The organism is Dysgonomonas sp. HGC4 (assembly GCF_001261715.1).
In the GTDB taxonomy this organism is placed as follows: domain Bacteria; phylum Bacteroidota; class Bacteroidia; order Bacteroidales; family Dysgonomonadaceae; genus Dysgonomonas_A.
Genome location: NZ_CVRU01000049.1, coordinates 1 through 52,475, shown reverse-complemented (window position 1 = coordinate 52,475; position 52,475 = coordinate 1). Strand labels below are relative to the sequence as shown.

47 protein-coding genes are annotated in these 52,475 nt (G+C 35.8%); 20 read left to right on the top strand and 27 right to left on the bottom strand.

Translation table 11 applies throughout. The annotated features are described in order from the left end of the window. Positions 1 to 59: 59 nt before the first annotated feature. Positions 60 to 1,874 (bottom strand): DUF349 domain-containing protein, encoded by a 1,815-nt coding sequence (locus HGC4_RS04415; protein ID WP_050708914.1) that lies wholly within the window; start codon positions 1,872 to 1,874, stop codon positions 60 to 62. Between the two features lie 234 nt (positions 1,875 to 2,108). Here HGC4_RS04415 and HGC4_RS04410 point away from each other — a divergent pair, with 234 nt between their 5' ends. Together HGC4_RS04410 and HGC4_RS04405 are read left to right on the top strand one after the other, a co-directional pair. Beyond that, positions 2,109 to 2,561, top strand: a complete 453-nt coding sequence (locus tag HGC4_RS04410) for a hypothetical protein (protein WP_050708913.1) — start codon at positions 2,109 to 2,111, stop codon at positions 2,559 to 2,561. Positions 2,562 to 2,937: 376 nt separating this feature from the next. Beyond that, positions 2,938 to 4,086: an endonuclease/exonuclease/phosphatase family protein gene (locus HGC4_RS04405; RefSeq protein WP_050708912.1), complete on the top strand. Its 1,149-nt coding sequence runs from the start codon at positions 2,938 to 2,940 to the stop codon at positions 4,084 to 4,086. A gap of 8 nt (positions 4,087 to 4,094) precedes the next feature. Here HGC4_RS04405 and HGC4_RS04400 read toward each other — a convergent pair whose 3' ends face one another. From HGC4_RS04400 to HGC4_RS18805, 3 genes are all read right to left on the bottom strand, one after another. Next, a complete protein-coding gene (locus tag HGC4_RS04400; protein ID WP_050708911.1) occupies positions 4,095 to 6,560 on the bottom strand; it encodes an endonuclease MutS2 in 2,466 nt (821 codons plus the stop codon). A 164-nt stretch (positions 6,561 to 6,724) separates the two neighbouring features. Further along, positions 6,725 to 7,327, bottom strand: coding sequence for a hypothetical protein (locus tag HGC4_RS04395; RefSeq protein ID WP_157258124.1), 603 nt, complete (start codon positions 7,325 to 7,327; stop codon positions 6,725 to 6,727). Between the two features lie 77 nt (positions 7,328 to 7,404). Further along, complete coding sequence (locus HGC4_RS18805) at positions 7,405 to 7,578, bottom strand: hypothetical protein (RefSeq protein ID WP_185099945.1); 174 nt, start codon at positions 7,576 to 7,578, stop codon at positions 7,405 to 7,407. A gap of 159 nt (positions 7,579 to 7,737) precedes the next feature. Between HGC4_RS18805 and HGC4_RS04390 the strand changes: the two genes are divergently transcribed. The 4 genes from HGC4_RS04390 (at position 7,738) to carB (ending at position 13,448) form a co-directional block, all read left to right on the top strand. Next, positions 7,738 to 8,322 (top strand): hypothetical protein, encoded by a 585-nt coding sequence (locus HGC4_RS04390; RefSeq protein ID WP_050708909.1) that lies wholly within the window; start codon positions 7,738 to 7,740, stop codon positions 8,320 to 8,322. Positions 8,323 to 8,332: 10 nt separating this feature from the next. Further along, positions 8,333 to 8,809 (top strand): hypothetical protein, encoded by a 477-nt coding sequence (locus tag HGC4_RS04385; protein ID WP_050708908.1) that lies wholly within the window; start codon positions 8,333 to 8,335, stop codon positions 8,807 to 8,809. 299 nt (positions 8,810 to 9,108) lie between these two features. Next, on the top strand, positions 9,109 to 10,179 hold the full coding sequence (gene carA / locus HGC4_RS04380; protein WP_050708907.1) for a glutamine-hydrolyzing carbamoyl-phosphate synthase small subunit: 1,071 nt from the start codon (positions 9,109 to 9,111) through the stop codon (positions 10,177 to 10,179). Between the two features lie 50 nt (positions 10,180 to 10,229). Beyond that, positions 10,230 to 13,448 (top strand): carbamoyl-phosphate synthase (glutamine-hydrolyzing) large subunit, encoded by a 3,219-nt coding sequence (carB, locus tag HGC4_RS04375; RefSeq protein WP_050708906.1) that lies wholly within the window; start codon positions 10,230 to 10,232, stop codon positions 13,446 to 13,448. A 94-nt stretch (positions 13,449 to 13,542) separates the two neighbouring features. Here carB and HGC4_RS04370 read toward each other — a convergent pair whose 3' ends face one another. Continuing rightward, complete coding sequence (locus HGC4_RS04370) at positions 13,543 to 15,099, bottom strand: M20/M25/M40 family metallo-hydrolase (protein WP_050708905.1); 1,557 nt, start codon at positions 15,097 to 15,099, stop codon at positions 13,543 to 13,545. Between the two features lie 202 nt (positions 15,100 to 15,301). Between HGC4_RS04370 and HGC4_RS04365 the strand changes: the two genes are divergently transcribed. The 4 genes from HGC4_RS04365 (at position 15,302) to HGC4_RS04350 (ending at position 18,882) form a co-directional block, all read left to right on the top strand. Further along, positions 15,302 to 15,745 (top strand): DUF937 domain-containing protein, encoded by a 444-nt coding sequence (locus HGC4_RS04365; protein WP_050708904.1) that lies wholly within the window; start codon positions 15,302 to 15,304, stop codon positions 15,743 to 15,745. A gap of 221 nt (positions 15,746 to 15,966) precedes the next feature. Continuing rightward, on the top strand, positions 15,967 to 16,740 hold the full coding sequence (locus HGC4_RS04360) for a peptidylprolyl isomerase (RefSeq protein ID WP_050708903.1): 774 nt from the start codon (positions 15,967 to 15,969) through the stop codon (positions 16,738 to 16,740). 114 nt (positions 16,741 to 16,854) lie between these two features. Continuing rightward, on the top strand, positions 16,855 to 18,192 hold the full coding sequence (locus HGC4_RS04355; protein ID WP_255349821.1) for an NAD(P)-dependent oxidoreductase: 1,338 nt from the start codon (positions 16,855 to 16,857) through the stop codon (positions 18,190 to 18,192). Between the two features lie 30 nt (positions 18,193 to 18,222). Beyond that, positions 18,223 to 18,882 (top strand): NAD(P)H-binding protein, encoded by a 660-nt coding sequence (locus HGC4_RS04350; protein WP_050708902.1) that lies wholly within the window; start codon positions 18,223 to 18,225, stop codon positions 18,880 to 18,882. Positions 18,883 to 18,989: 107 nt separating this feature from the next. Here HGC4_RS04350 and HGC4_RS04345 read toward each other — a convergent pair whose 3' ends face one another. Continuing rightward, positions 18,990 to 19,973: a hypothetical protein gene (locus HGC4_RS04345; protein ID WP_050708901.1), complete on the bottom strand. Its 984-nt coding sequence runs from the start codon at positions 19,971 to 19,973 to the stop codon at positions 18,990 to 18,992. Between the two features lie 172 nt (positions 19,974 to 20,145). Between HGC4_RS04345 and HGC4_RS04340 the strand changes: the two genes are divergently transcribed. Together HGC4_RS04340 and hisS are read left to right on the top strand one after the other, a co-directional pair. Further along, positions 20,146 to 21,039, top strand: a complete 894-nt coding sequence (locus HGC4_RS04340; RefSeq protein ID WP_050708900.1) for a helix-turn-helix domain-containing protein — start codon at positions 20,146 to 20,148, stop codon at positions 21,037 to 21,039. Between the two features lie 259 nt (positions 21,040 to 21,298). Then, positions 21,299 to 22,657, top strand: a complete 1,359-nt coding sequence (gene hisS, locus HGC4_RS04335) for a histidine--tRNA ligase (protein ID WP_050708916.1) — start codon at positions 21,299 to 21,301, stop codon at positions 22,655 to 22,657. On the opposite strand, the gene HGC4_RS04330 is transcribed toward hisS, so the two are convergent. The 17 genes from HGC4_RS04330 to HGC4_RS04250 all read right to left on the bottom strand — a co-directional run bounded on the left by HGC4_RS04330 (position 22,641) and on the right by HGC4_RS04250 (position 36,849). Continuing rightward, positions 22,641 to 23,102, bottom strand: a complete 462-nt coding sequence (locus HGC4_RS04330; RefSeq protein ID WP_050708899.1) for a hypothetical protein — start codon at positions 23,100 to 23,102, stop codon at positions 22,641 to 22,643. The two genes, hisS and HGC4_RS04330, sit on opposite strands and share 17 nt — an antisense overlap. Positions 23,103 to 23,148: 46 nt before the next feature. Continuing rightward, a complete protein-coding gene (locus tag HGC4_RS04325) occupies positions 23,149 to 24,033 on the bottom strand; it encodes a LysM peptidoglycan-binding domain-containing protein (protein ID WP_050708898.1) in 885 nt (294 codons plus the stop codon). Beyond that, a complete protein-coding gene (locus HGC4_RS04320) occupies positions 24,030 to 24,281 on the bottom strand; it encodes an HU family DNA-binding protein (RefSeq protein WP_157258122.1) in 252 nt (83 codons plus the stop codon). The genes HGC4_RS04325 and HGC4_RS04320 overlap by 4 nt, the downstream gene beginning before the upstream one ends. 15 nt (positions 24,282 to 24,296) lie before the next feature. After that, on the bottom strand, positions 24,297 to 24,578 hold the full coding sequence (locus HGC4_RS04315) for a hypothetical protein (RefSeq protein ID WP_050708896.1): 282 nt from the start codon (positions 24,576 to 24,578) through the stop codon (positions 24,297 to 24,299). A gap of 167 nt (positions 24,579 to 24,745) precedes the next feature. Further along, the gene (locus HGC4_RS04310; protein WP_050708895.1) at positions 24,746 to 25,582 is read right to left on the bottom strand and encodes a phosphoribosyltransferase family protein; all 837 of its coding nucleotides are present in this window, start codon (positions 25,580 to 25,582) and stop codon (positions 24,746 to 24,748) included. Beyond that, a complete protein-coding gene (locus HGC4_RS04305; protein WP_050708894.1) occupies positions 25,560 to 26,237 on the bottom strand; it encodes an HAD family hydrolase in 678 nt (225 codons plus the stop codon). The genes HGC4_RS04310 and HGC4_RS04305 overlap by 23 nt, the downstream gene beginning before the upstream one ends. Next, complete coding sequence (locus HGC4_RS04300) at positions 26,237 to 27,736, bottom strand: helix-hairpin-helix domain-containing protein (RefSeq protein WP_050708893.1); 1,500 nt, start codon at positions 27,734 to 27,736, stop codon at positions 26,237 to 26,239. The genes HGC4_RS04305 and HGC4_RS04300 overlap by 1 nt, the downstream gene beginning before the upstream one ends. Before the next feature lie 2 nt (positions 27,737 to 27,738). After that, entirely contained in the window at positions 27,739 to 29,283 is a 1,545-nt protein-coding gene (locus HGC4_RS04295) for a PP2C family serine/threonine-protein phosphatase (RefSeq protein ID WP_050708892.1), read from the bottom strand. A 50-nt stretch (positions 29,284 to 29,333) separates the two neighbouring features. Further along, positions 29,334 to 30,398, bottom strand: coding sequence for a TerY-C metal binding domain-containing protein (locus HGC4_RS04290; RefSeq protein WP_050708891.1), 1,065 nt, complete (start codon positions 30,396 to 30,398; stop codon positions 29,334 to 29,336). Between the two features lie 45 nt (positions 30,399 to 30,443). Continuing rightward, positions 30,444 to 31,079, bottom strand: a complete 636-nt coding sequence (locus HGC4_RS04285) for a vWA domain-containing protein (RefSeq protein ID WP_050708890.1) — start codon at positions 31,077 to 31,079, stop codon at positions 30,444 to 30,446. 43 nt (positions 31,080 to 31,122) lie between these two features. Further along, the gene (locus HGC4_RS04280; protein WP_050708889.1) at positions 31,123 to 31,761 is read right to left on the bottom strand and encodes a vWA domain-containing protein; all 639 of its coding nucleotides are present in this window, start codon (positions 31,759 to 31,761) and stop codon (positions 31,123 to 31,125) included. 115 nt (positions 31,762 to 31,876) lie between these two features. Beyond that, a complete protein-coding gene (locus HGC4_RS04275; RefSeq protein WP_050708888.1) occupies positions 31,877 to 32,518 on the bottom strand; it encodes a vWA domain-containing protein in 642 nt (213 codons plus the stop codon). Between the two features lie 9 nt (positions 32,519 to 32,527). After that, the gene (locus HGC4_RS04270; protein WP_050708887.1) at positions 32,528 to 33,490 is read right to left on the bottom strand and encodes a hypothetical protein; all 963 of its coding nucleotides are present in this window, start codon (positions 33,488 to 33,490) and stop codon (positions 32,528 to 32,530) included. A 97-nt stretch (positions 33,491 to 33,587) separates the two neighbouring features. After that, positions 33,588 to 34,685 carry a toxic anion resistance protein gene (locus tag HGC4_RS04265; protein WP_050708886.1) on the bottom strand — a complete coding sequence of 366 codons (1,098 nt, stop codon included), beginning with the start codon at positions 34,683 to 34,685 and terminating at the stop codon, positions 33,588 to 33,590. A 228-nt stretch (positions 34,686 to 34,913) separates the two neighbouring features. Beyond that, complete coding sequence (locus HGC4_RS04260) at positions 34,914 to 35,600, bottom strand: TerD family protein (protein ID WP_050708885.1); 687 nt, start codon at positions 35,598 to 35,600, stop codon at positions 34,914 to 34,916. Positions 35,601 to 35,684: 84 nt separating this feature from the next. Next, positions 35,685 to 36,239, bottom strand: coding sequence for a TerD family protein (locus tag HGC4_RS04255; protein ID WP_050708884.1), 555 nt, complete (start codon positions 36,237 to 36,239; stop codon positions 35,685 to 35,687). A gap of 55 nt (positions 36,240 to 36,294) precedes the next feature. Further along, complete coding sequence (locus HGC4_RS04250; RefSeq protein WP_050708883.1) at positions 36,295 to 36,849, bottom strand: TerD family protein; 555 nt, start codon at positions 36,847 to 36,849, stop codon at positions 36,295 to 36,297. 263 nt (positions 36,850 to 37,112) lie between these two features. Here HGC4_RS04250 and HGC4_RS04245 point away from each other — a divergent pair, with 263 nt between their 5' ends. From HGC4_RS04245 to HGC4_RS04235, 3 genes are all read left to right on the top strand, one after another. Then, positions 37,113 to 38,849 (top strand): thiamine pyrophosphate-dependent enzyme, encoded by a 1,737-nt coding sequence (locus HGC4_RS04245; RefSeq protein ID WP_050708882.1) that lies wholly within the window; start codon positions 37,113 to 37,115, stop codon positions 38,847 to 38,849. 48 nt (positions 38,850 to 38,897) lie between these two features. Beyond that, positions 38,898 to 39,848: an aldo/keto reductase gene (locus tag HGC4_RS04240; protein ID WP_050708881.1), complete on the top strand. Its 951-nt coding sequence runs from the start codon at positions 38,898 to 38,900 to the stop codon at positions 39,846 to 39,848. A gap of 96 nt (positions 39,849 to 39,944) precedes the next feature. Next, positions 39,945 to 40,811 carry an alpha/beta hydrolase fold domain-containing protein gene (locus HGC4_RS04235; RefSeq protein ID WP_050708880.1) on the top strand — a complete coding sequence of 289 codons (867 nt, stop codon included), beginning with the start codon at positions 39,945 to 39,947 and terminating at the stop codon, positions 40,809 to 40,811. Positions 40,812 to 40,872: 61 nt separating this feature from the next. Here the strand turns inward: HGC4_RS04235 and HGC4_RS04230 are convergent, their stop codons facing one another. After that, positions 40,873 to 41,499 carry an NUDIX hydrolase gene (locus tag HGC4_RS04230; protein WP_050708879.1) on the bottom strand — a complete coding sequence of 209 codons (627 nt, stop codon included), beginning with the start codon at positions 41,497 to 41,499 and terminating at the stop codon, positions 40,873 to 40,875. Between the two features lie 581 nt (positions 41,500 to 42,080). Between HGC4_RS04230 and HGC4_RS04225 the strand changes: the two genes are divergently transcribed. The 3 genes from HGC4_RS04225 to HGC4_RS04215 are packed head-to-tail and all read left to right on the top strand — an operon-like array spanning position 42,081 to position 44,815. After that, positions 42,081 to 42,677 carry a hypothetical protein gene (locus HGC4_RS04225; RefSeq protein ID WP_050708878.1) on the top strand — a complete coding sequence of 199 codons (597 nt, stop codon included), beginning with the start codon at positions 42,081 to 42,083 and terminating at the stop codon, positions 42,675 to 42,677. 5 nt (positions 42,678 to 42,682) lie between these two features. Beyond that, on the top strand, positions 42,683 to 44,206 hold the full coding sequence (locus HGC4_RS04220; RefSeq protein ID WP_050708877.1) for a PKD domain-containing protein: 1,524 nt from the start codon (positions 42,683 to 42,685) through the stop codon (positions 44,204 to 44,206). Positions 44,207 to 44,236: 30 nt separating this feature from the next. After that, positions 44,237 to 44,815: a hypothetical protein gene (locus HGC4_RS04215; RefSeq protein ID WP_050708876.1), complete on the top strand. Its 579-nt coding sequence runs from the start codon at positions 44,237 to 44,239 to the stop codon at positions 44,813 to 44,815. A 133-nt stretch (positions 44,816 to 44,948) separates the two neighbouring features. Here HGC4_RS04215 and HGC4_RS04210 read toward each other — a convergent pair whose 3' ends face one another. Together HGC4_RS04210 and HGC4_RS04205 are read right to left on the bottom strand one after the other, a co-directional pair. Beyond that, the gene (locus HGC4_RS04210) at positions 44,949 to 45,587 is read right to left on the bottom strand and encodes an HAD family hydrolase (protein WP_050708875.1); all 639 of its coding nucleotides are present in this window, start codon (positions 45,585 to 45,587) and stop codon (positions 44,949 to 44,951) included. Positions 45,588 to 45,697: 110 nt separating this feature from the next. After that, positions 45,698 to 46,198, bottom strand: a complete 501-nt coding sequence (locus HGC4_RS04205; RefSeq protein WP_050708874.1) for a GNAT family N-acetyltransferase — start codon at positions 46,196 to 46,198, stop codon at positions 45,698 to 45,700. A gap of 271 nt (positions 46,199 to 46,469) precedes the next feature. Between HGC4_RS04205 and HGC4_RS04200 the strand changes: the two genes are divergently transcribed. Both HGC4_RS04200 and HGC4_RS04195 read left to right on the top strand, forming a co-directional pair. Then, positions 46,470 to 49,517: a SusC/RagA family TonB-linked outer membrane protein gene (locus tag HGC4_RS04200; protein WP_082204067.1), complete on the top strand. Its 3,048-nt coding sequence runs from the start codon at positions 46,470 to 46,472 to the stop codon at positions 49,515 to 49,517. 12 nt (positions 49,518 to 49,529) lie between these two features. Then, the gene (locus tag HGC4_RS04195; protein WP_050708873.1) at positions 49,530 to 51,239 is read left to right on the top strand and encodes a RagB/SusD family nutrient uptake outer membrane protein; all 1,710 of its coding nucleotides are present in this window, start codon (positions 49,530 to 49,532) and stop codon (positions 51,237 to 51,239) included. 77 nt (positions 51,240 to 51,316) lie between these two features. Here HGC4_RS04195 and HGC4_RS04190 read toward each other — a convergent pair whose 3' ends face one another. Next, entirely contained in the window at positions 51,317 to 52,189 is an 873-nt protein-coding gene (locus HGC4_RS04190; protein WP_082204066.1) for a T9SS type A sorting domain-containing protein, read from the bottom strand. Between the last annotated feature and the right edge of the window lie 286 nt (positions 52,190 to 52,475).

Below are 52,475 nucleotides of genomic sequence, written 5' to 3'. Positions count from 1 at the left end.
TGGAAAACAAAGAAGGCAAATCAATGGATTTGCCTTCTTTATATACTTGATTTTAAATACTAATCGATAGAGTTTAGATTGGTATCAATAGTTTCTATTTTCTGAGCAATAAGTTCCAATTCGTTCTTCAAATCTTGAATTTTGTGCTCCATGTCTTTCAGCAGACCACTAGCTCCTTTTGATATAGAAAGGAATCCCATGTTGTTCTCGTAAGTCTGCAAATCAGATTTTACTTTGTTGAATTGGTGCATCAATTTGTCTCTTTCTCTGAACAATCTTCCTTTAGGTCTCTCAGATTTAGCAATATCATCTACATTCGATTTGAATGATTGAAGTCTACGCTCCGATTTATCCATTTTCAAACGATCAAATTGAACATCAAGTGCAGCTTGGTATTCTTTGTAGATTTTGTCTTTTTCTTTGAAAGGAACAAAGCCTACCTGATGCCACTCATCCATAAGTTCACGTAAAGTACCCATAGGATCAGCAAGATCTGTTTGTTCAGATAAAGCATTTACTTTTTCTATAATTTCCTTCTTCTTGGCAAGGTTGGCAACCTCTTCTTCTTTTTGAGATGATGTATTGCTGTTCTTTTGTTCGAAGAAATAATCGCAAGCAGTTACAAATTGTTTCCAGATAGCATCCGAATATTTACGAGGTACTGCTCCTATTGTTTTCCATTCTTTTTGGATTGCAATAAGTTCGTCAGTTGTTTTTCTCCAGTCAGTACTGTCTTTCAATGCCTCAGCCTTTTCGCAAAGCGCTCTCTTCTTGTTGAGGTTTTCTTCCATGTCATCTTTTTGATGTTTGAAGAATTCTGCTTTTTTCTCGAAGAAAGTATCACATAAAGCTCGGTATTGTTCGAATATCTGGCTGTTTACCTTTTTTGGAACAAATCCTATTGTCTTCCATTTCGCTTGAAGTGCAATAATCTCATGGCTTTTCTCATCCCAATCCTTAAAGTTTTTAAGTTGAGAGTAATCAATCGCTTTTAAAGTATCGCATATCGCAGTCTTTTCGGTTAGGTTGTTTTCTTCCTGACCTTTAAGTTCTTCGAAGTGGCTTTGATGTTTTTTGTTGATTTCAGTAGATGCAGCTTTGAAGCGTTCCCATATTTCGTCTCTAAATTCTTTGGCAACGGGTCCTATTTCTCTCCATTGTTGATGGAAATTCTGTAATTGGTGGAATGCCGAAACTACATCTGATTCTTCTTGAAGTTTTTCAACAACTTCGCAAATACCAGTTTTTATTTCCAAATTTTTTTTGAAGTCGTAATCTCTGAATTCATTATTGATCTTTATCAGATCATAGAATTTTTCGGAATGCAACTGATATGCTTTCCATATTTCGTTAACCTTTGCGGCAGGAATAAGTTTAATCTCGTTCCATTGTTGTTGTAGGTCTTTAAATTCTTTGTATAGTTTATTAAAATCGTCTGTGCTTTCAGTTAGATTTTTTATAGCTTCAATAATTCTCTCTTTCTTTAGGAGATTATCTTCTTTTACTTTTTCCTCATCGGCCAAAGCTTTAGCTCTTCTTTCTTTTATAGTATTAAGAAGTGTTTTAAATTCTTCTTCAAGCGGATCGCTTGGAAGAACAAACGAATTAATATCACCACCATCAGCTACAAATTGCTCCTTTAGAGTTTCATTCTCTGTAGACTTTAATTTGTAGAACGATTGTTTCAAATTATCTACATCGGCACGCGTAGGTACTTCTGTTTTAGCTGATAATTCTTGTAAGCTCTTTATTATTTCCTCTTTTGTAAAAGTTTTAGCTTCTGATACTTGAGGCTCAGTAGTTACTTCTGCTTGCTCTTGTTTATTCTCTGTTTCTTCGTTTAGAGGCAATGCAGGATCAATATTCTCATTCATAATAGGGGGTAATTAGGTTCGGTAATCCACTTCTTAATTTTCTTATAACACAAATTAATAAAATTTTTTCCGTATTAAGACTATTTCTTGTCTTTATTTTTGTTGATATTATCAGATTTTCAAGCATATTCGTTCTATTATTGCGAAAAAACGTTTTTATTTTAGAAATCATTTACGTCTGGAATATCGGCTAATATTTTACCTTTGTCATAAATAAAATTAAAAAGAAGCACTATGAATGAATATGTAATTAATTATAATGACTCGAAAAGTCAAAAGACTTTATTTTTTATTGTTGGAGGTTATGCAATTCTTTTGGGATTATATCAATCGGTAATGCAAGCACTGGCCAATACTTTTACTTTCGATTTTTTTGCGTCACTCGTTCTTATAGTATTAGGAGCTATTCTTATTCTGAATGCAACAGTATGGGCTGCCCGTCCTATATTTATTATGAACTCGGATAGTATTTATGTAAAGATGCCTAATCAAAAGTCGGTATATAAAGCAGAATGGATTAGTATAAGAGAAATTGCATTGGGTATAAGCTATCTGAAAATGTTAGAGACCGATGGTAAACAATATACAGTGGATATCAGTGGGTTAAAATACGATGACTTGAAAAAAGTGAAGAGTCAAGTCATTGAAATTTGTGAGTCGAAAAGCATTCCTTACAAAAATGATTAATATTTTTTTTCCTCATTTATGGAATTTTGAAGTTTTTGTACTCTATTAATACGAACGAGCTTTCTCGAGCACACTAACTAATTATTTTTTAAGCATGGGGTAGAATGTCCCTTCTAAGACAACTACCCCGAAGCTACTAACACTATTCGGGTTTTATTATTATAGATATTAAGTTTCTTCTCGCATAGAAGAAACTTTTTTTGTGCTTATATCCGAGACTTTCTTATTCCTATAAAATGGCTTCTTAGTTTATTGCTTAAGCAAACAAATGTTGATGTTTATTGTTTCTTTTCTATTAAAGAGTATTAAAGAATACAACCGATTTGAACAGATAAGTATATCTTCGTTGTTTAAAAGAAAAGACGGGTTATAAATTATGGGTATTAAAGGTAAGTATTGGGCAATAAACGTAAGTAAAGGATTGAAGTATCTGATCCTTTCTTTCAACGTATTATTTTTCTTATTGTTGTTTCTTTCTACGTTAGCACCTCTAACATCTCCGTTCGAATTTGTATTTGTATCTTATCTCGGATTGGGTTTTCCAATTCTGTTATTTATAAATATTTGTTTTCTCATTGTCTGGATTGTTTTTCTTCGCTGGAAATATGCTGTTATCCAATTTGTGGCTCTCGTTTTTTGTTGGAGTGCCATTAGTACTTATATACCTCTAAATTCTCCTACTAAAACTATTCCCTCTAAAACCTTTAAGGTTATGTCTTATAATGTCAGAGGCTTCGATTGGTTAACAGGTGATGAGGCTCGGAACAATCCTATATTTTCGTATATAGCCAATAGTGGAGCTGATATTATTTGTATGCAGGAGTTTGCTGTGGAGGAGAAAAAAAGCAAAAATAATACGGATAAGATAATCTCTTTGGAGGAATTGGATGCAATAATGGTTGAATACCCTTATCGGTCGATAATAAGATTGGGAGATACTATAAATTCGTGTATGTATGGGTTGGCATGCTATTCTAAGTTCCCTATTGAGAAAGTAGCTAGAGTACCTATTGAAAGTGCTTTTAACGGTTCGGGAATGTATGAAATCAAGATAGGTAAAAAGTCGGTAACCATAGTGAATAATCACTTAGAGTCTAATAGGCTTACTTACGAAGATAAGATTCTGTTTAAAGAGTTGGTTATTGATAGAAATAGGAATAAACTGGATGCCGTAACTCAAACTATTCGTAGCCACTTGGATCCTGCTTTTAAAGCAAGAGCTGTGCAAGCCAATATTATTGCGGACTGTATAAAGCTGCAACGAGATAAGACTGATGCTATGATTGTTTGTGGGGACTTTAATGAACCCCCCATATCGTATGCGTACGAAACGATAAAGGGGAGTTTCTTAGATTCTTTTAAATATACAGGTCGTGGTATGGGAATTACCTATCACGAAGATGGATTCTATTTTAGAATAGACTATATAATGCACAGCCTCAATTTGCAATCTTATAACTGTACGGTAGGCGATGTGAAATATTCCGATCACTACCCTATCTGGACTTGGCTTAAGTTTAAGTAAAAAGAAACTTATTCTAAATCTACTACTGTAATACCTGATCCGCCTAATTGAACATGCTCATCCTGATAATTCTTCACGCCATGTACTGTGCGAAGATAATCTCTGATGATGAGTCGTAAAGCACCCGTTCCTGTTCCGTGAAGTATGCGGACACGTCCTGCTCCAATTTGTATAGCATCATCAATGAAATACATTACAGCTTGTAGAGCTTCTTCACCACGCATTCCTCGTAAATCAATTTCTTGTTTGAAGTTCAGCTTTTTATCGTAAGTCATATCGCTGGTCTGAGAACTGACAAATGTACTTTTCTGAGATTCGCGTTTGATTTGATTCTTGCTGACTTTTTCGAGAGTCTCCAGTTTTACGGTTGATTTTATCATCCCAAAAGCTACAACAGCATTCTTGCCTTGGATATCCATTACTTCTCCTGCCGACGTTTGTCCTTTCATGCGGACGCTGTCTCCAACAGAAATAGTTTGTAATTTTTCTTCTTTAGTAACTTTCGGCTTTTCCTTTTTATTCTTTTCTCTCTCTTGGAGTTTCTGAATTTTACGGCTGATTTTGTCATCCATCTGAATATCTTCAGCTTCTAACTTCTCTTTAAAAGCAGCTAGACCTTGACGTACTTCTTTCGTTTTTTCTTTTTCAGCCTGAGCCTCTTTTATGCTGCGGATTGTATTTTCTATTTTAGCATTTGCTTCCGAAAGTAGACGTTGAGCTTCTTCCTTGGCTTGGCGAATAATCTCTTTACGTTGTTTACCAACATCGGTTAAGTCTGTTTCGTATTGAGAGGTTATTTCCTCTAAACGTTTTTCTTTTTGTCGAACACTTTGTCGTTTGGTTTCCCAATAGCGTCTGTCGCGAACGATGTCTTGTAGATACTTATCCATATTGATATAATCGCTACCTACAATTTCTGAGGCTTCGGCAATTACATCTTCGGGCAAACCTATTTTGCGTGCAATTTCTATAGCAAACGAACTTCCCGGATTACCTATTGATAATGTAAACAAGGGTTGCATCAAGTGCCGATCGTAAAGCATAGCACCATTTACAACACCCTTGTGTTCGTTGGCAAAATGCTTAAGATTTTGATAGTGCGTTGTAATTACTCCAAACGATTCTTTTTCGTTAAAACGTTTCAAGAGCGATTCGGCAATAGCACCACCTATCTGGGGTTCAGTACCTCCTCCAAATTCATCGATGAGTAACAGTGATTTAGAATCGCAGTTGCGCACAAACATTTTCATATTGGTAAGGTGAGAACTGTATGTACTTAGGTCGTTTTCTATTGATTGCTCGTCACCTATATCTATAAATATCTTATCAAAAACACCAACTTTAGAACTTTCGGCTAATGGTATGAGTAATCCGCATTGTACCATATATTGCAGTAACCCGACAGTTTTAAGGCATACGGACTTTCCTCCAGCATTAGGTCCTGATATAATAAGTAGTCGGTTTTCGTCGTCTAGCCAAATATCAAGAGGTATGATCGATTTGTTCTGTTTCTTGTGTGATAGATAGAGTAGAGGATGTTTCGCCTTATCCCATCCAACTTGTTGTTTGTTTTCAACAGTTGGTTTTATAGCTTCAATATCTAACGCAAAGCGAGCCTTAGCACGAATAAAATCTATCCATGCCAAAAATTCATACGATTGAACTATATCGGGTGTCAACGGACGTACTTCGTCTGTAAAAGCAATAAGTATTTTTACAATTTCCCTGCGTTCTTCGCTTTCCAATTCGCGTATACGATTGTTGGCTTCCACTACTTCGGCAGGCTCTATAAATACGGTTTTACCAGATGCCGACTCGTCATGTACAATACCTTTTAGTTTACGCTTGAAGGCGGGGGCAACGGGTATTACCAAGCGACCGTCACGCATAGTAGGTGTTACATCTTTTTCTACCAATCCTTCCGATTGTGCAGCACGTAATATTGCATTTAAGCTTCGGGAAATACCTCCCGATACATGCGTTATTTCCTTACGGATACGATTGAGATCAGAAGATGCATTGTCTTTGATTCTTCCATATTTATCAAGTATCGCATCTATCTTAGTCAAAAGTTGGGGGAAAATAAGTACCTCGCCCGCCAGTTCTTGTAGATGTGGGTAGGGGGTATTTTCTTCATCTTCTTTTTTTAGGAAACTAACAATGTCTCTGATGGTTTGTAACGATCGGCGAAGGTCAAATACTGCACTTTCGTCTAACCATGTTCCTTCTACTCTGATGTTTTTCAGTGCAGGACGCACATCAAAGAAGTGATTGACTGGAAAATTGTCCTCTTCCTGAATGATGCGTATAAATTCTTCTGTTTGCGAAAGTTGACTTTGTATCAAGTCGAAATCGGAAGAAAAAGCCATATCAAATACTTTCTCTTCTCCCAAGGTGCTCAGGCATTTGTCGGTAAGAAATTGTCTGATCTTATCGAAGCCTATCTTATATTCAAAATTATCGGGGTATATCACTTTTCTATTTCTCTAAAGGTCACAGACCTGTTTATTGCTTTGTTAAGCATTTCTATTTTACAATGGTAGTGCCAGAAAATAACAGCATCAATTATTTATCGCACTTATTTTGAGGATGCAAAGATAATAAAGAGAAGGGAATAATTAAATGATATAGAGGTTACTTACAAATCGGACAGTAGATATTGGTTTACTAATAGTTTGAATATAGCTTCTTCGGAATGGTATTTTTCTATAAGTTTCTCCCATTCGCTATAAGAATAGCTCTTTCTGTTGTTCTTGCTATCCTCATATTTCCATCTATCTGATAATTCTTTTGTGAAAGTAGCTTTTTGATTTTTATTATTTTCGTAAACAAGATTGCCAAGTATATCGCGTTTATAGGTTTCTGAATTACCTCTATTATCTTTTCGTATTTCGTCTCCGAATATATTCTTTGAATGTTCTGTTTTTTGATTTTCGTAGCCTTTGTTTAATCTGATAAGCCAAGCAAAACAGTCTTTCTTATCACCATTAAATTTTTCTAAAAGCTCAGCCCATTGCTCTTTTGTATATTTGCTTTCATTGTTTCTGCTATCATTATATATTACATCATCAAATATATTTTTCTTGAGTGATGCTTTAGAACCGTTACTATTGTAATATTGTAAATCACCCAATATATCAATTGATATATTTCTATATGTATCATCTCTATCTCTATTGTATTGAGCCGATAGATTTGCTGTAATAACACTTAGTAAGATTAATAATAGTAGTTTTTTCATAGGAGTCGGCATTTTATCGTACTATCTTGTAAGTCATAATTATAAACTACAAAATAGCGATTATATTGAGTATGTTTTTAGAACATAATAACAAGTTTCCAGCCTACATTTTTATTGCCAAGTGCAGGCATTCTGTTTCCTCTGGAAACTGATTGTGTAACAGTTTCTGGTACTCCCATAGCTCTCCATACTCCACTTTTTGGACATTTTTCTCCTGTTCGGGCAGTCATACCAAGACGGGGCTTCATCATAATAACGTTCTGTTTTAAATTGTAAAATACAAAAATACAATAAATATACTTAGTATGGATAAATCGCTCATTTCGTCTATTACTTTCTATAAAAATTATTTATGTAATGAAGTATAGTATAGTATTTATGCTTTATCAATTGATTATAAATAAAAACAAATGGAGACAAGACAGAAGCAAATAAGTAATGTATTAAGCCAGAAGATGAAAGTAGATAGTTCAGCGGAGATTAATGATGGGCTGTTTAAGCATGTTGATATAAAAAATAATAGATACAGCTTGCGTGTTTCTGAAAAGGAATGCTTAAAAATGGGAATTTCTCCATTGGAATATCGAAGGGTTATAGTAGATTTGGGTAAAATAAATAGGCTAGTGGCTGAATCGGAAAAGCATGGAGGGCAAAGAATTAATCTGGATAGTTCTCAAAAAATGCTTTTTTCAAATAAAACAAGTGGATTTTTCAAGGTTAGTGATATGCAAGCAGTAAAGGAAAAAATATTTATTCCAGCAGGCTATAAGAAAGTGAGATTTCATTCTTGTGTGCCTAAAAGCTTACCTTATACGATAATCACATGCGGAGTATCTGTACAAAGCGGTGCTTTTTCTTTAGATAGCCTGCATGCTACAAAATTTTGGGTTAGATCCACGGAAATCGCTCTAAAGAGTAGCAATTGCAATGGTGAATTATACCTTCAGATTGGAGACCAATGCGGAGGATTTGGGTCGTGGGAATTAATGAGGTAAAAACATCAAAATGAATAAAGGAATTGTAAAGAAAGGATTATTTATCTTATTAGTTTTAGCAATATTTCCTATCTGTGGATTGATTGGAAATGCAGTGAATAGTACTCCGCAAAACGCAGAATGGCATTGGCCGGACAGCATCAAAGATATTCTGATTATACCTGATAGCCTTCTGTTCAATGGCGATTCGATTACTCCTCCTATGAAAATATATACACCTGAGCAGAAAAAATTAGCCATATCTATAACTACATTAATGCTTAAATATACCAAAGTAAAAGATAATCGTATGGTTTTTGAGATGAGTCGCGAAGAATTCTTAAAAACAGGTATTCCCGAGGCTTATTACGATCCGATGATACATAGTTATAAGAACACAAATGATTTTATGGATAGAGATACATTCAATCTTTTCGGTAATGTCGCCGACCGGTGGGAAGAAACGAAAGAGGAGTTTCGTTTACAAATGGAATTGGATGTAAAATAAATACGAATAGGGAATTTAGTTAAAGGAATAATGTAGGTGGAAATGATTTTCTGCCTGCATCCTTTTTTAGATATGAATTTATAATTATTTATCAATAAAATATGCTTTAATATTACAATATTATTATTACTTTTGTAACTCAGATATTCATAGGGTATTTGAGACGATATTTATAGATGATTACAACGAAAAAATATATAAGGTATAAAAGGAACAGGTTCTCGTAACTCTTGTTCCTTTTTTTTACCTACCTGTGAACGAATAAACACTCATTTTTAATATAATAATTCTATCGCAAAATGCAGACAGACAAACCTGTACGATTGATTCTTGATGATGGGACTATCTTTGACGGAAGGTCTTTTGGTGCCGAAACTGCGGCTGCCGGCGAAGTGGTATTCAGTACTGCTATGGTGGGTTATCCAGAGAGTCTAACCGACCCTTCTTACATAGGACAAATCCTCACAGTTACGTTTCCTTTAGTTGGTAATTATGGAGTTCCAGAGGATTCTTTTACCAATGGTATTTCAGACTTTTTTGAGTCGGAAAAAATTCAGATTAGTGGTTTGATTATATCAGATTACTCGCATGAATATTCTCACTGGAATGCAAAGAAAAGTCTGGGCGAATGGCTTAAAGAGCATAATGTTCCGGGAGTTTATGGTATTGATACACGTGAGTTGACCAAAATTCTTAGAGAAAAAGGTTCGATGAAAGGTAAAATCGTTTTTGGAGATGAGAACGAAATTGACTTTCTTGACCCTAATATCGAAAATCAGGTTGCAAAAGCGAGTTGTAAAGAAGTTATCACTTACGGAACCGGAGCTAAGAAAGTAGTGATGGTAGATTGTGGAGTGAAGCACAATATAATACGCTGTCTTTTGAAGAGAGACATCACTCTTATACGTGTGCCTTGGGATTATGATTTTAATCAAATAGAGTTTGACGGATTGTTTATTTCTAATGGACCGGGTAACCCTGATTTTTGTGAAGTAACAGTACAAAATATACGCAAAGCAATGGAAACAGGTAAGCCTATCTGTGGAATTTGTATGGGTAATCAACTGCTGTCAAAAGCAGGAGGTGCTACTGTTTACAAATTGAAATACGGACACCGTAGCCACAATCAACCTGTAAGATTAGCAAATAGTGAAAGATGTTTCATTACTTCTCAAAATCATGGATTTGCTGTATCAAACTCATCTCTAGGCGAAGATTGGGAACCATTGTTCACCAACCTAAATGATGGAACTAATGAAGGTATTCGTCACAAAACGAAGCCATTCTTCTCTGCTCAGTTTCACCCCGAAGCTGCTAGTGGACCTACTGATACAGATTTCATATTCGATATGTTTTTTGATAAACTGTAAGAGGTCGCAGACCTTTTCATTATTACTGATTCTTAAAAATATACGCCAACATGGATAAAAATATAAAGAAAGTACTGGTACTCGGTTCGGGAGCACTAAAGATTGGGGAAGCCGGAGAGTTTGACTACTCGGGATCTCAAGCCTTGAAAGCTTTGAAGGAAGAAGGAATCGAAACAGTACTAATCAATCCGAATATTGCTACAGTGCAAACTTCGGAAGGAAGTGCAGATAAAATATATTTCCTACCTATTACTCCATACTTTGTGGAGAAAGTAGTTCAAAAGGAAAAACCTGACGGAATACTTCTTGCTTTTGGTGGACAGACTGCATTGAATTGCGGGGTTCAACTATTCGAACAAGGTATTCTTGAAAAATATAACCTGAGAGTTTTGGGAACTCCTGTTCAGGCAATCATGGACACCGAAGATCGTGAATTGTTTGTTCAAAAGTTGGATCAGATAGATGTGAAAACCATCAAAAGTATGGCAGTAGGATCTATCGAAGATGCTGTAAAAGCGGCAGCCGAACTAGGTTATCCTATCATTGTACGTGCAGCCTATGCTTTAGGAGGTCTGGGTTCAGGATTCTGTAACAACGAGCAAGAACTACGCGCTCTTGCTGAAAAAGCATTGAATTACTCTTCTCAACTTTTAGTAGAAAGATCTCTAAAAGGATGGAAAGAAATAGAATACGAAGTTGTACGCGACAAGTATGACAACTGTATGACTGTTTGTAACATGGAAAACTTCGACCCACTTGGTATTCATACCGGAGAGAGTATCGTGGTTGCACCATCACAAACACTTACAAATACAGAATTCCACAAGTTACGTGAGATTGCTATCCGAATTGTAAGACACATCGGTATAGTAGGGGAGTGTAATGTACAATATGCTTTTGATCCCGAGTCGGAAGACTATCGTGTAATCGAAGTAAATGCTCGTCTAAGCCGCTCATCTGCCTTGGCATCTAAAGCAACGGGTTATCCTTTAGCTTTTGTTGCTGCGAAACTAGGTTTAGGTTATGGATTATTCGAATTGAAAAACTCGGTAACCAAATCAACCAGTGCATTTTTTGAGCCAGCACTAGACTACATCGTAGTAAAAATACCTCGTTGGGATTTAGGAAAATTCCATGGAGTATCTAAAGAAATCGGTTCAAGTATGAAGTCTGTCGGAGAGATTATGGCTATTGGTCGTAACTTCGAAGAAGCTATCCAAAAAGGACTTCGTATGTTGAATATCGGAATGCATGGATTTACGGCTAACAAGCCTCTTCCGGTAGATGATATCGACTACGAATTGAGCAACCCTACAGATAAACGTATATTCTATATTTATCAGGCTTTTGCTAAAGGATATGATATCGAAAAGATTCATGACCTTACAAAAATAGACAGATGGTTCTTGCAAAAATTGCATTATATCTTTAAATGTTCGGAAGAATTAAAGAGATACGACGATATACAATCGCTACCAATTGATTTGCTTCGTACTTCGAAACAAAAAGGATTCTCGGATTTTCAAATTGCGAAAACAATTTGCAAGGATGCTAGTCTTGTAGACAATGCAGCAAGAGATATCCGTACAATAAGAAAACACAATGGAATAGTACCCGTTGTTAAGCAGATTGATACATTGGCTGCGGAATATCCTGCACAAACCAATTACTTGTATCTGACTTATAATGGTAGAACTAATGATGTACAATATCTAGGAGATAAAAAATCGGTTATCGTTCTTGGTTCGGGAGCTTATCGTATCGGTTCTTCAGTAGAGTTTGACTGGTGTTCGGTGAATGCCCTGCAAACTGTCCGCAAAGAAGGTTATCGCTCGGTAATGATCAACTATAATCCCGAAACGGTTTCTACTGACTATGATATGTGTGACCGCCTGTACTTCGATGAGTTGACTTACGAGCGTGTGATGGATATCATCGAACTGGAAAATCCTCACGGGGTAATCCTTTCGGTAGGAGGTCAGATACCTAATAACTTGGCTATCCGTCTGGATGAAGCTAAAGTGAACATCTTAGGAACAACAGCTAAAAGTATAGACAATGCAGAGGATCGTCATAAATTCTCTAGCATGTTGGATAGAATAAAAGTAGATCAACCTCGTTGGAAAGAATTGACTTCTCTCGCAGATATCAAACTCTTCGTAGACGAAGTCGGTTATCCGGTTTTGATACGTCCATCGTATGTACTTTCGGGTGCGGCGATGAATGTATGTTCTAATGATCAGGAGTTGGAAAACTTCTTAGGGTTGGCTGCTGAGGTTTCTCAAAAACATCCGGTTGTTGTATCGGAGTTTATCGAGAATGCAAAAGAAGTAGAATTCGATGCTGTGGCAAACAAGGGAGATATCGTTATGTACGCCATTTCTGAACACGTAGAGTTTGCCGGAGTTCACTCTGGAGATGCTACAATTCAGTTTCCTGCACAACGTCTGTATGTAGAAACTATCCGCCGAGTGAAAAAAGTAGCTCGTGAGATAGCTCATGCACTACAAATCACAGGACCATTCAATATCCAATTCCTAGCCAAAGAAAATGAGATAAAGGTGATCGAGTGTAACTTGAGAGCATCTCGTTCATTCCCATTCGTATCGAAGATCTTAAAGATAAACCTTATCGAACTGGCTACTCAGGTAATGTTGGGTAAAGATGTTGAGAAACCAAGTCAGAATGCTTTTGACCTGGATTATGTCGGAATCAAGGCTTCTCAGTTCTCTTTCTCTCGTCTGCAAAAGGCTGACCCTGTGTTAGGAGTTGACATGGCTTCGACAGGTGAGGTAGGATGTATCGGAGATAATTTCCACGATGCAATGCTAAAATCGATGTTATCGGTAGGTTATCGCATTCCTAAGAAAACAGTATTGTTCTCAACAGGACCTGCTAAATCTAAAGTTGCATTGTTAGAGGCTGCACAATTGCTTCACGAAAAAGGATATGATATCTATGCAACCGGAGGTTCTCAGAAATTCTTGGTGGATAACGGAGTACCTGCAACTCAGGTATACTGGCCATCGGAAGATCAAAAACCAGGAGCTTTAGAGATGATTCAGAATAAAGAGATTGACTTAGTAGTGAATATTCCTAAGAACTTCTCAAGTGGTGAGTTGAATAACGGATACAAAATTCGTAGAGCTTCTATCGACTTTAACGTTCCATTGTTAACAAATTCTCGATTAGCATCAGCGTTTATCCAAGCATTCTGTAAGGTAGATATTGATGATCTTGAGATCAAAGCATGGGATGAGTACGAATAAATTTGATTATCTGGCATACAGATAAAAGATATACTAAACAAAGAAGAGCGGTGGAAATTATTCCTACCGCTCTTCTTTTATATTTAAAAGTGATTTAATTCTGTCCGTTCTGATATGTTTTCATCAATTCTTGGAAATACCATATCATTTTGCCATAATTATCGATTGTAATATGCTCGTTCTCATTATGCATTGTTCGTTGCTCGTATAAATTCAAGTCAATAGGTAAGAAGCGATATATATTATCACTTACAGCCTGGTATTGATAAGCATCGGTACCTCCGACTGTAATATAGGATGAAACGATAGCATTGGGATAGAGTTGTTCTATTGTTTTCTTTACTACCTTAAAAGCATTTATGTTTTCGGGAGATACTGAAGATGACTCTCTTGCTATCATCGTTTCTATTTCTACATCATAGCCCTTACATAGCTCTTTTACATGATTTATAACATCATTAATAGTTTCTCCCGGAAGAATGCGGAAATTGACCGTTACTTCCGATACCGATGTGAGCACATTGGGAGCATCGCTACCCCTTGCCATGGTGATAGCAGTAGTGGTTCGTATAAGTGCATTAGTAGTAGGGCTTTTACTTAACGAGCTAAATAGGAGAGGCTTCAATAACCACTGATTAGCTATAGCCATACGCGAAATAAAATCCATCTCCCCTCCGATATTATTAAGGAATGAAGAGATCGGAGGTATTATCTGAGCTTTCATCTGATTTTTATTGAGCTTTTCTATAATCTCTGCAATATAAACCAGCGAACTTTTTGCCGGAGGCATTGATGAGTGTCCTCCTAGTCCAAATGCTTTTATTCTTAATGTAAGAAATCCTTTTTCTCCTGTGCCAATAAGAGCCATCGGCTTCTTTATTGATTCTAAAGCAGAACCGGGTGCTGCTATTATACCTCCTTCGTCATAAACAGCATCAAAGATTAAACCTTTGTCTTTGAAATAGCTTGCAATAAGAGCAGCTCCTTGCTGTCCGCCAACCTCTTCATCTTGTCCAAATGCGAACCAAATGTCTTGTTCTGGTTGATACCCTTCGGTTATCAAGGTCTCGGCAGCTTCAAAAAGAGAGAATAACATGCATTTCATATCTATTGTTCCTCGTCCGTAGATTCGTCCATCAACTACTGCTCCCGAGAAAGGAGAATAGTCCCATTTTGATTGTATACTGTCTATACGTGCAATAGGATTGTCAGTAGGTTGAAATAAGGTATCTGTAGCTATATCCGTTTGTGGATCGTAACCAATAACAGGTACTACATCGTAATGTGCTAAAAACAAAATGGGTTTCAAACTCTGGTTTTTACCTTTCCAATGGAATACAAGTCCGTATTTATTTACGGTTAAAGTGTCCATGTTTTTATAGATGATAGGGTAGGCTTCTGATAGATATGCTTTAAACTCATCAAAAGGCTTGAAGTTTGTTTCTTCATAATTATCTGTACTAATAGTGGGTATGCGAATACCTCCCGCAAAACGTTTAATAGCTTTCTCAGAAGCAGACGTGTTTAATGTTGAACCATTGTTCGTGCTTTCTGTTTTGTAAAAAGGATGAACTAAAGTTTTTGTAAAAAGTATAATAACAAGTGCTAGTATTAAAGCAAATATAATGCTGATGATAACTTTTATTTTCATATAATCAATGTTTTATATTATAATCTAACATACAGAAACTTGAAATGTTTATTTAGGTTCTAATAAAGAGCGGATTAAGACTCAACACCTTGCTATTGTTACTGTAAATTGTCTTTGGCTGCATTGAACAAAAAATTAATGATCATGTTTTAATAAAAAAGAAGCACAAAGATTTTAAGTCTTATCATAAATTTAAAACAACATGTTAGAAGGTATTATAGATTTAGTGAAAGATCAGGTTTTACCTGCAATTACCAACAATAGTGCAATTCCTGCAGATAAGAAAGAGGTAGCAGTAGAAACAACCACTTCTACGATAGTAGATGGATTGAAGGAGCATTTTACTCCCGATAATCTAGCGTCAATAACCAGCCTTTTCTCAGGTGGTGGATCTGCAGGTGGCGGAGATATTGTGAGTGGTCTGCAAAGTTCAGTAGTAAATGCGTTGAGCGAGAAAGTAGGATTGAATAAAGATATCGCTAATAGTATTGCTTCGGCAGTTGTACCTGCCATAATGGGCTTGTTTTCTCAAAAAGTGAATGATCCTAATGATAAAGGTTTTAGTATCGAATCGATTATGGGAGCATTCGGTGGAAAAGGCGGTGGAGGAATTCTTGGAGCTTTAGGCGGTTTGTTTGGTAAGTAAATAAGCCTATGTTATATATTTAGGCTGAGTCAATATAAAACGAAAGACTCTTATAATGTGGTGTAAACATTGTGAGAGTCTTTCATTTTATGTATCAGAAATAAGTAAAAAACCTTACCTTTGTGCTTTCCATTTTAACATGTTATTATATGTCAGCTATGTCAACACTTACAAGAACAATAAAGAGGTCAGTGGCCTTATTACTATTTATTTTTATAACAATGAGCAATATTAATTCACAAGAAAAGGATACTTTAGTTGTAATCGAAACAACACTTGGTAATATCAAGCTGAAGTTGTATAATGATACACCTTTACATAGAGATAATTTTTTGAAGTTGGTAAATGACAGTGCATATAAGGATTTGTTATTTCATCGTGTAATCAAAGATTTTATGATTCAAGGAGGCGATCCTCAATCGAGAGTTGCTGCCGATGGTTCATCTTTAGGAGGTGGCGATCTTGATTATACAGTTCCGGCAGAATTCAGATTACCTACATATTTCCACAAGCGAGGAGCTTTAGCTGCTGCACGTACAGGTGATGATGTAAACCCTCAGAAAGAATCATCAGCTATTCAGTTTTATATCGTTACAGGAAAGAAATATTCAGATAAAGATCTGACTAAAATAGAAAAAGAACGCCAGGCTAGAACTGTACAAACGAGATTTAACGAGCTTCAAGTAGAATATAAAAGTGCTATTAAAGACTTTTACAGTAGTGGCGATCGTGATTCTTTAGCCGAATTTAGACAACGATTATATGCTGAGGCTCAGGAAGAGGCTGCAACTAATGTTGCAAATGTATTTACACCCGAGCAGCGAAAAGCTTATAAAGAAATTGGAGGTACACCTAAGCTAGATGGTGGATATACCGTATTTGGTGAAGTTGTAGATGGCTTTGATGTTGTAGAGCAAATACAAAAAGTGAAGACAAATGCTAGTGACCGTCCTGTGGAAAACATAAAGATGGATATAAAAATAGTAGTGGAATAAAGTTATTACTACACTTGTTATAGAATATATATATGAGTGATATGTTTTATTGATTGCTCGAAGTGTCATAAAATGATTATATTTGTTACCTCGAATAATCATAATAAACAAAAAGTGAATAGCGATATAGATAGAGAGCAAATTATAGGACTGGCTGAGTTACATGCTGGTTATACTTTAAAGGAAGCCATTGATGAGGCTAAACGATGCTTGAATTGCAAGAATCCGTTATGCGTACAAGGTTGTCCGATCGAACATAAAATTCCGGAATGGATACATCAATTATCGAAAGGTAATATTGGTGGAGCAATGGAATTGATTAATGAAAAAAGTAATCTTCCTGCAATTTGTGGCAGAGTATGTCCGCACGAAAAACAATGCGAAGGTCATTGCATTCTCAATAAAAAAGGTAATCCTGTTAGGGTTGGAAAACTGGAACGCTTTATTGCTGACTTCGACAGTGAAATGGGATTGTCGAAAGAGCGACTAAAAGCTAAAACAAGAGGTAAGGTTGCTGTTATCGGTTCGGGACCTGCGGGTCTTACTGTTGCAGGAGACTTGGCTCGGGATGGTTTTAATGTCGTAGTTTTTGAAGGACAAAAAGAGCCCGGAGGCGTTTTGTTATATGGTATTCCTGAATACAGGTTACCGAACGAAATAACACGTCGTGAGGTTAAAAAAATAGAAGCTCTGGGTGTTACTTTCCGCAACAATTGTATTGTGGGAGAAAGTATCACGGTAGATGCAATGTTCGAAGAAGGTTTTGATGCTGTTTTTATCGGTTCGGGTACTTCGGTTCCTCAGTCGTTAAATATCGAAGGCGGTAATTTATTTGGTGTTTCTCAGTCTGCATATTTCTTACGTATGGTAAGCTTATTTGCAAGTGGAGATATTGCCCGAGAAGAAGTTCCTTTGAGACCGGGTGATAAAGTTGCTATTATTGGAGCTGGAAATGTGGCAATGGATGCAGCTCGTACGGCTTTGCGTATGGGGGCGGAGAGTGTTACTATTGTATATCGAAAGAAAGAAGAAGATATGCCTGCTCTTAGATCTGAGTTTCTAGAAGCTAAAGCTGAAGGAGTTCAATTCTTGTTAGAAGCAGCTACAAAAGAGTTTGTAGGAACAGATATTAAAGGTAATCGTATACTATCGGGTTTAAAGGTTGATACTGCTGATGGCGAAATAACTTTACCTGTGGATAGAATATTTCTCGCTGTTGGCTCTAAACCTGCTAACAGAATAGTATCTACTTCATTAGGTATTGATGTGGATGAGCGTGGATATATTACAACTAAAGAACATCCTTATGGTATGACTTCTCGTAGAGGTGTATTTGCCGGAGGAGATGTAGTGCATACTCCACAAACAGTTGTACTGGCAATGCGTGAAGCTAAGCGTGTGGCTTCGGGTATTTCTCAATATGTAGATGCTGTAAAACTATTAGGAGTATAAGGTTGTTATACATCTAGAACTGCTAAAAAAATGAACAATAATAAAACAGCAATATTGTTAGGAGCTTCCGGCTTAGTCGGAAGTTTCTTGCTTGATATCTTACTTAACAGTGAAGAGTATAGCTCTGTTGTTATTTTTGTTCGTAAAGAAATAAGCAGAAAGCATCCCAAATTAGTTGAGCATGTTATTGATTTCGATCAATTAGATAAGTATGCCAATTTAGTACAGGGTGACGATTTATTTTGTTGTTTGGGAACTACAATTAAACAAGCAAAAACACGTGAAGCTTTCAAGAAAGTTGATTATTATTATCCTCTTCGATTTGCTGAGATGGCAAAACAAAATAGGGTACAACAATATTTAATGGTGACTTCGATAGGCGCAAATGCAGGTTCGTCTGTTTTCTATTTGAAAACCAAGGGCGAGTGTGAGGAAGCGATTAAAAAAGTAAATTTATCAAGTACATCAGTCTTTCGTCCTGCTTCTTTGTTAGGCCCTCGTAAAGAGCTACGAGCTCAAGAGAAAATAGGAGAAGCTGTATTGAAACTTGTTTCATTCTTATTAGTTGGAAAACTAAAAAAATATAAGCCTGTACAAGCCGAAAAAGTGGCACAAGCAATGTATACTATTGCACAATCTCCAAAAGAAGGATTTAGTATCTACGAATCCAATCAAATCCAGTCTTTATAAAATTTAGCTTTTAGCTTTAGAGTATCTGAAAGCAAATGTAGAGGACATTTATTATGCCCTCATTTTTATTTGATACGTGAAATGATATTTAATTCTATAGATTTTTTTTATTTAAATAAATTATAAGAGAATCCAACATTAACGAAAGGAGTCATTGGTTGTTTAAATTTTACATAAGGATCTCCATCTATGCCTTTGCGGTTTGTACCGTAAAGACCTCCATTTATAAGGGCTGATCCTCCACCGCGAGCAATCAGATAGAAGTGTTTATTTATAATATACTCATAGACAATTTCGGGCTTAATAGTTGCTCTATTAAAAAATGAAACTTCTGGAACATTCTCCATTCTCGATTCCATATAGAAATGTTCACTGCTCAATGAAGCACCTGCAGAAAAACGATGATTATTATGCTGGTAGCGTAGATAAGACCTGCTCGGTAAAGTTATGTCAACACTGAGGTTTGGATTAAACTCGTGCCAATAAGTGATTATAGGTATCACAGGTATCTTTTCATAGAGTGTGGTTCCGTATAAACCAACGCTAAAGCTGGTAGTTGGAGATTGTTTAAATACCATTATAGCCGAAAACAGACCTTGTGCTTTTCCAAAACCTTTATGCCATCCGTCACCAAGCGCACTAGCAATCAGTATTAAAGGTTTGCCTACAGCTTTTGTACGGTAAGTTCCGGTAACAGATCCTTCATAATAATTATAACCATCTTCATTTTTCGAGAATATAGCTGATTCGTTTCCATTTATTTTGTTGTTTGCTTCAAACTGATAAGAATTGAATTGTCCGTTTGCATATAATGAGAAGTTTTTAAGAAGTAAAACGGGAACTGTTGCTGAGAACTTGACAGTGTTTATTGATCTAAATTTTCCGTTTTCTATTTCCTTTCCATTTTGCATCAATGTATAACCATGATCAGGGGTTGTTTCCCAATATAAATTGAATGTACGGACTTCGGAGAAGTTACGTGCAACGAAGCTTCTTACTCCCCGGGTTAGACTGTCTGTTGATATTTGTGCGGTACTGGTGGTTGCGAGTGTTGTTAGCAGTATTATTAAAGAGATTGCCGATCGTTTCATTGAATTTTATAGATTATTTAATAGTAGATACTTTTTAATTTTCTGTGAGACAAAGTTCGTATTTACTCATTCTCAAATCTGTCACAAAGAGCTGTAATAATATCCAAAAGGTCGAGTATTGAGATGGAAAGAGGAATAATTAAGTATATTTGATATCTTAAAAGTTGTTTTTGTGAAAGACGAGATTAAGGATATAAAAACAAAGACTATTTTGAATCATTCATCTGCAAATTCATTGTCAGATAAATTTTTCATTTTTAATAGTTATACAGAAAATGAGCAAGGTTCTAGCCGTTTGGTTGTAACAGATTTCCCTGTCAGATTAGATATTAGTGTTGTTATAATCTGTGAAGAAGGTTCGTTGAAAATCAATATAGGTTACGATACTTATGTAATCCATAAAAACGATTTTATAATTATACATCCGGAGAAAGTATCTCAGGTAATGGAAATAAGTGACGATTTCAGGGCTAAAATTATATGCTTGAAACCTGGTTTTTTTGATTTTAGTAACGATCAATACAGTTTCAATCTGCAGAATATGTTGAGAGAATATCCTTGCCATTCTTTGCCACTTTCGAAGATGGAACTGTTTTCCATTCTGTTCAGTTATATCGAGAGCGTAATTGAGGATGAGAATAATATATATCGTAAGCAGATTGTATATAATTATTTGAGTGTAATGGTCTGCGAAGTTTCAAATCTATTATTAATAGAGAACGAGAATAACAACAAGAATACGTTAAATGCAAGTGAGAAGGTTTTCCGTAAGTTTGTAAAAGATATTGAAACAAATTTTCAGAAAGAAAGGGCTATAGGGTTTTATGCTGCCAAAGCATATCTTACTCCTAAATATTTTTCTACTTTAATATTTAAATTAACGGGGAAGCATGCAAAAGAATGGATAGATGAATATACTATTCTCGAAGCTAAGGCTATGCTAAAATCAACCTATGCAAATATTCAACAAATAAGCTATGATCTAAATTTTGCCACCCCATCTCATTTTGGTCGATATTTTAAACATCATGTAGGTGTTTCTCCTCTCCAATATAGGAATGAGTAACAGCTGTTTATTTTTTTTTGAATATAAATGGCTTGAAAGACTCTGAATGGAAAGTAAAAGTCTACTGAAATGAGCATATCTTTGCCTTTATAACCTTATTAGTCTCTCATCTGTTACTTTTCATATATTAGTGTGGATTTTAGTACTCTCCCTCTAATAAAACTATTCTAAGATTATATCTTTTTATATACCTTTGCATAAATAGCTTTATACATATGTATGTGTATAGCTATTAAAGCTAACTTAATTAATGAAATTGATGCAAAAACCTTCTATAGTTAAAGGAACAAGAGATTTCTCTCCCGAAGAGATGGCTAAGAGAAACTACATCTTCGATACAATACGAGAAGTATATAAACTGTTTGGATATAAACAAATAGAAACTCCTGCAATGGAAAGCCTTTCTACTTTGATGGGTAAATACGGAGAAGAAGGAGATAAGCTACTGTTTAAGATTTTAAATTCAGGAGATTATTTGTCAGGTATATCTGAAGACGAGCTGATTGCCAAAAACTCGAATCGCCTGACTACTAAAATATCGGAAAAAGGATTACGTTACGATCTTACAGTACCTTTTGCCCGTTATGTGGTGATGCATCGTAATGAAATAACATTTCCTTTCAAACGTTATCAGATACAGCCGGTATGGCGTGCCGACCGTCCTCAAAAAGGGCGTTACCGCGAGTTTTTCCAATGCGATGCTGATGTGGTAGGTTCTGATTCACTGATCAATGAAGTAGAGCTAATCCAAATAATAGATGAGGTGTTTAATCGTCTTAAAATAAGGGTTTGCACTAAAATAAATAATCGTAAGATACTATCGGGTATTGCTCAGATAATTGGTGAACCAGAAAAGATTGTAGATATTACAGTTGCTATTGATAAGCTTGATAAAATTGGCTTGGAAAAGGTAAATGAAGAATTACAGTCTAAAGGTATATCTGCCGAAGCAATAGAGAAATTACAGCCGATAATTCTTTTAGAAGGAGATAATGTTTCTAAGCTTGCGACTTTAAAAAACAGTTTGTCAGCTTCAGAAATAGGACTAAAGGGTGTTGAAGAGATTGAGTTTATCTTGAATAAAATCAAGCTACTTAATATTCGTTCAGAAGTAGAGTTAGATTTGACTCTAGCTCGAGGTTTGAATTATTATACAGGCGCTATTATCGAAGTAAAGGCTTTGGATGTTCAGATAGGTAGTATTACCGGTGGTGGTCGCTATGACAATCTAACAGGTATTTTTGGTTTACCTAATGTATCGGGAGTTGGTATCTCGTTTGGTGCAGATAGAATTTTTGATGTACTAAATCAATTAGAGCTCTATCCCGAAGATTCTACAACAAGTACGAAGGTATTGTTCGTTAATTTTGGTGCTGCTGAAGAAGATTATATCTTGCCTATTATAGGGAAGTTCAGACAAAACGGTATTGCGGCTGAAATTTATCCTGAAGCTGCAAAGATGAAGAAACAAATGTCTTATGCAGATTCAAATAAAATTCCTTATGTAATTATTGTAGGGGAGGATGAAATGAGAGAACAAAAGTTAACACTCAAAAATATGCAATCAGGAGATCAACAATTGTTGAGCGTCGAAGATTGTCTTAAATTGGGTCTATAACACTATTAAGGATGCTGTCAGCAAGATCTTTAGTTATCCTAACGCTGGCAGTATCATTAGTATTAAGTAATTCATCGGAAAGACGTGGTATTCTAAGCACTACATCTCTACCCATATTTAGGGGATTTACTATTACATCTTTGTTTTCTATATATATGTAAGGCCAGAAGATTTCACTTTTATAAAAAGTAGAGGAGATACTATTTATACTTACATTGTCTCTGTATATAATTATAGCCATATATTTGCTAGAGTCGCTATTCTCTAAGATACTATATTGAGCCGTTTCGTCAAGTGTAGGGTTTACCACCGCTTCCTCGTGAGAATATATCTTTAAATAATAATAACCTCCTGCCAGAACACACAAAACAACAAATAGTATAAATATATGTTTTGTGTTTGAATTTGTTCTTTTCTTCCTTCTCGATTTGCCAGATTTTCCCATCTTTGCTTGTGAAATTTAAATTATGAATGAAATATAAACTGTTCGATCATCGAATGCTTTTATAAATTTCATCACCAAGGGCTTGAACTGTAGATGCCTCATTGCCATTATGTAGATCTACAAGATCTACTGCGATTTTAGGAATTTTAGTAATAGATCCTGCTTGTATTATGAACTGATTGTTTACAATATTTTTATTCGCTTCAAAGATATAAGGCCAATAGATATCATTGCCGTAATACGTTCTTGCAATATATTGTAGTGATACATCAGATTCAGGGATTATTATTCGGCTGTAATTAATCGTATCAGTATTATCCATCTCTTTGAAGGTTATATTGTTCATAACCTTCTCTTTAGGTTTAATTGAAGAACCAGAGAGAATGATGTAGCCAATTCCTAATACCGCTAAGATAATTAAGGTGATGATACAGGTCTTAACTAAGTTCGATTTACGATGATTAGTTGGGGTAACTACTCTGTTTCTATTTGTATTTCTCTCAGAATCGAGGAAATTTCTGATAACAATAGCGTCAGCCTCATCCTGTGGATCTTGTGGAATTGAAACTTTACTCTCAACTTCCTTCTCTTCTGTCATGATGTTCTCTTCAAGAGAAGATGTTGGTTCTAACTCAGTATCTGTTCCTCGGGTATCGGAGTATCTGTTTTCAGCTTCTCTGCTGATGTGAGATAAATCTATAGAGTTATCTATGGGAGTATTGCTTCCCAGATATAAAATGCGGTGAGAGTCACCACTCTTTATTATTCTGAAAATCCCCAATCCATCAACTTTTATATGAGAATCTACTATAATAGATTTTTCTATTTCGATGAATAGCTGACTGATAAATGCCTCCACAACACTCTCATCTAATAGAGTTTGCTGAGCAATAATTCGATTTAATTCCAATTGATCTGTCTGCTTATTCATTTCCTTTTGGTATTTATACGCTCAAGAAGCCTTTCGATAGGTTTAAAGAACGTCACCGATGTAGGTTCCGTCTTTTTTCTCCAAAATGAGCCGAAATCAGGAACCTCAATAGTCTGTCCTTCATCAAGTATGGCGTACATATTTGACAGGGTAGAGACATAGAGATTATGCACATCTTTTTCAGATATGTCTATTCCCTTTGCTTTCAGGTTATTCCTAATGTTATCACACAATTTGGACTCGTCCATAATCATTTAATTATATTATCTGCTAGATAAGAAGTTGATTTCTTTCTCTATAAATGCTACGTCTTCAGTATCTATACGTTCAAGTATGCTATTAAGAATTTCAACCGTAGGATTCAAATAATTGATGTAGTACTCATCATATGTTTCATCCATTAAACCCTCTTTATCGTGAAGATTTTGTACTGAGTTCTTATAGTTTCTAGCAACATTTGACATGTCTTCTCTAAATACTTCTAAAGTTTCTTTCAGTTTTACTAATAACTCCTTCTGATAATTATAGGACGTTCTGCTTGCCATTTTTTGTTTTTTTATTATAAGTTATATTTTGAATCTCCTAGTTGCTGCAAAATTAAAAATAAAATCGGCATAAATGAAGAAAGAACAGAGATTAATCCTTTTTTAATTAAATTAATTTCCGTTAAATTCAAGAACCAATTTTTTCTAATACGTAATTAATTAGGTGTTTAGCTAAATTTGATTAACATATTGATGTTCTTCAGGTAGCTTTCAAATTTAAAATATTCATTTCCTATTGCGTTATGCAATATATCTCTCTTGAAATCAGGTGTTTGCCTGCTGATGAATGTCTCAAATTTGTCCGAATCTGCATTCAATATATATTTAACAACTCGAGTGTTGAATACGAATTTTTCATTTTTAATGATCCAGTCAACTTTCTCCAAGTCTTTAACAAAATAGTTGTTCAAATAGTTCTCGAATTTTGGAGAAATATTTGAATTAATTAATTCTGCAAAATACAGCATGTAGCAATCGTTAGATATCTGTGCATCATTCAGCATTTTAAGGATAATACGTTCATGTGTACCCGTTATTTTTATATCATCAAGAAATAGTAGCTGCTTATTTTTAATATATTCTTTATCTATATGAAAACTATCTCCACTGATTAAGTTGTAGCGATCTTCTGCCGACATTTCGCCATAGTCTTCACGATAAGTAACTGTTCTATTTATTTTAGTCTCTTGTACGATCGGGTATCCGTTTTTATACAGGAACAGATTTAGCTTCTCCACAAAAAAAACTTTCATAAAAAAAGAGGCTGTCGGAATATACGAATATGCGCTAGGCAAAACTACAATTTGTTTACCATCGTAATGATCCTTGAAACAGTTTTCAATGAATTGTTCAGCTAAGAGGTAACCAAATTCTTTAGCAATATTGATTGCCCCGTATTTAAATTTGGAGTAATCGTCGGGAGAGAAACCAAATTGATTTTCATTTTCAATTAGAAATCCACTGAAATGGGTAATGTTGCCCTTATAATTTTGTTCTGATGTCATTAATCGTATAATTAGGATCTGTAATTAGTAAGGCATTAAATCCGAAGTTTTTTGCTCCTTGATAGTCGGCTTTGGGATTGTCCCCAATATGTAAAACTTCTTCTTTGGATGCATTGATATGATTGTACACATGTTGGAAAAAATGAGATGAAGGCTTAGATGCATCTATTTCGTCCGAGAAAATCAGAAAATCGAAGTATTCAATAATACCAAGATCAGCTAATGTCATTCGAAGAGTCTCACCTTCAATAAAACCCGTATTGCTTGATAGGTTTAATATATATCCATCATTGTTGAGCTGTGAAAGTATTTGAGGAATATTGTCATTCATAAATACTGGGCGATACTCTAAAAACAAAGTATCAGCTTGCTCTCTTAGCTTTATTGCCGCCTCTAGGGTAACTTCTTTACTTTTGGGAACCAATCTTTGTAGAAGCTCCTTATACATCTTATTTGCTGACAATTTTTTTCCGCTAATCATATTATAACGATCAAAAACATTGTCAACAGAACGTATAAAACCATCTATCTCTTTTGGCGATATAGTCTTTATGTTGAATGTATCTGAAATAAGCTCGGCACGCTTTAGTTTGAATTCTGGATGAGATCTGATAAGTGTCATCCAAAGGTCGAACGAAATATTTTTTATATTCATTAGTTGTTTACCATTTGTACGACAATCAATCGCCCTCCGTTCTCTTTCGAAAGGAGTATTTGTTTATTGTCGGTTAACTCTACGGCTTCTCCAATATCTATCTTTTTGCCCTCGGTTTTGTCTTCGAGATCGTTTAAACGTTGGTTTATGAGTAACCATTTGTTTTGATGAAAAACAAAGTAAGCTACGGGCTTTTTCTGATCGTCTGTCAATTTTTCATTTGGCCAGATATTTCTATTAACGTGCCACATATAGAGGTATTGGTTATTATAGACCATCAAGCGGTAATTATCAGGGGTGAATGTCCCCTCGTGGCGTGATGAATATAGGTTGAGGACTGGTAATTGTCCTTTATAATCAGTTCCACAAAATGGGCATTTAGGCTTTCGGCTGTTGTCGAATACGAACCATTTGTGCCAGCATTTAGAGTTCTGACAAGGCTGCAAGAGGTCTACTGTTTTAAGTAAAGCATCCTCCCATTCGTTGGCTGTGGGGCGTGCTTGAGGGTTATGCAGCCCATCTATAAAGGCTCTGTCAAATAGTTCTTTTAAATAAGGACCACATACCGTGTAAGGTATTTTGGTGGGGTCGGCTTGTGGCAGTTGGCTTGCTTGTAATTGAGCAGATTTAACTCTGTTAGAATCGTCTGTCGGATGCTCAATAAACAAAGCTTTTTCACCCATCGATAACTCTTCATCTTTGCCCGAATCCAAATCGTGCACTTTTCCTCCTCGCAAAGGGTGGCGATATAGTAAATACATATACACCATTACTGCAAGTGCATGCCTGTCTGTGGTGATGCTTGGCAGCTTGCGATTAGGGTCATCTATTTTAAGATGCTTAGTTGCTATTACCTCAGGAGCAATGAAATCGGGTGTACCCAATACATCGGGCGGAAATTTTCCGGGAACTACAAGACCATCAATATCAATAATGGCTGCCCTGCCTGATGTGGGGTCTACCAAAACGTTTTTATATGAAAGATCGGAGTGAGCCAATCCTGCCGAGTGCATGCGCTTAACAGCTCTGCTAATGCGAATACAGATTTGCAAGTATTTAAACCAATCGCCTCTTTCTTCGGGAGTTAAGAATCTATTTTGATTTTTTGCCGAAGCAAACCATTTACCTTCTTTTTCGCGACCTTTTATTCCTAAGAAGTCATTGTTTACCGAGCCATATTTAAAAAAGAAACAAGGTTGATAGGTGGGACAAACCAACCCTAATTTTCCGTTGTGTTCAACAATTTTTGTAGGCCAGCAATATAAGTCCTGCCAATAATCGCCACCTTCTTGTTGGAAGATGCGTTCGCGATAGATACCTGTTATATTCTGTAATCGATCTTTAGCGTTGAAGTCTTGCTTGTCTCTGAAAAAACCAACTACATACGACTTGTCGGGACTGAAATAAACATCTTTCATTCCTCCCGAACCTATTATTTTATCAACAAACTGAACGGTAGAACCATCAGTTGCTTTTATTGTTATGATTTTATCGCTCATTATTAGTAAAGTATTGCTATCGTTCTGTCATCGTGATTACCTTGTGACCAGAAATCTAACCATTGTAATAATTGCTCTGCCGAATTTTCGTTGTCGTCAGTCAGATCAACAGACGAGGTAATATCCTCCCAAAGCTTATTCCATTTTTCTATTCGGTTTAAGTTGGCATCTGTCTCAAATTTGGGATCGGTAATGCCATCTGACATAAGTATCAATGCCGTGAAATCTTCTACAATTTCGAAGCGGAGACGTTTATATATTTCAGTTGGTTGCATTATTTCGGGCATGGTAAGAAAACGGGTTTGACCTGCAAATTCGCCTCCATCGGGTTCTCCCATAATTTTCAGGTATTGAGTTTCTTTATTATAGATGCCAATACCTCCATCACCCACCCAAAAAGCAGCAACGAACCATCCAAATTTGAATTTTTTAGAAACAGTCACAAGTAAAGTAGTCGCATAATCCTTTAATTGATTCTCTTTGTCTTGAGCCTCTTTTTCTATATTCTTGTATGCTTTGAAAACAGCCGAACCTATAATATTATATAGAGCATCTCCTAGTTTTTTTCGCTTAACATCGGAGCTGTCTTTTTCAAAATCCTTGATCAGCTCGTCAGCTTCTTTATTGTATTTACTGAATTGGGTATTGCATATATCCGATACCGTTTGGCATGCAATAAGTGAGCCTTGTCGCGAATACTTGGCAGAACCTGCACCGTCGGCAACAGTCATTATGTACCATCCTTCTTCGTCTTGATGTGTAATGCTGAAATCATCATCGCGAGGTGTGCCTTCGTGAGCGTGCGATCGTCCTCGTTGGCTTGCTGCAACAATATCTTTCTGCTCCTTCTTTCCTAAGCCAAAAATTCCTTTTGTCTTTTCGACCTTTACATATTTACAATCTGAGTCGGGCTTGTAATATTCGATACTGGTTGGAGTAGGGATATTATTCCATAATGAACGGGGATCGGGATTGATAATAAGTGTGATTGGTCGCTCAAAAATAGGATCGCCTTCAGCCCATTCACTACGTTTACATTTTAGTATAATGCGATGATCTCCTGCTTTATTGGGTATTCCCTCAATAAGATCGGTTAAAGGATTAAATTTCAATCCTATTTCTTCTAATCCTACTAATTCAAAATCTCCAATATCTGCAATATCGAAAACGGTAATGTCGAATAAACATTGATAAGCTTGATTCACTTTCCCGTTTTGTAGTTGTATATGCTTGCTTTTCAACTTTCGGTCAAGATCATTGTCTTTTGAATCTGTGTATTGATTATTTACCGTTTGACGAGCTTTTGTTTCCTCATCTTCGGGAATGTTGGGTATCATCGCCATATTTATATCGTTATCAGGGTTATCTGAAATACAGTTTTCATTATTAATAATATCTTCCTCTACCGGCGAACAGTCTGTTTTTAGGAACACTTCCCATTCTTGTAAAAGAAATTCTCTGATTTCTTCCCTTTCAAAAAACTCAGCGAGTTTTTCTTTATCTTCGGGCTGAATGTTCAGATAAGCTATGATCTTTTCAAAATCCATATTGTATCAAATTTTACCACATTTTCCAGTGGAATCATGTTAAGGATTTCTTATCCTCGTGTACGTCCTATATCCATACCTCCGTTCGAGCCTTTAAACGACACTTGAATGCCGCACCAAGGGCAATGGCTCATAGGCTCGTCACCTACGCACATAATGCTTCCACACATGCAAAGGCCAATGGCAATCTGGTTGCTGCAACAAGGGCAGGATGGAAATCCTACAAGTTCATCGGTGTTTATTTTGCTTCCACTTAAGTTGCCGTTAGCGTATCCGTCTACCATATCGAAGTACGAATTGTCAATAGGGTAGGCTCCTACAAATTTGAATTTATGACCTCCTACTCTTGTGAAATGAGAGAAATCGTTAGAGCCTATTCGTTTTTGATATTTCAAGAGATAGGGTTGAGAGGTTGTTTGGCATTTCCCTAGAATGACCGCGAAATTTTCATCCACTTTTATTGGAGCGCTCATTTCCATTTCTATCTTGCTGAGTATATCTTCTGAGAAAGGTGCTAGTTTCAAATCATCGCTACTCAAGTCGCTAATGCTCATGCTTGTTGTTTTTATAGAAGCTGTTACCCATTTAAAGAAAGCCTTAAATGATACCTCATCAGTATCTTTCAGTTTAAGTACATTATCTGTTATTTGGGTTAATATGCTTGTATCCATATTGTCGCCAATAGAAATAGCGATCATATTTGCTCCTTTGCGATACTTTTCACCCCATCTGCTAAAAGCAGCATCAGTTAAATCAGTTGGGGCTCCATCGGTAAATAGAAAGATTATGGGTTTCCAGTCTCCTTTGGCTTCCAATGTTGTTCTCTTTACAGAAACGTCGATGTCATTCATCAGGAAGTTCATCGCATTACCTAAAGAGGTACCTCCGCCAATAGGTAACTTGGGAGGGTAGAAATTATATAATTCCTCCATCGAATTTAGCTTTTTAGCTTTACCAGCAAAAGCTATAATGGAGACACAAACAGTTTCGAGTGCATAAGGGTCGGTACGAAGTTCTTTTATGATGGCTTCCATTCCCGATTGTACATGTTGAAGCGGTTCCCCAATCATAGATTCAGAAACATCAATTAAAAAGTATATAGGTAGTCGTCTCATAGGTGTGTTGTGAATAGAATCTTCAATATTAAAAAGGATATAACCTTAAATAACTGTATGAATTTCGGGAGGGGGAGGAGGTAGTGCAATATCATTGCTTGTACCTACACTTCTGTTCCCTACGCTTACTGATGCCGATACCCACTTGAAGAATTGACGAAATGTTGAACTGTCAGTAGTATCCAAAGAATATACTTGATTAGTGAGAGCTAATAATGGTTTAGTATCAGCTTTTACACCTGCTGCACATGCTATGATACTTGCAAAGTTACGTTTCTTAACTTCGGGTATCATCTGATTATATTTTTGTAGATCAGAAGGTTTACCGTCAGTCATAATGAAGAGCAAAGGCATCCAGTCTCCTTTTTCGTCAGAGGTACTTAGTTTTACTTCCAAGTCGACCTTTTTGCATAATACTTCTAAAGCTTCCCCTAAATGAGTGGGTCCCGATTCGGGAGTAACTATTTCGGGTAATTGCAGGTTTTCGAGTTCAGTAAGAGGTAGTATCTGTTTTACTTCTCTATCGAAAGTAATAATACTTATGAAAACCGATTCAAGAGCAAACGGATCTTGTCTAAGGCTCGAAACCATAGATTCTAATCCTACTTTTACGGACTCGATGGGCTCGCCTTTCATCGATCCCGACGTATCTAATAATAAATATACTGGTAATCTTCTCATAACATTTCTTATATCTTAAGGGCTTAGACCTTTAATGAATAATTTATAGTACAATATTTACTTCGGGTGGAGGTGGCGGAAGCTCGCTCAATCCTGAAATTTCTTGTCCACCTGATTCAATTTTCTGGCTTCCAAGACTTATGGATGCTGATACCCATTTGAAGAATGCTTTAATGGTTCCACTATCGGCATTATCCAATTGTACTACTGTTTCTGTAATTTGTTTTAATATAGAGGTATTGGCATTCTGTCCTGCTGCACAGGCGATAACCATACCATATTTATGTTTTTTGAATTCGTTCAATCCCTTTTGCCAATCATCAGTAGGAGCACCATCTGTCATTAAAAAAATCAATGGCTTCCAATCTCCTTTGTCCTTAACTGTTGTTTTTTGAACCTCACTATCTACCGTTTTTGCCAATACGCTCAAAGCTTCTCCAAGAGCAGTTGTTCCATTTGCTTTGAGGTCTGGCATCTGAAACATCGATAACTCGGTTAAAGGCACAACCTGTTTTACAGAAGAATCAAAAGTGATGATACTCAAGTATGCAGTTTCTAATGCGTATGGGTCTTGACGTAAGGTTGATATAAGAACCTGTACACCGTTTTTTAGAGCTTCAATAGGCTCTCCATGCATCGATCCAGATGTATCTAAAACTAAGTAAACGGGTAATCTTCTCATGCTATTTAGGTTTTATGTTTGTTTCAAGTAATTTCAACTATTTAATGCAATAGTTTTTTTAAGATAGCTAACTCAGGCTTCTATAGTTGCCAAAGCAACAAAAAGAGCTGAGAGCTCAAAGAATATTTATATCGGGTGGGGGTGGAGGTAATTCGTCCAGACTAGATAGTTCGAGAGTATCTCCGTTACTTTCGACCCTCACAGAGGTTGTTCCGATAGAAGATGACATCCATAAAAAGAAGCGAGACATGCTATCCTCATCTGCCTTTTCGAGGCTGATAACATGCGGAGTTATCTGCTTCAATACGGAAGTATCAGCCTGACTTCCTGCTGCACAAGCAACGGTGTATGCTGTTTTGCAGGTTGCAAAATAAGCGGCTCCTTTCTTCCAGTCGTCAATTGGAACACCATCGGTCATAATAAATACAATAGGTTTCCAGTCACCTTTTTCTTTCATCGTATTTCTTTTGATTTCCGAATTTATTCTATCTGTAACCAATCTAAGAGCAGCACCAAGTGCGGTTTGTCCCGTAGCTTTCAGTTCGGTCATCTGAAATGATCCCAAATCGGTCAATGGAATTAGTACTTGTGCTGTATTACTGAATGTGATGATACTTATGTATACGCTTTCTATTGCCTGCGGATTTTGTCGCAGAGCCCTTATCATAGTATCGATTCCTTTTATTAAGGCTTCAATAGGCTCACCTTTCATTGAGGCTGAGGTGTCCAAAAGCAGATATACAGGAAGTCGTCTCATATTATATCGTTATATCATTTTTGTTTCGATCATCGTTCTTAGCGTATTAGCTTGAATATCTATATTCTCTAAGTCTGCCAGAAAATCGAGTTCGGTTATCCTTTTCAGGTTTTCATCCAGAAGTAATGAAATGTCAGAATCTATATGTCGCAGATTGAACTTTATATCTTTTTCTAGCTGACGGTTTTTCTGCATCAACTCCTTTATAGATCGTTCTTTCTTGGATGACTCACTTTCCCACTCTTTGTAAGGGAATACATTTATATCACAAGGCAGAAAATTATTCTTAGTTGGTTGAAAAGAAAAATAACTTTCTTCACCCCAAATCTTATAAATTTCCATCAATGTATTATTGATCCTTATCCCAAAACAGAATTGAACCTTATAGCTCTTCTTGACAAGATCGGTCAATAGTTTTTTGTCAATAGCACCGAATGTATTTCTATAAGCATCCGAATGATTATATGCTGTCAATGAAGTCAACAATTGAGGATCAGCATCAAAGAAATAATCCTTGTAATATTTAAGACTAAAAGCATTAATGTTGTCAGTGTAAGGGTATTCTGACGATTGAGATGATAATGCTTTATGCAGATTGTAGATAGATCGGGTGATGCGTTGAGCCTGTTGTAACTTTTCAGCCTCAAATCCTCCTTCTTGAGTAATTGCTTGTTTTAATTTTGCAATCATGTCAGAATTAAGCTCTATCTCATTTTCCATCATATTTACAACACGTTCATTCTTCTTTCTGATTTTCTCGAGAAGGTCTATAAGCGTGGATGTAAACTGTATATGATATAATTCGAGCTTATTAATATCAATGTCGGGGTTCTCTTCAAAGAGTTTATGAATGACCTGACTTTGCAGATAAATTTTCATGATTACAGGATCCTCAAAAAAAGTAATGAGGTCGTATAATCTCTGAATTATTTTATCCGAAGCATCTAATATTTCGGTTCTGTAATCGGTCATTTAAAATGGGGTACTTTCAACTTTTATCAGGTATATTTCCTCTATAATTATTTTGGCAATATACCTGTTAAAGGATGAATCAAGGTCTCAGACCTTATTAACGAACTCCCTGAACGTTTTTTCTAAGTTCAGTTTCTAATGTTTGCAATTCTTTATCTAACACTTGTCGGTTACGCATACCTTCTTCGTGTATTTTCTTCACCTCGTCTAATGTGCTGATAAGCGATTGAGTTGTTTTCTTCAATGTATCGATAGATACTACCGTATTTTCGTTTTCGCGAGCTACTTCAATACTATTTTGACGAAGCAGTTCGGCATTCTTTTCTAATATAGTGTTAGTGGTTTCGGCAACCTTGCGTTGCATTTCCACATTTGCTTTTTGTCGGTATAAAGCGACTGCAATAGTCAACTGATTTTTCCAAACAGGTATTGTTGTCGAAATAATAGATTGAGCTTTGTCTGCAATAGCGGTATTGTTGTTTTGTACGACACGTATTTGAGCTAGCGATTGCATCATTACGTAGCGGATAATTTTCATATCGGCAAGGCGTTTGTCGAGACGCATGATGTATTCTCTAAGATCCGAAATCTCGTAATCTTTATAGTTTGCAGGGTTGCCTTCCATCTCAGCCAATTTTACTTGTAGCTCTTGGAATTTAAGTTGTCCTGCAATAATAAGCTGTTCTATTTGTTTAATGTACTCAACATTGTTGTCGAACATTGTTTGTAAAGCAGTATTGTCTTTCAAAGAATTGATACGACCTGCTTTAATTTTATTTGATATTTTGTCAACATTAGAAATAACAGTGTCGTATTTCTGGAATATTCTTTTTACGTTGACAACCATATTTTTCAATAAAGGAATCTTGCTCAAAAAGGCTTTGAATCCACTTTGATTTAATTCATCTACATCTATATAGTTAAGTTCGGTAAGAAGATCACTGATATGTGTACCAACTTCTCCAGAGTTGAATGTTCTGACCGAGCTTAGAAAATCATTACTGTATTTTTCCATGGTCGATTGTAAATCGGCTCCATAATTTAGAACTGAGTTTACATCTGTTACTACTAAGCTTTTATTTAGCTCAGACAATCTGCTGATTTCGTTTTGACCTAGTTTCTCCAGATTTATATTTCCTTGATTGTCTATTCTCTGAAGAGAGGGCGTCGGGATGTTATTATTAGTAGTATCCATATTATGTTTATTATTTAAAATATCAGTAATGTTTTAAGGTCACAGACCTATTTTATTGTTTTAGCAAGAAATTACACGCTTGTATAATTCTAAAATATGTCAATCAAAATTTTATGATTTGGCAAATTAATAAAAAGGTCTTAAACCTTAAAAATCCTTTTTGCTAAAATGTAATCTTGATAAAGATACACAAAAGCAAAAAGGATAAAAATATATTATGCTTAAAAATTATTTAGCATAGTTTTGAGAGATGCGTTGGATAGTTTGTCCAAGGAATACATCTTCGAATGCATCACCAATCGCATTAAATTTCCAATCATCACCTTTCTTGTAAAGTTCTCCCATGATAAGAGCTTTCTTCCCTCTGTATTGAGGTTCAGAAACCACATTATATTCAGCATATACGCTGTCTACTTTAGCAGGAGTACCTTCGTACATTCTGATTTTAGCGTAAGGAACTTGTGAGAAATCTTCTTCACCTACACTGTTCAAAAAGAAGAAAATACGGTGAATGTTAGTTCCTAATTTAGAAAGATCGACAGTGATAATCTCATTATCAAGACCGTCATCACCACCTTTATCACCTTCCAGATCATCTCCAGTGTGACGCATAGCTCCTGTAATTGAAACTAATTTACCTGCATTTAAACCAAATTGTGCAAGAAGTTCGGGTCTGTATAATGGAGAATATAGGTGGTCTACTAAGTTACCATTTTCATCATACATAGCACAACTTAAATCTAAGTCTACATCCTTAGTTTTAGTTACTGTTTTTTTTCCAAAACCAAGAAAACCGCCTTCTTCGGCTTGATATTCAATAGCACCCCAGTTTACGCCCACACAAAACTGTACAAGTTTTGCGCCTGAACTTTTCTCTAGGTTTATACGCTGACCTTTCTGTAAATTAATTGCCATAGTAGTATTTTATTAATGTGGATTTAATTATTTAATGACATCCCTATGTATCAGTATGAGACAAGATAGGTTTGTGATTTAGTATTAGTTATATTTTTGTAGATAATCTGCTAGACCACCTTTTTGACCTACACCCACAGCTTCGAACTTCCATTCGCCATTGCGTTTATATAAACGACCAAATTCTACGGCTGTTTCTATCGAAAAGTCTTCTTCCAATTCGTATTTTAAAAGCTCTTCGTTATTTTCAGGATTGTAGATTCTCACAAAAGAGTTGCGTACTTGACCAAAGTTTTGTTTGCGGTTCTCTGCGTCATGAATCGTTACAACGAAACAGATCTCGGTTGCTTTTGAATCTATTTTAGAAAGGTCTATTTTTACTGATTCATCATCGCCATCACCTGCACCAGTCAAGTTATCTCCTGTATGTTCTACCGACCCGTCTGGCGATTTTAGGTTATTATAGAAAATGAAAAAATCATCAGTGAGAATCTTTTTATTGTCGCCAAGGACAAAAACAGAGCAATCCAAGTCAAAATCGCCACCTGTGCTCGAAGAATTTGTGTCCCATCCAAGACCTACAACAAATCTGGGTAACTTTACCTCTGTACGTTGTCCTTTTTCTAAATTTATAGCCATATCGTTATTTCTTGTTTAATTTAAATTGTAGAAATATTTATATAGGTCTGTGACCTTAAACAAATTTATTAACGAAATATTCAAGACCACCTTTGTATCCGATACCCATTGCTTCGAATTTCCATTCGCCATTACGTTTGTATAAGCGGCCAAATTCTACAGCTGTTTCAATAGAGAAATCTTCATCCAATTCGTATTTGGCAATTTCTTCATTTGTTTGAGCATTATATATGCGGATAAACGAGTTACGAACTTGTCCAAAATTTTGTTTACGTGTTTCGTAATCGTGAATCGTTACAGTGAAAACTATTTCTTGTATTTTAGGATCAACCTTAGTCAAATCTACAGTAATAGTTTCATCATCACCATCGCTATTACCACCTGTTAAGTCATCACCAGAAGACTCAACTGCACCATCCGGTGATTTTGGATTATTATAGAATACGAAGAAATCGTCAGATGGAAGCTTTTTGTTATCACCTACCATGAAGGCTGATGCATCCAAATCGAAATCAAATCCGGTACTTTCGTTAGGATCCCATCCTAGTCCAACACCTACTTTAGATAAACCGATCTCGATTCTTTGTCCTTTTGTTAAATTAATTGCCATGTCGCTAATGTATTTATTTCGTTAAATTTATAGTCAAAAACTTACTCTTAGACAAGGAGCTAATACTCACAAAGATAATAATTCCTTTGAAATTCTAAATTTCTGAATTAAAAGAATAGCGAACTATTTTGTAATATTCTTTAATAAAGAAAGCTTTCCTTTGATTTGTTAATAAAGTTAAAATCGTCGCTTACTAACTATCCGAAACTTACTTTTGAGTGTTTATAATAGATTATAGTGGATACAAATTTTAAATAGAAACTATGGCAAAGAAAGTAGCAGACCAATTAATCGAAACGATTTACGAAGCAGGTATCAAGCATATTTATGCAGTAACAGGAGATAGCCTTAACGAAGTAAATGATGCAGTAAGAACCCATGATACAGTAAAGTGGGTACATGTTCGTCATGAAGAAGTAGGTGCTTATGCAGCTCTGGCAGAAGCAGAATTAAATGGTATTGGATGTTGTGCCGGAAGTAGTGGTCCGGGGCATGTGCATTTGATAAATGGACTATATGATGCTCATAGAAGTAATGCCTCGGTGTTGGCAATAGCTTCTACATGTGCAACATCGGAGTTCGGAATGTCTTATTTTCAGGAAACAAATACTATAAAACTATTTGACGATTGTAGCGGATATAATCAAATAGCTACAACACCCGTTCAGTTTTCTCGTATGTTACAGGCTGCATTGCAGCATACGGTTCATAAAAAAGAAGTTGCTGTTTTGGGTTTACCTGGAGATATTGCCGCAGGTAATGCAGCCGAAAGTCCAACGACAGTTAATCTTTTACCATCAAAAGGAATATATCGTCCTCATAATTCGGAACTGAAAGCTTTGGCTGAATTGATAAATTCGACAGAAAAAGTAACTATATATTGTGGAATAGGAGCAAAGGGTGCTCATGATGAAGTAGTACAATTGGCTTCGCTTACTAAATCTCCGGTGGGATATAGTTTTAGGGGTAAAATGGCAGTTCAATACGATAACCCTTACGAAGTAGGTATGACCGGTTTGTTAGGCTTACCTTCAGCATACGCTGCTATGCACGATGCAGATCTGTTGATTTTATTAGGGACAGATTTTCCTTACCAAACCTTTATGCCCGAAAAATGTAAGATAGTCCAAGTAGATGTACGTCCCGAACGTATTGGTCGTCGTGCAAAAGTAGATGTGGCTTTGGGCGGTAATGTAAAAGATACTTTGGAAGCTTTACTTCCTTTGATTAACGAAAAATCGAATGACGATTTTTTGAAAACTCAGCTTAAAGTATATGCCAAAGTAAAAGAACATTTGGCGATGGCTGCCGACAGATCGGGCAGTGAAGATACAATTGCTCCCGAGTATCTGGCAACGGTAATCGATAAGCTTGCAAACAAAGATGCTATTTTTACAGTAGACACAGGTATGTGTTGCGTATGGGGTGCTCGTTATTTGCAGGCTACAGGCGAACGCGAAATGTTGGGCTCATTCAGTCACGGCTCTATGGCCAATGCAATGCCTATGGCAATAGGTGCTGCTTTTGCTCGCCCCGATCAGCAGGTGATAGCTTTTTGCGGAGATGGAGGTCTTTCTATGATGATGGGCGATTTGGCTACAATTGTTCAATATAAACTACCTATCAAATTGGTGGTTTTTGACAACAGATCGTTAGGAATGGTAAAACTCGAAATGGAAGTTGCTGGTTTACCCGATTATGAAACAGATATGTTCAATCCCGATTTTGCGGCAATAGCTACCGCTATGGGAATGCAATCGTTCAGAGTAAATGAGCCTTCTAAAGTAGAAGAAACTTTAAAAGAAGCATTTGCTTTTGCAGGTCCTGTTTTGATTTCGGTGCAAACAGATCCAAATGCGTTGGCAATGCCTCCTAAATTGGAATTGTCTCAAATGACAGGCTTTGCGAAGTCTATGACAAAATTGATATTGTCAGGACGAGTAGATGAGGTGTGGGATACCGCCAAGAGTAATTTAAAGCATTGGCGTGATGTTCTTTAAAATTAGTTGATTTTTAATATTATATAATGCTTTAAAAATATAGATATTATGGGATTAAAGAGAAAAATAGGAAAATCAGATTTAGAAGTTGTACCATTTGCTCTAGGTGGTAATGTTTTCGGATGGACAGCTGATGAAAAAGAATCGTTCAATATATTAGATAAATATGCTGATGCAGGCTTTGATTTTATCGATACGGCAGATATATATTCGGCATGGGTTCCCGGAAATAAAGGAGGAGAGTCTGAAACTATTATTGGTAAGTGGCTGAAAAAATCAGGTAAAAGAAAGCAATTTACAATTGCCACCAAGGTAGGTGCTCAAATTTCGGAGACTCACAGAGGATTAAAGAAAGCATATATATTGAGTGAAGTTGAGGAATCTTTGAAAAGACTTCAAACGGATCATATCGATTTGTATTTCACCCATTATGATGATCTGTCAACGCCTCTTGAAGAAACTTTGGAAGCTTATGCTCAATTGGTAAAAGAGGGTAAAGTACGCTATATTGCAACCTCTAATATGACTCCTGCCCGTATTCGCGAATCAATAGAGGTGAGCCGAAAGAATAATTTCCCTGAATATGTATGTCTGCAACCTGAGTATAACTTGTATGACCGAAATCAATATGAGACAAAGTATGAAGATTTGGCAAAAGAATATCATCTAGGTGTAGTTAGTTATTATTCATTGGCAAGTGGTTTTTTGACAGGTAAGTATAACTCAATTGAAGATATTGCACATAGTAATAGAAAAGAACAATTGAAAAATTATATCAATGATAGAGGACAGAATATTCTGACCGCTTTACATGAAGTGGCAAAAGAATATAATGCAACACCTGCTCAAATTGCTTTGGCTTGGTTACTGGCACGTCCGTCTGTAACTGCACCTATTGCAAGTGTATCTAAAGCAAGTCAGTTGGATATTCTTAAATCAGTAGATATTAATTTAAGAAAAGAAGCTCTTGAAAAACTAAATTCAGTAAGCAAAGTATAATCGAATTTAATAAGAATAAAATAGGAGAGAAGTCCGGCAGTAAATATTTATTGTCGGACTTTTGTTATTTTTGCAGTTCAATAAATAAATATAGATATGACTAGTGATGCTCTTGAAGCTGCCTTATGGAAATTAGGAACAAAACAATTAATAGCTAATCTCGAAACAGATATGTATAAAGGTGGGGCTTTCTACGATAGTGTTTCGCCTCCCAATCGCCTTTTTAATAAATACGATATAGAAACAGTTATTGTAGATGGTTCGAAAATCTATACACTATCAGTGAAAGATCAAGTAGCAACAGATACTATTTACTATTTGCATGGTGGAGGTTTTGCTTGTGGACTGTCACTTATTCATTGGGAGATTATCACCTATTTTGCTGATAACTTAGGCTATAAGATTGTAATACCCGATTATCCGTTAATTCCTAAGTCAGACTATATAGAGATTTACGACTTTATTCTAAACTTATACAAAGAGATTTCCTCAAATAAAGGACGGTTATTTGTTGTTGGAGATTCAGCAGGCGCAAGTCTCGTTTTGGGATTGTCTCAATTAATTGCTAAGCATAATCTTCGGAAACCGGAGCACATGATTATGATCAGCCCTTGGATGGATGTTTCAATGACAAATCCCGAAATAGAGAGGCTTCAACCTATTGATCCAAGCCTCGATTGTGAAGGTCTTAAATATGCAGGGCAAGTATATTCTATGGGCGATTTACAGAATCCTCTGGTTAGCCCTATATATGGCGAATATACAGATGCTTCTCCTATGACCTTGATTGTGGGTACACTTGATCTTTTATATCCGGACTGCCATAAATTTAAGGAAATTTGCTTAGAAAAAGGGGTAAATCTTTCTTATCACGAATATGAGAATATGGTACATCTTTTCCCTCTCTTTAATATACCTCAGGCAAAAGGGGCAAAAGAAATAATTATTGCTGCAATGCAATAATTAATAGGCGAGCTGGCTGCATATATTCTCCTATCCAAAGTATATAGATAGGGCTGAAGCTTTAATCAACAATAGCATCTTTGTCAGGATTATTTTTGTATTCAAACATCAGATTAATCTGACTTTTCAGTATTCTCTCTTCCGAAAGAGGAGGAAGTTCGGCTTGTTTGAAAAAGCCTTTATCTAAAATGTCGAAAGCTGAGGTAAATTCTCCATCAATCAGTTCACAAAGTATAAATATCTTATAAGCATAATGCGGTGCAGGAGGGTGATTATGGCATTTTTTATCCAACACTGCTAATAACCGAATTGGTTTAACATTCAGCCCGGTTTCCTCTTTTACTTCCTTTACTGCTATTTCTTTAGGAGAATATCCTACATCAGCCCATCCACCGGGTATTGCCCATGCTCCATCGGCTCTCTCCTGTACGAGTAGTATTTCGTCTTTGTCATTAAATACTACTGCTCTTATATCTACTTTAGGAGTTACATAATCGTCCTCTACCCGAAAACAACCTTCTATAGTCGACACTTTATTGTTAGTAATAAGCGCTGTCATAGAATTGCTTAGATGAACAAGCTCTTCATATCGTTCGGTATTGTATTCATTATCAGAGTATACTAAGCCTGTTTGCGACAAAGCCCTAATTCGTTGAGCTATTTCTAAAAGTTCTTTTTCTATTCCCATTTTCAAAGTTTCTTTATTCTATAAAAACTGAATAATCTGACAATTATTACAAAGCAAGAGCTGTTAAAATGGTTAATATCTCTTTTAATTTCTATATTAGATACTCTAAAAGGATGTTTTTTAGTTAATAAGAGAGAATATGAAGAGTTTGGACTATTTTGATGTGGTAGTTTTTTAATAGAATAGTTATATCTTTGTGTCATAAAGTATGAGAGGTGAGTTAAAATATTGAAGTGTTAATTAGGTTTTGTAAGATAAGATTGTGAGAAAACGGTCAAAAGTTTTGTGTCCAAATAATGTCTTTTCATCTACTTTTTTCATTGTAAATAAAGTAATTTCATTTTTCGATAAATGCAGATTGTAGTTTCATGCATTCTAGAGATGTCCTCCTCTTTTGTATTTTATACCATAATTATTACCCATCTTTTTTAATAAATAGATTACTATAGTGTTCAGAAAGTATCTTGATGTTTGTTGAAGTATATGACATTAAAGATTAAACTAAATCTTGTATCTATGCAACTTACATAAAGTTGCGGTTTTGAAGCTTTTGTATAGAATGATTAATTATATATATTAAGATGACGAGTAAATTTTTATTACTATTACTATTCCACCTTTTGACTATAGACATCAGTCATGCTCAAGTTGGAATAAATACCACTACCCCTAATGCCAGTACTGCATTAGATATTGTTTCTACTACTCAAGGAGTACTAATTCCTCGAATGACAAGCTCTCAGCGGTTATCTATATCTAGTCCTGCCTCAGGTCTATTAGTTTATGATACAAACCTTAATGGTATTTATCAAAATGCAGGAACAGCTGCCGCACCATCGTGGGTTCCATTGTCTGCTAAAGACAATCAATCGTCTTTTTTTTACATGCCATCCATAGCAATTGATGCTTCAACAGAAGGAAGTTTTACTGTAGATTTATATACTGAATACAAGAATCAATTTACAGGAGCCGATCAGACGACATTCTTTAAGAGTGCAGGAGCACCCAACACGATCCCTTATTTTCCATCAGCAACCGATTTATATTATTATATCACCTATTATGATAATCAGGTAATACAGATCAATAGCATATCCACCGATGGTAAAGTATCCTATACTATAGTAGAAGAGGCAAACTATGATTCTTTTATGAATGTTGTATTCGTAACAAAATAAAACTCATGAAATCTATTATAATATCAATGCTACTTATTGTTTGCGTTTCGAGTTCATATGCTCAGAAAGAAGCAAACTGGTGGTATTTCGGAATTAACTCCGGATTAAATTTCAATAATTTACAAACGGTAACTTCATCAGCAGGGCTTGCGACACCGGATATGCCTACCCCTGTAAAAGGTCCTCTAAATACAGGAGAAGGATCGTTTACAATCTCCGATTCCGAAGGAAATCTTTTAATGTCAGGAGATGGGGTTACTATTTACAATCCCCTTAATGCAGTAATGGCAAATGGAACGGGTATGTTAGGAGGATCATCTTCAACTCAATCGGGAATTATATTGCCTGTACCGGAGAGCAATAGTTTATATTATGCTGTATCTGTAATGAATAATGAAGGAGCTGCCGGAATAACTTATTCTATAGTCGATATGTCTCTTAATGGGGGAAATGGAGCTGTAACAAGTACTAAAAATGTACAAATATTAGCGGGGCCTACAGACGAAAATATTACTGCAACTCGTAAGAGGAATAGCCCCAATTTTTGGTTGATTCACCGTAGGCTTTCTCTCTCAGATACTGCTGGGTGTGTTATTCACGTTTGGGAAGTTACCCCTACCGGAATAGAGAATCATAAGATCTATACATTTGCAGTACAGCCTCCGGGAAGTGTTTTTTTTAATGCCTTTTCCGGCTATCTTAAAACATCCTCCGATGGAACTAAATTCATATCGGCAGTGCCTGGAGGTAAACCACGTGCGAGCATTTTAAGTGGTCTATTTAATCCCCAAACAGGAGTTCCTTCTGATGTACGGGTTCGAAACCCGTCTACTTTACACTGGGATTGGTATAATTTTGATTTTTCTCCTTCCGGAAAAAATGTGTTTATTACCGGATCAAATTATTCCCCAACTAATAGCCGGACACCCCTGCAACAAATAACGTGGAATGACTTGAGAAATACAACAAAAGAAGCAACATATATACCTGCCGATACTGTATATGTATCGAGTTTGCAGCTTGCTGCTGATGGTCGACTATATGGAGTAAGAGTAAATCATAAAGATATGGTAGTCGTGATGAATCCCGAGGAAGATTATGCCTCGGCAGATGTACGCTTTTTTCCCAACTATTTAATTAATGATGCTGCTTTTGGGTTACCTAATTTTATGTCAGCTTTTTTTGTCGCAGATGTACAAGGGCAATCATTTGCCTGTATGGGAAATGAGGCGACTTATACAGTTGAAATAACCATGTCGGGTACGCCAGCCGAAAATGCTGTCAAATTAATATGGGATTTTGGAGATGGCAGCCCTACTATTGAGCAGCCCGTGGCTCTAGGTACTACTATTTATAAACAATCTCACGTCTTTTCTGCAGTAGGAACATATACAATCGTTGTGACACCCTATAAAGCTGATAATACACCATTGAAGGCACTAAACTATTCGGTGAGAATTTTAGATTGCAGTATTATGACCAACCGTATGGTTCGAACCAGATTGTTAAATTCGGTATTACAACAATAAAATTTTGAATGATTTCACGCTGATCTATTTATGACACAATTATATTTAGTATTCTTTTTACTCTGGCTTAATTTATCTGTATATTCTCAAATAGGGATAAATACCGAAACCCCACATCGAAGTGCTGCACTTGACGTTAATGCACCCAATAATGACAAGGGATTGCTTTTGCCTACTATGACAACTAGTGAGAAAAATGCAATTGCAAATCCTGCTAATAGTCTGTTAGTATATGATACCGATAAGAATTGCATATCTCAAAATTTAGGTTCAGAAATAGCCCCAGCCTGGACTTGTCTGACTCTTTTTAACCGAAAGTTCTTATATATGCCTTCTATAAATATCAAAACAACAGTTCCTGGTAATGCCCAGTTAGACTTATATAAGATATATAAAGATCAATTCAGTACACCTATGAGCATTAGTGCGGGAGGACCAGCATCAATACCTAGTTTTGCTGCAGCTACCGATTTGTATTATTATGTAACTTATTATGACCCTACCTTATTGACAATAAATAGCATTGATGCTAATGGGGTGATGGATTATACTGTACTTCGGAATGCTAATTTTGATGCCTATATGAATATAATATTTGTAATTAGGTGATAATCCGTTTTTCTGGTGGTTGAGTATCGTATTGCAATATAAAACAGAAGAAGCGTTTAATCTAGATTAAACGCTTCTTCTGTTTTATATAAAGTTTCATTAATTTGAAGCCTCTAGCTTTTATTACTGAAATTTATATTGTGAATAAATCGTTAACAGAAAAGTTCTTAAAATCGGGTATTACTTTACTGCATTTGTCTTCCAGTAAGTTAGCAGGGTTAGTTGTTGATAAACCAATAACCTTCATGCCTGCAGCTTTGCCAGCCTCTATACCTGCAAACGAATCTTCAAATACAATACAATCCTTAGGATCTACCCCTAGATCTTCTGCAGCCAAAAGAAAACATCTCGGATTTGGTTTTCCTTCGGTTACACGAGCTGCTGATACAATAGTGTCGAATAGCTTGTCAAATTGTTTGGCTTTATTTACAGCGATTAGTTTAGTGTCGGTTGAACTGGTTACTAATCCTACTTTTATTCCTTTAGCTTTTAATTCTTCAACGAATTTAACAGAACCCGGTATTTCTTCGAAGTTCATATTAGCTTCAAATTTGTCGAGATTCTCAGATAAAGTATTTAACTCTTCTTGTGTTAAATGTGAGAAATATTTTTTTAGGATATTGGGAAGAGTAGTTCCCTTTATTACTTTCTCAAAATTTACTATTCCAGTATTGTATCTATCCCCTGCATGTTTCCAGAATACATCGTATTGAGGTTCGGTGTCAATCATTACACCATCCATATCAAATAAAACGCAAATGTTATTTTTCATTATTTATATATTTTTTCAGGTCAAAACCTTGTTCTTTGTTCATGGAATTATTGAAGCTTAGGTGTTCGATGAATCTAGATATAATACCTTGTTGCTCTTGTTTTTGCATTCTATATTTTCTTCTCAAAGATATAATCTTCCATTAAATAGCCACTTCCAATATCATTGTCTTCTTCTCCTACAATTTCAAACCCCATTTGCTTATAAAATCCTATGGACTTATTGTCTCGATTCATATTGAGAGATAGGTAACTGTTTCCCTCTGTTTGAGCTAATGTCGCAACTTTGTCAATTAAGATTCGACCCATTCCTTTTCCTTTGGATTCGGGTAAAAGGTAAAGCTTATGTATCTTAGTTTTAGGTTGATTTTGGTAATTAAACTCATAGGATATGAATCCTAGGATATTTGATAAAGGATCAGTTTTGATTAATAAGAAAAACTGATTTAGCTCTGTCATCTGTTTTTTTAGAGCCTCGGTACTATACATCATATCAATCATATAGTTCATCTGCTCTTGAGAGAGAATGTCTGCATAGGTTATTTCCCATGCTTTAAGTGCAATGTTCTGTATTGTGGATATATGACTTGTGTTGGCTTGTATTATTTCCATTATAGTATTCTTATAGTACTACAAAAATACTAAAAACAATATGTTATTTAGTATATCAAAGTGATATTTTCGATGATGTATTTGCTTAATATTTATGAGTGTGCATTATATAGTTTTTGTATTTGTTTTAACCTTCTTAACCTTGCTGTCTTATTTAACGTAAATTTATTGAAAAAATATAGCTTGTTTACTATATTTGTAGTTCTGTTTTTGCTAAAACAACAACAAAATCCATAACGCACAATCTTTTTTATTATTAAACTATCTTTTAATGAAAAACATGATTAGAAAAACAAACTTAGCAAAGAGCTACTTTAGTAAAGTCTCTTTTTGGGTGTTAATGCTTTTCCTCTCAACGGGAAGCATATTAGCGCAGACTACAATTACAGGTACCATTATCGATGGGCAAAAAGAACCCATGATTGGAGTTAGTGTTAAAGTAAAAGGATCGGTAATTGGAACCGTTTCCGATTATGATGGGAGTTATAAATTATCCGTTCAGGATGCAAATAATGCAGTACTAATCTTCTCTTTTTTAGGGTATAAAACACAAGAGGTTGCAGTAAACTCACGTTCGGTGGTAAATGCCACTCTAGAGGAAGATGCAAGAGCTTTAAGTGAAGTTGTTGTAGTTGGTTATAATACAATCAGACGTGAGAGCCTTACGGGTGCTTTACAAACGTTAGATAGTCAACAACTATTGGATGCAACTACACCTGCTGTTGAAAATCTACTTACCGGAAAATCTCCCGGTGTATATGTTAGTCCTGGTTCGGGACAGCCTGGAGAAGCCGGAAAAATAATAATTCGCGGTAAAAGTACGATTAACGGAAGTAACGATCCCCTTTGGGTTGTTGACGGTGTAATCATGGGTAGTAGTGCCAGTGATATTAACCCCGTTGATATAGAAACTTTGACAGTGTTAAAAGATGCTGCTTCTACGGCTGTATATGGTTCTCAGGGAGCCAATGGAGTTATTTTAGTAACTACCAAAAAGGCGAAAATGGGTAAAACCCAAGTAAATGTATCAGCGAAATTTGCTGCTACTGATCTTAATTCAGGGCGATTTAGTATAATGAACGGAGCAGAACTTTATGATTTGTATACTACTTTCCCTAATAAAGAAAACTTCTCGAATACTTGGTGGTGGCAAGACAAGAACCTAAGAAATAGAAATTTCGATTGGTGGGATAACGCAACGCAAACAGGTTTTGCGCAAGACTATAATGTGTCGATAAGTGGAGGTAATGAAAAACTAAGATCATTTGTATCTCTTGGTCTTTTTGATGAAACAGGTGCTATAAAAGGATATGACTATACAAGATACAATGCTTTAGTGAAAGTTGAGTATAAGGTTTCGGATCGATTAACAATCAGACCACAGATTATGGGATCACGAAAAGACATATATGATCAACAACACTCGGTAAGTGCGATGTATGGTAATTTACCTTGGGATAGCCCTTATAACGAAGATGGTTCTCTTGTTGGAAATGCACCCAATCCTACTTGGGTAAATACTACAGGATCTAACTATATGTACGATTTGCAATGGAACTATAGCAAGTCTGAAGCTTATGAAGTAATGAGTAATATGGATTTTGATGTTAAGATTACTGATTGGATGACTTTTGCTTCGATTAATAGCTACAAATTTTTCAATAAAACTGGCACAGAATATACTGATCCTCGTTCATCTTCAGGAGAATCGGTAAATGGTCGTATCACTGAAAGTATGCGTTCTTATAACAGATTATATACGAATCAATTGATACGTATTAATAAGGCTATGGGTAAGCATTATATCAATGCAGTAGCGGGTTATGAGTGGAATGAATTTAAGTCTAAGAACACCGAAAGTATGTCTACTGGATTTGCTCCAGGCTTTGAAGTAGGTAGCGTAGCTTCTAAAGCAGAAAAAGCAATTAGTTGGCGTTCGGCTTGGGCAGTTCAGTCGTATCTTTCTAATATAAATTATTCATATGATGATACGTATTTGGCTCAATTTTCACTTCGTCACGACGGAGCTTCTAACTTTGGGGCTAATACTAGATATGGTACATTCTTTTCGATAAGTGGTGGATGGAATATTCATAAAGAAAAATTCTTTAAGGTTCAACAAATAAACAATCTGAAATTAAGAGCTAGTTATGGTTCAGTAGGTAATCGTCCTACTGCCTTATATCCTCATTTGGCTTTATATGCTCTTACTACGGACTCGGGAAAAAATCAAAAACCATTAAGTTATAATGGAGAGCCGGGAGCTGTAATATCTCAATTGGCAAATGCCGATTTAGGTTGGGAAAAATCATTTGTAACAGGTGTTGGAGTAGATGTTTCTCTATATAATAGAGTAAATATTTCATTAGACTATTATTATAAGAAAACATCAGATCTTTTATATGATGTTCCATTACCTGGCGTTATTGGAGTAACCAGCATTTGGAGAAATGAGGGAGAATTACAAAACAAAGGTTTTGAGGCAACAATAAGTGTTGATGTTATAAAGAATAAAGACTTGTTATGGACTGTAGATGCTAATATCGGATTGAACAGAAATAAAGTAACTAAGTTATATGGACAGAAGAAGGAAATAATAAAAGGCGATGGAAGTGGTATTGCTGGATCAGCTTCAAAGCTAATCACACCGGGCAGAGATGCCGATACTTGGTATTTGGCTGAATGGGCTGGTGTAGATCCTGCAAATGGAAATCCTTTATGGCTTAAAACTGATAAAGACGGAAATCGTGTGACTACAAGTAAATATAGCGAAGCTAATCAAGTTCCTATTGGTAAATATACTCCTGACTTTTTCGGGGGATTTGCTACAAACTTAGTTTATAAAAATTTTGATTTAGCTGCAATATTTAATTATTCGGTAGGAGGTCAAATATATAATTATGCCCGTGCAGAGTTTGATTCGGATGGTGCATATACCGATAGAAATCAGATGAATCTTCATAGTGGCTGGAGTCGTTGGGAAAAAGAGGGAGATATAGCTACTCACCCATTAGCTAAATATAGTAATTCAAGTAACTCCAATAAGGCATCATCTCGCTTTCTTGAAACTGGTACTTATTTGAAAATGAGAAATCTTACGATTGGCTATAATCTTACAGGTAAAATCCCTTATGTTTCTAACTTGAAGTTGTTTGTTTCAGGTGAAAATTTATTCACAATTACTCACTTTTCCGGAGTAGATCCTGAGATACCTCCTCGTTATGATAATCGTTATGAGTCATCAACGATAACGGGAGTTGCAACATCAGTATATCCTCAAACACGCAGATTTGTATTCGGAGTAAATCTTACACTTTAATAATTTAGACTTATGAAACTAAAACATATAATATTTACTGTCATATGCACTTTGATTTTCACTTCTTGTGATTTAGAACGGTTGCCGGATAATGCATATACAAAGGAACAAATAGAGGCAGATAAAGAGGCAGCATTTCAGATATTATTAAATGGATGTTATGGACATCTTAAAGGATGGGCTGATGTAATGCATAGAGTAGGTGAGTACCCATCCGATAATATAATGATCAGAGGTACTAGTACGGATGCTTTTTATCCATTTATTTCATATCAGCATATAAAAGATAATTATAGATTAACGACCTTTTGGAATACTAGTTATAAAGTAATATCTCAAGCTAGTGATCTAATAAATATGTCAGACGAAGAAACCAGCACAAAAGAAAGAAAGCAAAAAATAGGGGAAATGTATTACCTCCGTGGAATGTGTTATTTCTATCTGTGTCGTGTTTTTGGTCGTCCATATTACCAATCACCCGAAACTAATTTGGGAGTTCCCATCTTATTAGACGGAACACCTGATGATGTAAGTAATCTGCAACTACCAGATAGAGCTACCGTAAAAGATACTTACGCGCAAGCAATAAGTGACTTGAAAAAAGCGGAAAGTCTGATGACTGTGGAGAAGAGAGCTACTTATGCTACAAAAGAAGCAGCACAAGCAATGCTTTCTAGAATCTACCTATATATGAGCGGTACTTATGAGAATCCTAATACAGAATATGCTAATCTTTCTATTGAATATGCAGAGAAGGTTATTCAGTCGGGACGTTATGCTTTGTTAGATCGAGTTAATTTTATGAAGTATAACATTTTTCCTCCTGATGGAAGTAGTCAAACTGAGACCATATTTGCGATAAAGAGACTTTCTTCTGAATTTTCGGGTGACGATTATTATAATACCATTGGTGGTATGTATGCCACTATTCAAGGACAAGGTTGGGGTGAAATGTATGCAAGTGCAAAATATTTGGACTTATTACGTAAAGCAGGACTGGGAAAAGATGCACGCTGGGCATTTATTGATCCGCAATATATAGAGGATGAGGCTGGACAGAAAACTCCTGCATTCCGTTTTATAGCAGATCTTAAAAATGCATCGGGTGTACAAACCGGTTATACTTATGTTCAGGAAACATTAAGATATAATGAGGATAATTCTTTATACATTAAAATTGGAGATCAAGTATATCCTTTAACTGTAGTAAATGCAGAAGAGAATCAATACTCAATTGTTTATAATGGAAAAACATACATAGGAGAGAAAGATTATTTAATGTTATTGAATCGTGTATTCCCGATGTTCTATGTTACCAAATGTTCTCTACAGGATAATGAATCGCATTTGCACTCACCTATAGTTTCACGTTTGGCTGAATTGTATTTAAATGCTGCGGAAGCATCTGCAAAGAAAGGAAATTATGGACAGGCACTTATATATCTGAATAAGATACGAGGTAGAGCTATTGTTGGCGGAGAGTATAAATCGTTGAATGCAACTAATGCTGCTCAACTGATAGATGAAGAACGTCAGCTAGAGTTAGGCTTTGAGGCTCATCGTACTTATGATGTATATCGTAATGGACAGGATATGGTTCGCAATTATCCGGGACCTCATGATGCTATGACAGCTATTCCTGCAAGCGATCTACGTGTTGTTCATTTTATACCACAAGCAGAAATTAATGCTTATCCAAGTGAATTAACTCAGAATCCATAAAATTGGATAAACCTTATAAAAAGAAAGCCCTAACTAATCATTTCGATTGAGTTAGGGCTTTCTTTTTTGTTGAATTTTTATTTTATGATTTTCTGAGAAGATATGCCTTTATCTGTTTTTGTAACTATAATATAATATCCCGAAGGGAGGTCATTTGTACTATAATTAATGTCTTTAGTCTCTTTGATTAATACGCCTCGGGTATCAAAAATCTTTATGTAATCTATTCTTTCAACCTCATCGGTAATTTTTAAAGATCTAATGTTATTCATTTCTATTACTGGGATATACACGTATGAGTCTATATTAGCTCCATTAACGATAAACTCTCTAGGGTTTAATTGTTGGTGCGCTCCCTGTATTTGAGCTTGCTCATCTAGTATCCACCCTTGAGGGGTCTCTAAAATCTGAAATAAATAGTCTGTTGGCTCAAGGTCAATTGTCATAGCAGCACTTCCGCTTCCATATATGAATGTCTCTTCGTTTGGATTATTTACCTTACTAACTCTTATTATTGCACCGTCTGTCTGTTGTTTCACCCATTCTTTATCAATAAATGTAATTAGTAATTCCTTTTTGTTGGCTATTATAGGAATGTATACATACGATTCAATATTAGCACCATTAACGATAAACTCTCTAGGGTTTAATTGCTGGTGCGCTCCATGTATTTGACCTTGCTCATCTAGTATCCACCCCTGAGGAGTTTCTAAAATCTGAAATAGATATTCCACCGGCTCAAGATCTATAGTCATAAAATTGCTACTTTCTCCGCGCATTAGTATCTCTTCATTAGGGTTATTTACTTTGCTAACTTTAATTACGGCGCCGTCTGTCCATTGTTTTTCACCTCCTTTGTCTATAAATGTGATGAGTAGTTCTTTAGTTGTTTGTGAATATCCGAAAGATGATAAGCACATTAATAAGAGTAGGAATAAAGTCTTTTTCATGTTTGTGATTAGTTAAATTAAAATTATAAAACGAAGGTGAAAATAGTAAATAAAAACCTAAATAAAAAAGGGATGACCAATGCGGTCATCCCTTTTTATACTATATAGAAATAGTAATTATTTCACTTCTTCAAAATCAACATCAGTTACATCACCATCGTTGTTTGGTTGTTGTGCACCTCCTTGATTAGGATTAGCTTGTTGATTAGGATCTGCTGCTCCACCTGTAGCATTATACATTTCTTGGCTTAATGCCTGGAACAAAGTATTCAATTCTTCCATTGCT

Coding starts and splice junctions, on each gene's coding strand:
- HGC4_RS04290 (WP_050708891.1), bottom strand. CDS start 30,398: ATGAGACGACTACCTATATACTTTTTAATTGATGTTTCTGAATCTATG.
- HGC4_RS04250 (WP_050708883.1), bottom strand. CDS start 36,849: ATGGCAATTAATTTAACAAAAGGACAAAGAATCGAGATCGGTTTATCT.
- HGC4_RS04270 (WP_050708887.1), bottom strand. CDS start 33,490: ATGACCGATTACAGAACCGAAATATTAGATGCTTCGGATAAAATAATT.
- HGC4_RS04415 (WP_050708914.1), bottom strand. CDS start 1,874: ATGAATGAGAATATTGATCCTGCATTGCCTCTAAACGAAGAAACAGAG.
- hisS (WP_050708916.1), top strand. CDS start 21,299: ATGCAAAAACCTTCTATAGTTAAAGGAACAAGAGATTTCTCTCCCGAA.
- HGC4_RS04305 (WP_050708894.1), bottom strand. CDS start 26,237: ATGAATATAAAAAATATTTCGTTCGACCTTTGGATGACACTTATCAGA.
- HGC4_RS04280 (WP_050708889.1), bottom strand. CDS start 31,761: ATGAGAAGATTACCCGTTTACTTAGTTTTAGATACATCTGGATCGATG.
- HGC4_RS04405 (WP_050708912.1), top strand. CDS start 2,938: ATGGGTATTAAAGGTAAGTATTGGGCAATAAACGTAAGTAAAGGATTG.
- HGC4_RS04295 (WP_050708892.1), bottom strand. CDS start 29,283: ATGGATTTTGAAAAGATCATAGCTTATCTGAACATTCAGCCCGAAGAT.
- carB (WP_050708906.1), top strand. CDS start 10,230: ATGGATAAAAATATAAAGAAAGTACTGGTACTCGGTTCGGGAGCACTA.
- HGC4_RS04235 (WP_050708880.1), top strand. CDS start 39,945: ATGACTAGTGATGCTCTTGAAGCTGCCTTATGGAAATTAGGAACAAAA.
- HGC4_RS04300 (WP_050708893.1), bottom strand. CDS start 27,736: ATGAGCGATAAAATCATAACAATAAAAGCAACTGATGGTTCTACCGTT.
- HGC4_RS04360 (WP_050708903.1), top strand. CDS start 15,967: ATGAGCAATATTAATTCACAAGAAAAGGATACTTTAGTTGTAATCGAA.
- HGC4_RS18805 (WP_185099945.1), bottom strand. CDS start 7,578: ATGATGAAGCCCCGTCTTGGTATGACTGCCCGAACAGGAGAAAAATGT.
- HGC4_RS04230 (WP_050708879.1), bottom strand. CDS start 41,499: ATGGGAATAGAAAAAGAACTTTTAGAAATAGCTCAACGAATTAGGGCT.
- HGC4_RS04275 (WP_050708888.1), bottom strand. CDS start 32,518: ATGAGACGACTTCCTGTATATCTGCTTTTGGACACCTCAGCCTCAATG.
- HGC4_RS04365 (WP_050708904.1), top strand. CDS start 15,302: ATGTTAGAAGGTATTATAGATTTAGTGAAAGATCAGGTTTTACCTGCA.
- HGC4_RS04325 (WP_050708898.1), bottom strand. CDS start 24,033: ATGAATAAGCAGACAGATCAATTGGAATTAAATCGAATTATTGCTCAG.
- HGC4_RS04215 (WP_050708876.1), top strand. CDS start 44,237: ATGACACAATTATATTTAGTATTCTTTTTACTCTGGCTTAATTTATCT.
- HGC4_RS04265 (WP_050708886.1), bottom strand. CDS start 34,685: ATGGATACTACTAATAATAACATCCCGACGCCCTCTCTTCAGAGAATA.
- HGC4_RS04345 (WP_050708901.1), bottom strand. CDS start 19,973: ATGAAACGATCGGCAATCTCTTTAATAATACTGCTAACAACACTCGCA.
- HGC4_RS04225 (WP_050708878.1), top strand. CDS start 42,081: ATGACGAGTAAATTTTTATTACTATTACTATTCCACCTTTTGACTATA.
- HGC4_RS04315 (WP_050708896.1), bottom strand. CDS start 24,578: ATGGCAAGCAGAACGTCCTATAATTATCAGAAGGAGTTATTAGTAAAA.
- HGC4_RS04350 (WP_050708902.1), top strand. CDS start 18,223: ATGAACAATAATAAAACAGCAATATTGTTAGGAGCTTCCGGCTTAGTC.
- HGC4_RS04195 (WP_050708873.1), top strand. CDS start 49,530: ATGAAACTAAAACATATAATATTTACTGTCATATGCACTTTGATTTTC.
- carA (WP_050708907.1), top strand. CDS start 9,109: ATGCAGACAGACAAACCTGTACGATTGATTCTTGATGATGGGACTATC.
- HGC4_RS04210 (WP_050708875.1), bottom strand. CDS start 45,587: ATGAAAAATAACATTTGCGTTTTATTTGATATGGATGGTGTAATGATT.
- HGC4_RS04385 (WP_050708908.1), top strand. CDS start 8,333: ATGAATAAAGGAATTGTAAAGAAAGGATTATTTATCTTATTAGTTTTA.
- HGC4_RS04260 (WP_050708885.1), bottom strand. CDS start 35,600: ATGGCAATTAATTTACAGAAAGGTCAGCGTATAAACCTAGAGAAAAGT.
- HGC4_RS04285 (WP_050708890.1), bottom strand. CDS start 31,079: ATGAGAAGATTACCAGTATATTTATTATTAGATACGTCGGGATCGATG.
- HGC4_RS04310 (WP_050708895.1), bottom strand. CDS start 25,582: ATGACATCAGAACAAAATTATAAGGGCAACATTACCCATTTCAGTGGA.
- HGC4_RS04200 (WP_082204067.1), top strand. CDS start 46,470: ATGAAAAACATGATTAGAAAAACAAACTTAGCAAAGAGCTACTTTAGT.
- HGC4_RS04320 (WP_157258122.1), bottom strand. CDS start 24,281: ATGGACGAGTCCAAATTGTGTGATAACATTAGGAATAACCTGAAAGCA.
- HGC4_RS04390 (WP_050708909.1), top strand. CDS start 7,738: ATGGAGACAAGACAGAAGCAAATAAGTAATGTATTAAGCCAGAAGATG.
- HGC4_RS04370 (WP_050708905.1), bottom strand. CDS start 15,099: ATGAAAATAAAAGTTATCATCAGCATTATATTTGCTTTAATACTAGCA.
- HGC4_RS04240 (WP_050708881.1), top strand. CDS start 38,898: ATGGGATTAAAGAGAAAAATAGGAAAATCAGATTTAGAAGTTGTACCA.
- HGC4_RS04190 (WP_082204066.1), bottom strand. CDS start 52,189: ATGAAAAAGACTTTATTCCTACTCTTATTAATGTGCTTATCATCTTTC.
- HGC4_RS04330 (WP_050708899.1), bottom strand. CDS start 23,102: ATGGGAAAATCTGGCAAATCGAGAAGGAAGAAAAGAACAAATTCAAAC.
- HGC4_RS04220 (WP_050708877.1), top strand. CDS start 42,683: ATGAAATCTATTATAATATCAATGCTACTTATTGTTTGCGTTTCGAGT.
- HGC4_RS04245 (WP_050708882.1), top strand. CDS start 37,113: ATGGCAAAGAAAGTAGCAGACCAATTAATCGAAACGATTTACGAAGCA.
- HGC4_RS04205 (WP_050708874.1), bottom strand. CDS start 46,198: ATGGAAATAATACAAGCCAACACAAGTCATATATCCACAATACAGAAC.
- HGC4_RS04255 (WP_050708884.1), bottom strand. CDS start 36,239: ATGGCTATAAATTTAGAAAAAGGACAACGTACAGAGGTAAAGTTACCC.
- HGC4_RS04410 (WP_050708913.1), top strand. CDS start 2,109: ATGAATGAATATGTAATTAATTATAATGACTCGAAAAGTCAAAAGACT.
- HGC4_RS04395 (WP_157258124.1), bottom strand. CDS start 7,327: ATGAAAAAACTACTATTATTAATCTTACTAAGTGTTATTACAGCAAAT.